Below are 54,077 nucleotides of genomic sequence, written 5' to 3'. Positions count from 1 at the left end.
GGTGCGGGTGCCCTGCGGCGGCACCTCGACGCGCAGGTCGGGCGCCGCCTGACGGTCCTGGCCGAGCGAGGCGGCGTCGGGCGGAGTGTGGATTTCACGGCCGTGCGGCTGGCGGCCGATGAGGCGCCCGGGACGTTCCACAGCATCGCCATCGCGGGGCACGACGGGGCGCGGCTGATCGGAGCCTAGCGCCCGGTTTTCCTAGCCTGTCACGCTCCGTGCCGGCCCCGAAAGGACGGATGCGGTCCAGGCGCATGTTCAATCGTGCCCGCCGCCGTCTTTGCGAGCGCAGCGAAGCAATCCAGCGGCGCCAGGTCTCCCGATGTCGCGCTGCCCTGGGTCGCTTCGCTGCGCTCGCGATGATGCGAGGCTCACGCGCCCATTGTCGCCACGGCTTCGGCGATGTGCGGTGGGGGCGGCGCCGTCACCGTAATGGCCTCCCGTTTAGGATAAAGCGGGATCGACAGCGCCCGCGCGTGGAGGTGCAGCGCGCTCCCGCGGGGCGCGCCGCCGTAGACCGCGTCGCCCAGGATCGGCCAGCCGGAGGCAGCGCAGTGGACCCGGAGCTGGTGGGTCCGGCCGGTGACCGGCTTCAGCTCCAGCCAGGTCCGCCCGCCGGCGCGGCCGAGCACCCGCCAGTGCGTCAGCGACGGGTCCCCCGCGGGGTCGGCCTTCATCCACCATGAGCGCGGATCGTCCGAGCGGCGGGCCAGCGCCAGGTCGATGCTGCCTTCCTCCTCGGCGGGACCGCCGGCCACGATCGCCCAGTAGGTCTTGTCGACGGCGCTGCCGGAGAAGAGCTTCCCGAGCCGCGCCAGAGCCTTGGCGTGGCGGCCCAGCGCGAGGCAGCCGGAGGTGTCGCGGTCGAGCCGGTGCGCGGCTTCCGGCCGGCGGGGCAGGCCGAACCGGAGCGCGTCGAGGTGGTCGGTGAGCGTCTCGCCGCCGCGGGGGCCCGGATGGACCGGCAAACCCGCCGGCTTGTCGATGACGAGCAGCAGGGCATCGCGGTAGAGGAGGCGCGCGCCTATGTCGAAGGCGTTGGACATCCGGATCGGCTAGAGGGTCGATGTCGGCGGGGCAAGGTGGGGCGAGGACGCGATTTCATGGCGAGCGAGGAGAAGCCCGGCTGGTTCGGACGCCTGTTCGGGCGCAAAGGCCAGCCCGCGCCCGAGGACAGAGCCGAGGATCAGGCCGAGGACAAGCCCGAGGCCGAGCTTCCGGCCGGGGCGGCCTCGCCCTCCGAGGGGGAGCCGGACTTCGCCACCGCCGCGGAAGATGTCACCCACGTCCCGCTGCCGCCCGAGGAGACCGGGGAGCCGGTCCCGGACGCGGTCGAGGGCGCGGACCTGCTGCCCGTGGAGGGCGAGCCGGAGCGTCCGCCGGCCGGCACCGCCGGCGACGATCCCGCGCACGGCGCCGACCCGGTCGATACCGGCGATATGAACCGGGAGCCGGTGACGGAGCCGGCCGCCGAAATGCAGCCCGAGATTCAACCCGACGCCCAGCCCGACATCCAGCCGGTCGACAGCGCCGCGGCCCTCGCGCACGACGCCGGCGCCGGACCGGACCGCGAGCCGGAGGCCAAGGGCTGGTGGAGCCGCCTCACCTCCGGGATGAAGCGGACCTCGTCGTCGCTGTCCGACCGGGTCACGGGCCTGTTCACCAAGCGCAAGCTCGACGCGACGACCCTGGAGGATCTGGAGGACGCGCTGATCCAGGCCGATTTCGGCCTGGAGACCGCGATGCGGGTCTCGGAGGCCGTCGGCAAGGGCCGCTACGAGAAGGGCATCTCGCCCGACGAGGTCCGGGCGATCCTGGCCGCGGAGGTCGAGCGGGCGCTGGAGCCCGTGGCGGTGCCGCTCGCCATCGACGCGGGCCGGAAGCCCTTCGTGATCCTGACGGTCGGGGTGAACGGCGCCGGCAAGACAACGACGCTCGGCAAGCTCGCCTCGAAGCTGCGCGCGGAGGGGCGCACCGTGATGCTCGCGGCCGGCGACACCTTCCGCGCGGCGGCGATCGACCAGCTCAAGGTCTGGGGCGCGCGCACCGGCACGCCGGTGGTGAGCGGCGCGCAGGGCGCCGACGCGGCGGGCCTCGCCTTCGACGCCCTCAAGCAGGCGGGCGCCGCCGGCACCGACGTGCTGCTGATCGACACCGCCGGCCGGCTCCAGAACAAGGCCGGCCTGATGGCCGAGCTGGAGAAGATCGTCCGCGTCCTGCGCAAGCAGGACCCGGAGGCGCCGCACGCCACGCTCCTCGTCCTCGACGCCACGGTCGGCCAGAACGCGCTGAGCCAGGTGGAGCTGTTCTCGCAGGCGGCGCCGGTCACGGGCCTGGTGATGACCAAGCTCGACGGCACCGCCCGGGGCGGCATCCTGGTGGCGCTGGCGGCGAAGTTCGGCTTGCCGGTGCACTTCATCGGCGTCGGCGAGGGCGTGGAGGATCTGGAGCCCTTCGCGGCCCGCGACTTCGCCCGGGCGATCGCCGGGCTGGAGAAGGATTAGGCGGCGGCCGCCCGCCGATCTTCGGTGCGCGATGTCATGGACATCGCGCGCTCCGCGTTCCACACACCCCGGCGAATCCCGTTCGACGCCCCCAGCCGACCGTGGGCGCCGCAGCCGAGCCAACCGAGCGTATGCAGATCGAATCCGTCCCCCCGCACCGCCACCTGCCGCCGCTCGTGAAGCTGGCGCTGGAACTCGGGCCGCTGGTGCTGTTCTTCCTCGGCAACGCCTATTCCGAGAAGTTCGGCATCGCCCCGGACCAGAAGCTGTTCGTGGCCACGGGCGTGTTCATCGCGGCGACCGTGGTGGCTCTGGCGATCCACTACGTGATGGTGCGCCGCCTGCCGATCATGCCGCTCGTGTCCGGCGTGGTGGTGGTGGTGTTCGGCGGCCTGACCCTGGCGCTGCAGGACAAGACCTTCATCATGGTCAAGCCGACCATCGTGAACGCCCTGTTCGGCACCGTGCTGCTCGGCGGCCTCGTGTTCGGGCGCTCGCTGCTGTCGGTGGTGCTCGACTCGATGTTCAGCCTCACCGACGAGGGCTGGCGGAAGCTCACCTTCCGCTGGGGCATGTTCTTCTTCGTGCTGGCGGCGCTCAACGAGCTGGTCTGGCGGACCCAGACGGAGGATTTCTGGGTCAACTTCAAGGTGTTCGGCATCATGCCGATCACCGTGCTGTTCGCCCTCGCGCAGACGCCGCTGCTCACCCGCTACGAGCGCAAGAAGGCGCAGCCGGAGGCGTGACGCCTACTGCGCCGCCGCGACCTTGCCGGCCGCGCGGATGCGGGCGAGCACGCTGGAAAAATTCTCCGGCGTGAGGATGCCGACCAGCTTGTCGCGGATCACGCCGTTGGGCCCGATGATGAAGGTCTCGGGCACGCCGTAGACGCCGAAATCGATCGCCGCGCGGCCGCCGGCGTCGGCCCCCACCGCGCTGAACGGCACGCCGTGCCGGGTCAGGAAGCGCTGGCCGGCCTCGGGGTTCGGCTCCTTGTAGTCGATCCCCACGAGCCGGATGCCGGGCTCCTTCGCCAGCCGCATCAGCATCGGGTGCTCCACCTGGCAGGGCGCGCACCACGAGGCGAAGACGTTGAGCACCGTGATCTGGCCCTTGAGGTCCGCGCTCGACAGGCCGGGCACGGGTGCGCCGTCGGCGGTCAGCCCCGGCACGGCGGGCAGGTCGAAGCGCGGGACCGGCTTGCCGATCATCGCGGAGGGGAGGGCGGCCGGGTCGGCGCCGGAGCGCAGGCGCAGGAACAGCACGGCGGCGAGCGCCGCGAAGACGAGCGCCGGCAGGATCAGCAGCAGCGAGCGGCGGACCGGCGGTGTCCGGCCGGCGGTGTCGTCGAGGGGCGCGCTCATCGCCGGTCCTCGCCGAAGCCCCTGAGGGCGCGCCGCTGCGCCCGTCGGTCGCGCAGGGCGTTGCCCACGAGAGCGACCATCACCACCGCCGTGAACGCGTAGGCGGCCAGGATGAAGCCGCCGTGAGACCCGAGTTCCATCGCGGTCCTCCTAGACCGGCTGCCCGACCGGCATCGCGGCCGGTGTCGGGGTGAGGCGCGGCTGGGCGCGGTCGAGGCGCTCGGCCTCGCGGATCGTCAGCGTCCGCACCCGGCGGCGCATGATCTCGGTGCGCATCGCGTAGAGGTGCAGGGTCGTCCCGCCGAGGGTCGCGGCGGCGATCATGACCAGCAGCGGGTGGAGCATCGAGGGATCGATGGTGGAGCCACCCATGCGCAGGATCGAGGCCGGCTGGTGAAGGGTCGACCACCAGTTCACCGAGAACTTGATGATCGGCAGGTTCACGGCGCCGACCAGCGTCAGGATCGCGACCGCGCGGGCGGCGCGGTTCGGATCCTCCAGGGTCCGCCACAGGGCGATGATGCCGCAGTAGATCAGCAGCAGGATCAGCATGGAGGTCAGGCGCGCGTCCCAGACCCAGTAGGTGCCCCACATGGGCTTGCCCCACAGCGAGCCGGTCACGAGGCAGATCAGCGTGAAGGCGGCCCCGATCGGCGCGGCCGCCCGCTGGGCGACGTCGGCCAGCGGGTGGCGCCAGACCAGGGTTCCGATCGCCGACACGCTCATCGCGCCGTAGAAGAACACGCCGAGCCACGCCGCCGGGACGTGGATGTACATGATCCGCACCGTCTCGCCCTGCTGGTAGTCGGGCGGCACCACGAAGAAGGTCTGGTACAGGCCCAGGGCCAGCACGCCGAGGGACAGGGCCGTCAGCCACGGCACGAGCGCCCCCGACCACCGCATGAAGTGGCTGGGGTTCGACAGGCGGGTCCAGAGGGAAGGCGTCATCGCGGCAGCTGTCTCGGACATCGTGGAAGCGGTCTAGCCTAGGGTGCGGTGCAGCAACAATGCGGGTCGGCGGCGCAGGCGGCGGGGGTGCCGCAATGGCATCGTGCGCCGGGCCGGACCCCGTCGGGCCTTCGGATCCGAAAGGCTGCTGTACGACTGCGCCGACAACGAGCCGTCTTCCTGAGACATCCGCGACGCACGCGCTCTCCCGCACGGGAGCGGGGACCCGCGCCACGCCCGCACGTGTCCGACGATGACGCACGTCCGCGGCCGCAGCTTTTCGCGTCCGAGCCTTGCGCATCGCGGGCGGATTGCGCATATAGATGTGAACAAAAAGAGAACGAAAGAGCGTCCCCGATAAAAGCTGTGGACGACGCGACCTCACCCTGACGGACCGAGCGCCCCATGCGAACCGCCGACAAGCAGATCGCCGACATCCTCGTCCGCTACGGCGAGCCCTTCGGGGGCAACGTCTGGCGCGTCCAGGGGACCGCCGTCATCTACCACAAGACCCTGGAGCGCATCGCCGCCCAGGCCGGCATCGTGTTCGAGCCGCCGACCGTCATCCGGGCCGAGCGCGACGAGGCCGTGATCCTGGTGACCGGCCGGCTGCCCGGCGCGAAGCCCGGGACCGAGCGGGTCGAGTGGTCCATGGGCGAGGCGCTGGTCAACGTGAACTACCGCGTCTCGGGCAAGCAGGCGGCCTACGTCTACGCCATGGCCGAGAAGCGCGGGAAGGACCGCGTCATCCTCAAGCTCATCGAGCTGCACGGCCTCGTCTACTCCGAGGAGGAGGCCGACGAGTTCCGGGCCCATCAGGTCCCGGTCCGGGCCGTCGACGAGGATTTCGAGGAGGCGCCCGCCTTCGACGAGGTGACCGAGGCCGAGGGCGACCTCAAGCGCCGCATCGACGAGGCCGAGACCATCAACGCCGTCACCGACCTGATGCTGGACGGCGCCACCCAGGCCGTCCTGGCGACGATGCCGCCCGGCACCCGCGACGAGGTGCGCGACTACGCCAAGGCCCGCCTCGTGGCGCTGGGCTGGCCGAAGCGCGCCGGACGCCGCAGCGCCGCCTGATCCCGCTTCCACCCCCACCGAAGGAGACCGCCATGCATCGCGCGACGAGCCGCCGCACCATGAAGGCCCGCCGGGATTCCCACCACGGCTGGAGCATCGAGACGCTGTCGTACAGCCCGACGCGGATCGTCCGCCTCGGCGCCGAGAAGGTCGCGATCCTGTTCCCCCCGGTCGAGCCCGGCGCGGCCTGGCAGCTCTACCCGCATCCCGACACGTTCCCGGGCCTGAACTTCGAGGGCCTGCCCGAGCCGCTGCGCCCGGAATTTCTCGCCTTCCCGGACCTTCCGGAGGTCGAGCGGTTCCTCGGCATCCGCGACGCCGAGCCCGCCGCCCTCGCGGCGTGACGCGGGCGATCAGGGCGCCGGCCACGGCGCGCCGCGATGGAGCGCCTCAGCCTCGTCGGTGAAGGTACCGTCGGGGCTGTGCAGGACGAGGGGCGGCAGCAGGCTCGGCAAGGCGCGGCTGCCGCGGGTCGCCGCGATCAGCACGCGGATCGCGGGCACGTCGCCGCGGGGATGGACCGGGCGGATCGCCAGCCCGCCGTAGCGGCCCCGGAGCGCGTCGAGGCAGGCCGGGAGGGCGTCCGCCCGGTGGATGAGGCCCAGGCGCCCGCCGGGCCGCAGGATCGCCGTACAGGCGCGGATCCAGGCGTCGAGATCGCCGCCCGCGAAGGTGTGGGCGGCGGCGCGGCCCGGATGCGGCGAGGCGCGGTGATCGCCGGCCGCGAAGAACGGCGGGTTGGTGAGCACGACGTCGAAACTGTCCGGCAGCAGACCGGCGGCGCGGCGTTCCGCCGCGGGGGCCAGCACGTCGGCGACCACGATCCGCGCGTCGATGCCGTTGAGGGCCGCGTTGGCGCGGGCCAGATCGGCGAGTGCCGGGTCGCGCTCGACCAGGGTCGGCCGGAGCCCCGGCGCCAGGGCCGCGCAGACGAGGCCGACGGCGCCGGTCCCGGCGCCGACGTCGCAGAGCCGGTCCCCGGCCCGCGGCGCGAGCAGCCGGGCGAGCAGCACCGCGTCGGTCCCGGCGCGGTGCGCGCCCCGCGGCGGCTGGTGCAGGCGCAGGCGGCCGCCGAGGAAGGGATCGGCGCCGCTGTCGGCCTCGGCGGTCACGGCTGGCGCAGCTCGTGGGCGATGCCGGCATCGGTCAGCAGGCGGCGGGCCTGGGCCTCGTGGTTGCGCGGCACGAGGAGGCGCTGGCCGAAGACGCCGATCGACCCCTCCATCAGGCTCATGTGACTGTCGGCCACGAGGACCGGGATCTCGGCCGCCTCGAGGACCGAGCGGGCGAACCCGATCAGCACGACGTCGTTGGCCCGGATCAGCTCGATCATCGCGGCGCGGCTCCGGAACGGGCGGGGATCGGCGGTTTCGTCGCGTGAGATCCGCGCTGGCGACACCCCATATCCGGCCGGCGACGATGTTGCGGCGCCGCGGGGCGCGTGCGAAGGGATCGCCCGCCCCCTGCGGGGCGACCGGTCTGGAGGTCACGGATCTTGGGTATGGCCCTCTCCATCGAGAATCCGAAGCCCGAGGCGGAGGCGGGGCTCAACGACCTCGTCGCGCTGGTGGCCGACGGCATGGCGCGGGTCAACACCACGATCCTGTCGCGGACGGGATCGGACGTGGCGATGATCCCCGAGGTCGCCAACCACCTGATCGCCTCCGGCGGCAAGCGCCTGCGCCCGATCCTGACGCTGGCCTGCGCCCGGCTCTGCGGCTACGCGGGCGCCGCCGACGGCGACGTGAAGCTCGCCGCCAGCGTCGAGTTCATGCACACCGCCACGCTCCTCCACGACGACGTGGTCGACGAGAGCGACATGCGGCGCGGCCGCGTCGCCGCCCGGATCAAGTGGGGCAACGAGGCCTCCGTGCTGGTCGGCGACTTCCTGCTCGGCCAGGCCTTCCGGATGATGGTCGAGGTCGGCTCGCTCAAGGCGCTCGACATCCTCTCGGCCGCCGCCACGGTGATCGCCGAGGGCGAGGTGATGCAGCTCACCAACGCCAAGAACCTGGAGACCGACGAGGCCGCCTACCTCGCGGTGATCCGCGGCAAGACCGCCGAGCTCTTCGCCGCCGCCTGCGAGGTCGGGCCGGTGCTCGCCGGCCGGCCCGAGGCCGAGCAGGCGGCCGCCCGGTCCTACGGGATGAATCTCGGCATCGCCTTCCAGCTGATCGACGACGTGCTCGACTACGGCGGCACCTCCGCGGAGCTCGGCAAGAACGTCGGCGACGATTTCCGCGAGGGCAAGATCACCCTGCCGATCGTGCTGGCCTATCGCCGGGCCAGCGAGGGCGAGCGCGGCTTCTGGCGGCGCACCCTGCAGCAGGGCGAGATCGGCGAGACCGACCTGGAGACCGCCCTCGACCTCCTGCAGCGCCACGGCGCCCTGGAGGAGACCGTGGCCCGCGCCCACCATTACGGCGCCGAGGCCCGGGCCGCCCTCGACATCTTCCCGGACGGGCCCGTCAAGGCGGCGCTCCTCGGGGCCGTCGAGTTTTGCGTGGCGCGGGCGCGCTGAGGGCGGGCGCCCTCGGCTCCCGCGTCGACGGCCACCGAGCTCCGCCAGCTTGACGGCCCGCGTCGGCCTCACCGCGTCACGGGCCCGAGGGCCTCGGTGAGGGCGGGGGCGAGGTCCCGCAGCTCCGCGAGATGCGCGTCCGTCAAGGTGCGCAGCAGGGCCTCGGCGCGCGGCGTCAGCGACAGCTCGCTGCGCCGCCTGTCCTCGACGGCGCGGGTCTTGGTCAGCAGGCCGGCCTCGACCATGCGGGACACCAGCTCGGCCGCGCTGTGGGGGGCGATGAGCAGCTGCTCGGCCAGCAGGCCGACCGTGGCGGGCGCGCGCCCGACGTGGCCCGCGAGCGTCAGCAGCGCCTGATGCTGCTGCGGCGGCAGCCCCGCCCGGGCCGCCGCGGCCTCGCTGAACGCCAGGAAGCGGCGGAGACGGAATCGGAAATCCGCCAGCGCCGCGTACTGCTCCCGCGACAGTGCCGCCGTTCCGGGGGCATCGGCCTCCATGATCGCCTCCGTGGTGAATCGTCCGAGCCGCCGATGCTGCGTCGTATCGGCAGTCCTGTCCCGGCTGCAACGGTCGAGCCATTGTCGAATATATCGGATCACGACATAAGTGCCGCCGCGAGGAAAGGAGGCCCTGATGATCGGCGGGACTGGGAGCGGGAGCGGGGACGGTAGGCCGTCGCGGCGGGCGCTGGGAGATTTCAGCGCGGACTGGCGGGTCCTGACGCTGGCCGGCATGGCGGTCGTCACCGGGACCGCCGCCAGCGGCACCGCCTGGATCCTGCTCACGCTGATCGGCCTCGTGACCAACCTCGCTTGGTACGGCCGGCTCGACGCCGACCTGACCTCCCTGGCCGGCGCGGCGCCGGGGCCCTGGATGGTGGCGATCCCGGTGATCGGGGCGCTGATCGTCGGCGCCATGGCGCGCTACGGCTCGGAGAAGATCCGCGGCCACGGGATCCCGGAGGCGATGGAGGCGATCCTGATCGGCGGCAGCCGGATGTCGCCCAAGGTCGCCGTGCTCAAGCCGCTCTCCTCGGCGGTGGCGATCGGCACCGGCGGCCCGTTCGGCGCCGAGGGGCCGATCATCGTGACGGGCGGCGCGGTCGGCTCGCTCTTCGCCCAGTTCTTCCATCTCAGCGCCGCCGAGCGGAAGACCCTGCTGGTGGCGGGCGCGGCGGCCGGCATGACCGCCATCTTCGGGACGCCCGTGGCGGCCGTGCTGCTCGCCGTGGAGGTCCTGCTGTTCGAGTGGCGGCCGCGCAGCCTCGTCCCGGTGACCGTCGGGGCGGTCACCGCGGCCTGCTGGCGGCCGGCCCTGTTCGGCGCCGGCCCGCTCTTCCCCTTCGCCGACAATCCGGCCCTGCCCTGGTGGGGGCTGCCCGCCTGCGCGCTGCTCGGGGTCGCCTGCGGCCTGATCTCGGGGGCGCTGACCCGGGCGCTCTACGCGCTGGAGGACGGTTTCGGGCGGCTTCCCCTCCACTGGATGTGGTGGCCCGCCCTCGGCGCCGTCGTGGTCGGGCTGGGCGGCCTCGTGGAGCCCCGGGCGCTCGGCGTCGGCTACGACGTCATCCACGACCTGCTCTCCGGCCACATGCTGGCGAACGCCGTCGTGCTGATCCTCGTGGTGAAGGCGGTGATCTGGCTCGCCGCCCTGTCGTCGGGCACGTCCGGAGGCGTGCTCGCGCCGCTGCTGATCCTCGGTGGCGCCGTCGGCTGGCTGATCGGCATCCTCTTGCCGGGCGCCCACGGCTTCTGGGCGCTCATCGGCATGGCGGCGATGCTCGGCGGCACCCTGCCGGCGCCGCTGACCGGCGTCGTCTTCGCCGTCGAGGTGACCGGCGACGTCGCCGCCCTGGCGCCGCTGCTCGCCGCCACCATGGCGGCCTACGCGGTGACCGTCCTCCTCCTCAAGCGCTCGATCCTGACCGAGAAGATCGCCCGGCGCGGGCAGCACGTGACCCGGGAATACGGGATCGATCCCTACGAACTCGCCCGGGTCGAGGCGGTGATGACCCGCACGGTCGAGACCCTCGACGCGAACCTGCCCCTGGCCGACGCCCTCGCGGCGATCGAGATCGGTGCCCACCACGCCTATCCGGTGGTCGACGGCGCGGGCCGGCCCGTGGGTCTCGTCTCGCGCAGCGACGCCCTGCGCTGGACCCTGGAGGAGCGCGACGGCGGGGACGAGGCGGGCACCCTCGGCGAGCGCGTCTCGGACGCAGATCTCGCCGTCGTCCATCCGGGCGACGTGGTCTCGCACGCCCTCGACGTGATGCTGTCGGCCGGGCAGGGGCGCCTGCCGGTCTCCGATCCGCGCACCGGCGGCCTCGTCGGGCTCCTGACCCGAAAGGACCTGCTCAAGGTGCGCGCCACCGTGGTTCGGGCCGAAGCCGAGCGTCGCGCGTTCTACCGGAAGGGGCGGGGTGAGCGGCGCGCGCGGATAGAAGCATGATCCTGGACCTGCACCGTCCCGGCCGGACCACCCGCCTCGATCGGCTCGCGCCGGGCAGCGTCTACCTGATCGCCGGCCGGGACGGGCCGGATCTCGCCCTCGTCGTGCAGCGTGAGGGACGTCGGGAGGCCCTGCTGCTGAACCGCCGTCACGCGGTCGATGGCCACCTGCGGGTCGCGTCCGAGATCGCTCCCGAGGCCGACGTGCTGGCGCTGCCGGGGGCCGTCCTGGCGCCGAGCGGCGCCCTCGCGGACGTCGCCCACGGCGTCACCGCCGCTCCGGCCGCGCTCCACCTCGGCGACGGCCGGGCGTATCTGCGCGGACGCATCTCGGACGGCCGGCTCGCGACCTACGATGTCGGGACCGGTCGGGCCAGCGCGATCGATCCCGGCGACCTGCCGCGGGCGCGCGGCTGGCGCGTGATGGTGCCCGAGGGCCGCGGCGTCGTGACGGTGTACGAGGCGGAGCCCGGCTGAACGCCGCCCGCGGGCCGGGTCAGCGCAGGAAGGTCGGCGCCACCCACCATCCCGGATGGGCGGCGCGCAGGGCGGCGGCGGCCCGGACGGCCGCGCGCCGGTCGGCGAACAGCGCGAAAACGGTCGCGCCGGAGCCCGACATCCGCGCGAGGCGGCAGCCCTGGGCGCGGAGGGCCGCCAGCGCGTCGCCGATCACCGGCGCCACGGTCAGGGCCGGCGCCTCCAGATCGTTGCGGGCCCCGGCCAGGGCCCGGAGCAGCGGCTCGCTCGCCATGGCCCGCGGGATCGTCGGGTGCGGCGCGCCCGCGAGATCCTGGCCGACGCTCAGGCCCAGCGCCTTGAAGACCGGGGCGGTGGGCACCGGAACGCCGGGATTGATCAGCACCGCGGGCAGCGGTGCGAGGCCGAGGACCGGCCCGATCGCCTCGCCCGCACCGCGCATCATCCGGGCCCGCGGGTCGAGGCAGACCGGCACGTCGGCGCCGGTCTCCCGCGCCACCGCGCCGACGGCCTCGTGGTCGAGGGGCAGCCCGTTGAGGCGCGCCAGCAGGCGCAGGGCCGCGGCGGCGTCGGAGGAGCCGCCGCCGATCCCCGCCGCGACCGGCAGGCGCTTCACCAAGTGGAAGGCGCCCAGGCGCAGGTTCGGCACCCGGGCGGCGAGCCCCCGGGCGGCCCGCAGGACGAGGTTGTCGTCCGTCGGGCCGGCGGGGCCGGCGGTGGGGCCGCTGACGGTCAGGCTGAGCGGTGCCGCGGGATCCAGCGTCAGGCGGTCGGCCGTGCCCGCGAAGGCGACGAGGCTCTCGAGCACGTGGTAGCCGTCACCGACGCGGCGGCCGAGGACGTGGAGCGTCAGGTTGACCTTGGCGGGGGCGCGATCGGCGAGCAGGGTCACGGGGTCTCGGTCGGGTCGTGGCGATGTGTCCCGAGGCTCTACAGGCTCGCGGCCCGGAACAACAGCTCAGCTGCCGCCCCCGCCGAACACCCGGCGCGGCCGGTCGGGCCGGGCGTCGTTCGGGCGGATCACGGTCAGATCCTCGGCGAGTCCACCAGCCCGTCGCGTCCCGCGAGGCTCGACAGGGCGCCGGAGCGTCGGAGCCCCAGGATGCGGTGGTTCGCCAGGGGGCACGCCGCCGCCGATCCGCGCGGACCGGGACGCGCCGGCCTGCGGCCTGGGCGCCGCGCGATGGAGTCCGGGCCGTGGTGCCGGCGGATCCGATCCTCTAGGCTGTCGCGCATCATGGCGTTCACCGAATCCGTCGCCGCGGCGCTCCCGTGCCAGCGCCATCTCTTCGAGATGCCCGCCGACGTCAGCTACCTCGACGCCGCCGCCTGGTCGCCGCTGCCGCGGGCCGTGCGCGCGGCGGGCGAGGCGGGGATCCAGTTCAAGAGCCGTCCCTGGGACCATCCCCGCACGGCGGTCCCGCCCTGGGCCGAGCGGGCGCGCGCTGCGGCCGCCCGGCTGATCGGCGCCGGCGTGGACGAAATCGCGATCGTCGGCGCGGTCAGCCACGCCATGTCGGTGGCCGCCCGCAACCTGACCCTGAGGCCGGGCGGGCGCCTGCTCCGCGTGGCCGACGAGTTCCCGTCCCTGCGCTTCGCCTTCGATCGGCTGGCCGACCGGCAGGGTCTGGTGGTGGAGGAGGTGCCGCGCCCCCCGGACGGCGACTGGACCACGGCGGTCGCGGCCGCGATCGACCGGCCGGGCGCCCCGCCGCTTGCCCTCGCCACCCTGACCCCGCTGCACTGGACCGACGGCAGCCTGATCGACCTCGACCGGCTCGCTCCCGCGGTCCACGCCGCCGGCGCGGCCCTGGTGATCGACGCCACGCAGGCCGTGGGCGCCGTGCCGGTCGACGTCGCCCGGTGGCGCCCGGACTTCCTGGCCTTCCCGACCTACAAGTGGGCTCTCGGACCGTACGGTCTCGCCTTCCTGTACGCAGCGCCGCACCGGCAGGACGGGGCGGCCATCGAGGAGAATATCGGGAACCGCCCGCCGGCCGCCGATGCCCGCCGCTACGACCGGGGCGAGCTCAACGATCCGGTCGCGCTGTTCATGGCCGTGACCGGGCTGGAGCAGATCGCCGAATGGGGCGTGCCGGCCGTCGCCGCCCGGCTGCGCCGGCTGACGGACCGCTTGGCGGACGGGGCCGCCGGCCTCGGCCTGGCGCCGTTGCCGGCTTCCCTGCGGGCGCCGCACATCCTCGGTCTGCGGCCGCCCGCGGGTCTGCCGACGGGCCTCGTCGATCGCCTGCAGCGGGACCGGGTCTACGTGAGCGAGCGCTCCGGCGCGCTGCGCATCAGCCCGCACGTCTGGGCGGACGAGGACGACCTCGCGCGCTGCCTTGCCGCACTGTCCGGGGCCTTCCGGGGGATCACCTGAGACGGTCCGGAAACGGACGCTCCGGCATGAGCGCCGGGCCGGGAGCGAGTCGCGAGACGATTGCGCGCCGCCGACCGCTTCCCGGCGCCGGCGCCCGGCCCGCGCGCCCACACGGAGACCGTCCACCCCCACATGACCGATTCGATGCCGCGTCCCGGTGATCGGCTCCGGCTCCCGGGCGCCGGCCGCCTCCGCCTGCCCGGACCGATGCGTGCCGTCCTGTCGGGGCGGTTCGCCGTGATCCTGTCGGGCGAGCTGACCCAGAGCCTGTTTCACTTCCTCCTCAACATCCTGCTGGTGCGCGCGCTCGGCGCGCACGATTACGGCCTGTTCGCCATCGTCTTCGCGGTCGGGGCGGTCGGCATCACCTACATCCGGGCCCTGGTGGCGGTCCCGGCGACGATCCACGTCGCCCGGAGCCTGGGGCGTCCGGCGGCGCTCGGCTACGACGTGATGTTCGGCTCGGGCGCGGTGCTGGTCTCCGGCCTCATGGCGGTCGCCGTCGGCCTTCTGCTGATCCCGGTGATCGGCCTCGGCGCCCTCGCGGCCGGGGCTTTCGTGGGCCTCTACGCCTTCCGCAGCTACCTGCGGATCGTGCTCCTCGCCCGCGGCCGGCCCCGGATCGCCGGCCTGAGCGACCTGGTCTACGCGGTCTGCGGCGGTCTCCTCGTCGCGCGCTGGCTGAACGGGGAGGGCACGGCCCTTCTCGATCGGGCCTTCGCGGCGATCGCGCTCGCGCACGCGGTCGCGATCGCGGTGGCCTACGCGGCGCTGCGCGAGCGGATCCGCTTCTCGCTGCACGCGCGGGCGCGCGCCCGCTACCGGGCCATCTGGCGGACCCTGGCGTGGTCGCTCGCCGGCGTCACCAGCCTGACGGTCCAGGGTCAGGGGCTGACCCTGCTGCTGGCGCTCCTGGCCGGGCCCGCCGCCTACGCGCCGATCGCCGCCACGATCGTGCTCTACGCGCCGCTGCGCATCCCCGCGAGCGCGCTGCTGAACATGATCCTGCCCGAGATCAGCCGGTTGCTCGCGGCCGGGCAGGTCGATGCCGCCCGCCGGCTCGTCGTCCGCAACGGCATCCTCCTCGGCAGCGGCTGCCTCGCCTACGGGGCGTTGATGGCGGCCGCCCTGCCGCTGGTCGAGGACATCCTGTTCAAGGGTCGGTTCGCCGCGCAGCCGATGGGCTGGATCGGGCTCGGTGTCTGGGCGGTGGTGACCGTGTCGCTGCTCTACGCGATCCCGCGGGCCTATCTCGAGGCCTCGGCGGCGTTCCGGACCATCACGGCGGGCGCGGTGGCGAGCGCCGCCCTCGGGATGGCCGTGATGGTGCCGGCGCTCCTGCTGCTGCCGCCCGCCATCGCGCTCGCCGGCCTGCTCGCCTCCGAGGTGGCGACGCTGGTCTGGTCGGTCTCGGCCTTCCGGACCCTGGCGCGGCGCCCGGGGTCGGCGCGACCCCTCGGCGCCGCGTGACCGGCCCGTCGCTCAGCGCAGCGCGAGCAGGGCCGGCGCCAGTCTCCGCAGCGCCGACGTCCGGCTGTAGACCCAGAGCGGGTTGTGCTGGACCACGTCGGTGCACAGGCCGCGCTTGAACTCGAAGACGGGCCGGTTCGCCGCCGGATCGATGCCGCCGAAATCGAAGACCCGGCAGCCCTCCGCCTTCGCCCGCTCCACGAAGCGCCAGACCGCGAGGGTCGCGGCGCCCGTCGCGCGGGCCCGCTCGTTCGAGGCCGTGTAGAAATCCGTGCAGCGGCTGTCCGACAGGTGCGCGATCCGCACGAGGACGCGCTGCCCGTTCTCGCGGACGTCGAGGAACAGCAGGTGCTCGTCCTCGGCCGCGATGTCGCGGTAGGCCTGCGGCTGCAGCGTCGTGGCGAAGCCCTTGCGCTCGCGCAGGGCCGCGAACATCGCGGTGAAGTCGTCGAAGGCTTCGAGGCGCTCGGCCCTGTCCTCGAGGAAATGCGTCGTCACCTCGGCGTTCCGCTCGGCCTTGCGCAGGGCCTTGCGCCAGCGCGGCTCCATGCCGGCCTGGATGGCGTCGAGATCCTGGGTCAGGTCGAGCTCGAGGGTGTGGTCGGGCGCGCCGATCACCGGGGCGAAGCCGTGCATCAGCAGCGCCAGCGTCGCGTCGCGGGTCTCGAACTGCTCGTAGTCGACGGCGAGGACGTCGAGCCGGCCGAGCGCGAGGTGGTCGATGAACGCGGCGAACACCGCCTCCGCGCGGTGCGCGCCCGCGGCGGTCAGCAGCGGGCCGCCCTGGACGTGGATGAACCGCGCCGGCCCCTTCCGGCGCGTCTGCCACTGGACGAAGGCGAGGTCCGCGCCGTCGCCGGACACGACCGCCCGCCGCACCTCCAGGCCGCGCCGCGCCTTGTAGGTGCCCCAGGGGCTGCCGCAATAGATGTTGGCGCCCGGGCAGGCCCAGACCCGCCGGTCCCAGTCCAGGGCATCCGCGGTCTCCTGAACCGCGAGCTTGGCCGCCATGTCGCTCCTCGTCCTCGCGCCCCGTCCCGGCCGGGCAGGGTTTCCCGCGCCGCACGCCTCATCGGTCAGGCGCCACCGCAATGCATCCTCGCGCGGCCGATCGTCCACAGGGTGACGGTGGCCGCGCGGGTCGGTTTCCGCTGCGTCGCGAGCGGGGCTCCGGTACCCGGGCGGCCGGGGCCGGTGAGGGGACGAGCCCGGGCCGGTCGTTGCGCGGCGCCGGCAGCAGGGCCGGCCGCGGCGCTTGGCCACGGACCGCGGGCGAGCAGGAGGTCGTCCCGGTAACCCCGAGGGCGCCCGCGCTCAGGGCGGACGCCTGTTCCGGACCGACGCCGGTCCTGCGGGGACGCGCGGGGATCCTAGGCGGCCGGTCGCGCCGGCGCGTCCGCGGCGCGGGACGGATCCGTCGCCGTCGGGCGGCGCAGCGTCGTCCGGACCATGGCCTCGATGCCCTCCGCCGCCGAGGCCTCCGAGAACAGGCTCAGGTAGCGCGCCCGGGCCGCCCGGCCGAAGTCGCGCCAGCGCGCCGGGTCGGCGACCAGATCCGCCAGCACGGCGGCGATCGGCTCCGGGCCGCCCGGCGGGACGATCCAGCCGGTCTTCCCGTCCTCCACCACCTCGGGCAGGCCGCCGATCGCCGTGACGAGCGGCGGCACGCCGTAGGACATCGCCTCGATCGCCACGCGGCCGAGGGATTCGGGCCGCTGCGACGGCATCGTGACCACGTCGGCCCAGCGGTAGAGGGCGGTGGGATCGGCCACGAACGGCTCGAGCGTGACCTGCGCGGCGAGCCCCGCCTCGGCGATCCGCCCGACCAGGGCCCGCTCGCGGGCCTCGTCCTCGAAGGCGCTGCCGACGATGCGCAGCGCGATCCGCCGACGCACGGGCTCCGGCAGGGAGGCCAGCGCCTCCACGAGGACGTCCTGGCCCTTGATCCGGCTGATCCGGCCGAGCATCAGCACGCGGAGCGGGCGGGCGCCGTCGTAGGCGCTCCGATTCGGCTCGGCGGGACCCGCGATCCCGTTGTAGACGACCCGGGCGGTCGCCCCGCGGGGCAGGGCGTAGGCCCGCTCGGTGGCGCGCGAGTTGAACACCACGTTGGCGCCGCTCCAGCGGATCAGCCCGCGCAGGACCTTCAGCACGGCGCCTTCGGGGATCTCGTGGACGTGGACGATGCTCCGGCCGGGGACCAGCCGGGCGGCCAGCAGGTAGTCGGCCACCACGGTGGTGTTGATGTAGACGAGGTCGCTCGCGCGGATGCGGCGCCACGCACGGATCATCGCGATGGGCAGAGCCATCAGACCCAGGGTTACGAGGCGCGCCAGGTTCTTGCGCCGCAGGATCCAGAGCGGGGCGATCACGATCTCGCTGGCGAAGGGCTCCAGCGCGGCCACGATCGGCCCGCGTCGCGGCAGCACCACGTCGATCCGCGCACCCGGATGGGCGGCCCGGATCGTGCGGACGGTCTCGATGAAGCAGCGATCCGAGCCGTACAGCTCAAATCCCTGGTGGACGCACGTGATCCGAAGCTCCGCCGCGGCGTTGGCGACGGCCCGCAGCGCGGGGGCGGCAGCACGATCGCTGTCGCGCGCCGCTCTCAGTCCGAAATTGTCTACCATAAGATGATTTCTGTATTAAATAAACAACTATCAGTTGTAGAGACCGGTCGTCGGGATTGTATCCTGCGGATCTACAATAGGGCCGACACATTGGAAAGGAAGTTTCATGCCTGACCGCGCACCGAAACTACTTATTCTCGGCACGCGCGGTATCCCGGCCGCCCACGGTGGTTTCGAGACTTTCGCGGAACGTCTCGCGCTCTACTTGGTCCAACGCGGCTGGCAGGTCGGCGTGTACTGCCAGAGGGATGTCGAGGCGGTGCGGGACCGCATCGTGCGGAGCACCTGGAACGGCGTCGAACTGATCACCGTGGAGATCGGCCTGCGCGGTCCGGTCGCGACGCTCGCCTTCGACGCCATCTGCGCCCACGACGCCGCGACCCGCGGCGGCGTCTGCCTCGTGCTCGGCTACAACGGCGCCGCGTTCCTGCCCTACTTGCGGGCGCGGGGCGGGCGTATCCTGACCAACATGGACGGGATCGAGTGGCGCCGTCCGAAATGGTCGCTGCCCGTGCGCGCCTTCTTCTACGTCAGCGAGTGGATCGCCGCGTGGTCCTCGCAGCGGCTGGTGGCGGACCATCCCGTCATCGCCGACCACCTCGCCCGTCGCAGGCCGCGCGGCGCCATCGCGACCATCCCGTACGGCGGCGATCCCCCGGCGGCCGATGTCGGGCCGCCGCCCCTCGGCCTCGAGCCCGACCGCTACCTCGTCTCGATCGCCCGCATCGAACCGGACAACAACATCCTGACGCTCGTCGAGGCCTTCTCGCGCCGTGCCCGCGGCGTGCGGCTGGTGGTGCTCGGCACGCTGCGGGTCGGCAACCCGTACCATCGCGCCGTGGAGGCGGCCGCCTCGCCGGAGGTGCTGTTCCCCGGGGCCATCTACGAGCCCGAGCAGGTCCAGGCCCTGCGGGTCCACGCGCGGGGCTATCTCCACGGCCACACGGTGGGCGGCACCAACCCGTCGCTGGTCGAGGCGCTCTGGGCGGGCAACGCCGTGGTTGCCCACGACAATCCGTTCAACCGGGGCACGGCCGGGGACGCGCAATTCTATTTCTCGGATCCGGACAGCTGCGCCGCGGCCATCGAGCGCGTGCTCTCCGACGGGGCCGCGGTCGCGGCGGCCCGCGAGGCCGCGCGGGCGCGCGCCGAGCAGTTCCGCTGGGACGCCGTGCTGGCCGCCTACGAGGACGCGCTGCGCCGTGTCGGCGGCTACCCGCCGGCCCCGGACCGCGCGCCGCGCGCCACCGCGGCCGAGCCCGTCGCCGCTCCGGCCGGTCCGAGATGGTAGGCCCCAGCCGGCGGTCGGTGCTCGCCGGCGTCCTCGCGGCGGGTGCGGGTGTCCGACCCGTCCAGGGCAGTCCCGCGCCGGTCGCCCTGCGCCGGGGCATCGCCCTCTGGCCCTGGTTCTCGCTGACCGCCGAGTACCCGCCCCCGCGGACCGACTACGCGTGGCCGCCCTTCCAGGCCGGACGGCCGGTGCCGGCCCGCGACGACCTCGCCCGGATCGCCGGGTTCGGCTTCGACTTCGTGCGCCTGCCCCTCGATCCCGGGCCGTTCGTGGCCTTCACGGGGCCGCGGCGCGCCGAACTCCTCGGCACCTTGTCGGAGGCCGTCGACGCGGCGCTGGCGGCCGGGCTGCGCGTCCTGGTCAATGTCCAGGCGAACGCCGCGACCCACCACTACACGCCCGACGCGTTCTACGGCTCGGACCGGGCGCCGCTCTTCGCGGCCTATCGCGACCTCGTCGGAGACCTCGCGCGCCTGTGCGCGCGGAAGGGCACGGACCGCGTGGTCCTGGAGCCGGTGAACGAGCCGCCGCAGGCCTGCGGCGGCGGCGCCTGGAACCGGGTGCAGGACGGGCTCCTGGCCGCGGCCCGCGCGGCCGCGCCGGCGCTCACCCTGGTGGCGACCGGCTCCTGCGGCAGCCTCGTCGCCGGCCTGACGGCTCTGGATCCGGCCGCGCTCGCGCGGTTCGCGCCGCTCCTCTACACCTTCCACTTCTACGAGCCGTACCTGTTCTCCCACCAGGGGGCGACTTGGCTCACCGAGGAGCCGTTCTACCGCTGGCTCACCGCCGTGCCCTGGCCCGGGAGCCGCGGCACGCTGCGCGAGACCCTCGAGGCGGTGCGGGCGCGCATGGAGACGGACCGCACGGTGCCGCAGGCCGAGAAGGCGCGCGACCGCGCGGTGATCGAGGCGAAACTGCACGCGTATTTCGAGGCCGCGCCCGGCCCGGCCTACATCGCCGACGCGATGGCGCCGGTCGCGACCTGGGCGGACCTCTACGGGATCCCGCGCGGGCAGGTGCTGATGGGCGAGTTCGGCGCCCTGCGCACCGACGCCCGTTTCACGGCGTCCCGGGCGCCGGACCGGGCCGCCTACATCCGGGACGTGCGGCTGGCGGCGGAGGCGAACGGGTTCGCGTGGTCGTTCTGGAACCTGTTCGACGGCCTCGGCCTCATGGACGACGCGCACGTCGCCGATCCCGCCCTGATCGCGGCGCTCGGGCTGCGGGCCCGGCCCTGAGGTGGCCCTCGACCGATCCGCGGCACTGCGCCCACTCAGCCGCGGCGCGGAAGGGGCGGAAACAGGACGATGAGCATCAGGGCGAACTTGGCGAGCAGGGTCGTCTTGCCGGCGAGGCCCTCGAACGTGTTCACGAGAATCACGAAGGCCAGGATCGGGAGCCAGACGCCGCGCCGGCAATCCCGCGCGATCTCGGCGAGGTAGAGCCCCACCGCGATCACCAGCACCCCCGTGACCAGGATGCCGTGGTAGAGCACGGCCGAGATGATCGAGTTCTCGATGCCCCATTCCAGGCCGTAGATCCGGCGCAGCGTGTTCACCTGCAGGAAGTCGGGGGCGAGCAGGAGCTGCCGGAACGGGATCGCGTCGAACACCGTGAGCATGTCGACCCGGGCCTGCGCGCTGCCGCCGTCCGAGACGAACCGGTCCAGCAGGGTGTCGAAGAACCCGGCCGAGGCGAGGACCGCGACCAGCACGGGCAGCAGGGTCAGGGCGAAGCACGCGCAGGCCGCCGCCGCCAGCGGGACGCGGCCGGTGCGCAGGGTGCGGTTCAGGGACACGAGCCCGACAGCGCCGCCGAGGATCAGCGTCGTGACGGTGGCCGAGCGGCCCCCGAACGTGACCAGGGCGACGAGCTGGAGGCCGATCATGGCGGCGCGCGGCATCGGCGCCAGGCGGCCGCCGCCCTTGGCCAGCGCCAGGATGTAGCACGCCGTCATGGTCGCGTTGGCCAGCGGGTGGCCCTGGAGGGCCGCCGAGCGGGTGTCGGACTCGAATGCCACGCCGTCGAACCGGTAGGGGAAGAAGCGCTGGCCGCTCGCGAGCTCGAACAGGCCGAGCAGGGCGTTGGCGAGCATCACGAGGTGGAAGATCGTCTCCAGCCGCCCGAGCGTTTCGGCGTCCCGGTCCATCAGGAGGATCGGGACGAGGCCGGCGAGCACGAAGGTGTCGATGGAGCCGGCGAGGCCCGCGCCGCCCCGGGCCGCGATCAGCGCGAGGAGCAGCACGCCGCAGGCGGCCAGGAGCACGCTGGCCGGCCGCCGGTTCAGCGCCCCGGCCACCGGGACCACCGGATTGCCCGCGCGCATCAGGGTCCAGCCGATCAGGACGACCGCCAGGTAGGTGGCGGGGTGGATCTTCGAGGCGGCCGAGCCGGTGATCCCCTCGTAATTGAGGCCGAGCACCCACAGGAGGCCGCCCGAGACCCCGACGAGGAGCAGGGCCCAGACCGACAGGGCCACCGATTCCGCCCGCAGCAGGGCGCGCAGCACCGGACCCGTGCGCGCCGCCGGATCGTGGCGGCGCGCGAAGCCGGTCTGCCGGAGGGTCCTCACGCCTTGCGCCGGGTCAGGAGCAGGGAGCCGGAGATCGGCCGGCCCAGCGCCTCCGACGTGTCGACGAGGTCGATCAGGTCGCGCTGGCGCGTCGCGCCGTTGCAGGCGACGAGGAGCAGCCGGTCGGCGGCCGCCGCCAGGGGACCGAGCCGCAGGTTCTCGGTCAGCACGCCGCCGTCGACGAGCACGAGGTCGAAGCGTCCCTTCACGCCCGCGATGAAGCGCTCGACATTGGCTGGGGTCAGGGCGTCGCGCAGGGGCTTCTCGGTGTCGCCGAGCCCGACCCGGCGGGCGCCGGAGGCCGGGTCCGTCCGGGTCACGGCGTTGAGGCTCTGCTCGCCGCGGAGCACGTCGAGGAGGCCGCCGGTGCCGGAGCCGTCCGCCCGCAGGTCGGCGTCGACGCGCAGGACGCGGTCGCCGCGCGCGACGGCCACCGCGGCGAGCAGCCCGATCACCGCCTGGCGCTCGGCCTCGTCGGATTCGCCCGAGGTGACGAGCAGCGCCAGCGCGTGGCCGCTCTCGCCGGAGGTCGCGGCCAAGTGGTCGAGGGTGAGGCTCGCGGCGCTCGCGCTCGCGCCCCGCGGCCGCAGGCCGGGCAGCACGGCCACCACCGGGGCGTTCGACAGCCGCTCCAGCTGCCGCGGTGAGAGCACGGTCGGCGCCAGATATTCCCGCGTCAGCGCGAGGCCGGCGCCGAGGCCGAGGCCGCCCGCGAGGGCGGCGGCGACCAGGATCAGCCGCGGCGGCCAGCTCGGATCCTGCGGCGGCCGCGCCGCGGTGATGATCCGGGCGTTCGAGCTGTCGATGCTGGTCTGCTCCTTGATCTCCCGGGCGCGCACCAGGAAGGCGTTGTAGACGGAGCGCGCCGCGTCGACCTCGCGCTCGAGCTCGCGCTGCTGCACCGACGACTGGGCGTTCACCGCCGACTGCCGCTGCAGGCGCTCCAGTTCCGCCGCGAGGGTCCGCTCGTTGGCCTGGGCGCGCTGGGCCTCGGTCTCCGCCGCGCCCGCGATGCGGTTCAGCTCGGCGTCGATCAGCCGGCGGACGTCCTGCATCTGGGCGCGCACCGCGGCGATGAACGGGTGGCGCTCGCCGAGATTGGTGCGCAGGTCCGCCTCCTTGGCGGCGAGCTCCGCGTACTGCCCGCGCAGGCGCTCGATCACCGAGGACTGGACCGCCTCCGGCATCGCCCCGGACCCGATCGCCTGCCCGCGCGCCTCCCGGATCCCCTGGAGCCGCGCCCTGGCGTCGGCGGTTCGCGCCCGCGCGGCGACCAGCCGCGCGTTCAGGTCGGTGAGCTGCTGCTCGTTCACGAGCCGGCCGCTCGACGCGATCAGGCCGTTGCGCGCCTTGTAATCCTCGAGCTTCTTGTCGGCGACGTTGACCGCGTTGCGCAGCTCGTCGAGGCGGCCGCGCAGCTCGCCCGCGGCGCGCTTGGCGGCGTCCGAGCGGGCGTCGGTCTGGTCCGTCAGGTAGGCGCTCGCGATGGCGTTGACGATCCGCGCCGAGAGGTCGGGATCCGTCGTGGTGACCACGAGATCGATGACGAAGACCTTGTCGGCGCGCTTGACCGCGAGCCGCCGCCGCAGCTGGTCCAGCGCCCGGCCGCGGGCGTCGACGGGCCGCTCCGCCCTCGGCCCGGCCACCAGCGCGCGGAGCTCGCCGAGGACCCGCGTGACGACGCCGTCCTGCGGCGCGCCGAAGCCCGGCGCGGTCGCGAGCCCGACCTGATCGACCGCCCGGCCCAGCACGGCGTCCGACTCGATCACCTTCACCTGGCTCTCGACCTGGGCGATGCCGCCGTCCGGCGAAAGCCCGGCGGGGTTGACGTCGTTCGAGACGACCTGGCGGTCGCGGGGATCGATCAGGATCTGCGCCGTGGCGGTGTAGAGGGAGGGCGTGATCAGCGCGTAGGCGAGGGCGAGCAGGCCGAGGATCAGCGCCGTCCCGAGGACCAGCCGCTTGCGCCGCCACAGGATCCGCCACAGGTCGCCCAGCTCGGCGGTGGTGTCGGGGCGGTTCGGGCCCGGACGCTCGGGATGGGCCGGCTGCACGGGGGTGAGCCACGTCGCGACAGCGATGTTATGGTCGATCTGTGCCACGATCGGTCACCGTCGTCTCAAACCTGGTCGGTCCCTCGCGGGTGCCTTCCCCACTGCAAGAGTCGCGCAGCCTCCTGACAATGGATCGGGACCGCGATCCGCGCCCGAGCGGCTCGGATGACTGGGAGCGTGGTAAATCAAATCCGCGCGGCGCGCTCCCGCGCACGCCTCGTTCATCGCGGTCCCGGTGTTGCTGCAGCGTGTCGGCGGCGCGGACGCGGCGTCGCATCGCGGCGGGCCGCCGAGGGACCGTCCGGATGTCCCGCACGCCGCGCTGCCGCAGCGCCCGCCGACCCAGACCCATGCGTTCAGACATCGGCGTGGATAACGCCTTCGGGCTGCTCTATTCCCCGATCGGATAAATTGTATTGGCTCTTCCAAGACGCAACAATCGCTTCAAGCTGCGATCTGTACTCTAATTCAGGTGCTCTGCCATGGAAGCGATCGGCGTCGAGGACCGGGGCGGCGGCCGGCGCGACGCCAGCGCCCGCCTGCGTCGGATCGCGGCCGCGACCGGCGTCCCGCTCGCCGCGTTCTTCGGGGCGCCGGCGCCGCGCCCGCTGGCCGAGCTCAGCGAGCTGATCGGCCTGTGGCAGTCGATCGCCGACCAGGAGGGCCGCAACGCGATCCTGGCGGTGGCCCGGGCGCGGGCCGCCGGGACGAAGGACGGGCCGGGCGGGCCGGCCTGACGGACCGGCCCGCGGATTTTGCGGCGCCCGGCCCTGGCGGGAACGCGCCGGGACCGCTACATGATGGGAGCGGGGCTGCAGAGTTCGTCAGGAGCACTATCCCCGGGGCCTTATCGACTCCCTCGGGAGCTGTCCCTGGCCTCGTCCCTGGACTTGGCCAACACGGCGCCCACCTACGCTGTAGGTTTCCCGGGATCGATCCTCCAACGGCTCACGTGGCTCCGCACCCGACCTCTCCCAGAACCGGCACCGAGGCTCCGGACGCCGCCCGCAAGGCGGAACTGCGCGCCGCGGCCCTCGCCGCCCGCGACGCCCTCGATCCCGCGGCCCGGCAGGCGGCCTCGACGGCGATCGGGGACGCGCTCCTCGCGCTGCCCGAGCTCGCCCAGGCCCGTCTCGTGGGCGCCTTCTGGCCGATCCGCAGCGAGGTCGATCCCCGGCCCGCCGCCGAGGGCCTGCGCGCCCGCGGGCAGGCCGTCGCCCTGCCGCACGTCACGCCGGACGGCCTGGTGTTCCGGGAATGGCGCGCCGGCGACGCCCTCGTCGCCGGCCGGTTCGGCCTCAGCGAGCCCGACCCGTCGCTGCCGCCGGTGGAGCCCGACGCGCTGATCGTGCCGCTCGCGGCCTTCGACCGGACCGGGCAGCGCATCGGGTACGGCCGCGGCTACTATGACGGCGCGATCGCGCGCCTGTCCCGGACGAACCCCGTCCTGACCGTCGGCATCGGCTTCGCTGCCCAGCAGGTGGCGCGGGTGCCGGCCGAGCCGCACGACCGCCCCCTCCAGTTCGTGATCACCGAAGACGGCGTGATCCGCTGCGACAGGACCGCCTGACCCATGCGCCTGCTCTTCCTCGGCGACGTCGTCGGGCGTTCGGGCCGCACCGTGGTGTGCGAGCAGCTGCCACGGCTCCGGGAGCGCTGGCGCCTCGACTGCGTGGTGGTCAACGGCGAGAACGCGGCCGGAGGCTTCGGCATCTCCGAGACGATCTGCGACGAGCTGATCCAGGCGGGCGCCGACGCGGTCACCCTCGGCAACCACAGTTTCGACCAGCGCGAGGCGATGGTGTTCATCGCCCGCCAGCCGCGCCTGGTGCGGCCGGCGAACTATCCGCCCGGCACCCCGGGCCGCGGCGCCACGGTCGTGGAGACCCAGGGCGGCGCCCGCGTCCTCGTGGTCAACGTGATGGGCCGGGTCTTCCTCGACGCGATGGACGACCCCTTCGCGGCGGTGGAGCGCGAGCTCACCGCCTGCCCCCTCGGCGCGGCGGCGGACGCGGTGATCGTCGACGTCCACGCCGAGGCGACGAGCGAGAAGCAGGCCTTCGGCCACTACCTCGACGGCCGGGCGAGCCTCGTCGTCGGGACGCACACGCACACGCCCACGGCGGATCACCGGATCCTGCCCGGCGGCACGGCCTACATGTCGGATGCGGGCATGTGCGGCGATTACGATTCGGTGATCGGCATGCAGAAGGACGAGCCGATCCGCCGCATGATCCAGAAGACGCCCGGTTCCCGCTGGGAGGTCGCCGTCGGCGAGGGCACCCTGTGCGGCATCGCGGTGGAGACGGACGCGCGCGGCCTCGCCACGCGGGTCGCGGCCCTCCGCCTGGGGCCGAATCTCGAGGAGACCGCGCCGCATTTCTGGGATTAGCGCCCTGTCCGGCCCGGTGGATGCCGGTTTGGCGTAAGGCGGTCGCGGGCCGCTAAGCCTTTTGTGCGGGACTGGTCTCGATCGGCCTGGGCATAGCTCCGCGATGACCTTCCCGAGACTTGATCGCGTGCGGGCCTACCCCCACAGTGCCCCCCGAGGGGCGCCGATGGCCGGCTGCCGCGTGGTGAGATCAGGCTAGAACGATCGATGGCCGCCCGAGAAACCGGCGACGACAAGAATGGGCCGCTGGCACAGCCCGGGATCTATCTCGGGCGGATGGTCATCTTCCTGATCCTTGTAGGCTTCCTGGCCTTCATTCTGTTCCGGCAGATCACACCGGCCTTCCTGGCCAATCCCGGGCTCAACGGGCTCATCCTCGGTGTGCTGCTGATCGCCGTCCTGATCGCCTTCGGGCAGGTCGTCCGGCTGTTCCGCGAGACCGCCTACGTCAACGCCGTCGCGGGCGGCGCGCAGGTCAAGAAGCCGCCCGCCCTGCTGGCGCCGATGGCGCCGATGATCGCCGCGCGGGCCGGCGGAGCCACCCTGCCGGGGACGACCGGCTACCTCGACACGATCGCGGTGCGCCTCGACGAGGGCCGCGAGATCCTGCGCTACATCTCCGGCATCCTGATCCTGCTCGGCCTGCTCGGCACCTTCTGGGGCCTCATCGACACGCTGTCGGCGGTCGGCGGCGTCATCAAGGGCATGCGCGGCGGCGGCGATGCCGGCGTGATGTTCGACGAGCTGAAATCGGGCCTCGCGGTGCCGCTCTCGGGCATCGGTCTGGCCTTCTCGGCCTCGCTGTTCGGCCTCGCCTCGTCGCTGATCACCGGCTTCCTGGAACTGCAGGCGGGCCAGGCCCATGCCCGGTTCCACAACGAGTTGCAGGACTGGTTGATGTCCGGCGCGGCAGCCCCGGAGACGGCGCCGGTCGCGGCGGCGGCGACCGCGGCGCGGCCGGCCGCCGGCACGCAGGAGCTGAAGGAGGCGGTCGACCGCCTGAGCGCCCTGGTGGCCGAGGGCGGCGGCAGCCGCGCGGCGACCCAGGCGATGACCAACCTCGCCGAGGGCATCCAGGGGCTCGTCCAGCACATGCGCGCGGAGCAGCAGATGATCCGCGACTGGGTCGAGGCGCAGGCGAGCCGCGAGCGCGAGCTGAAGCAGGTGCTGGACCGGCTGGGCCGGGAGCGCGTCTAGTGGCCTCCACGGCGACCCGGACCCGGCGGACGCTCAACGTCTGGCCCGGCTACGTCGACGCGCTGGCCACGCTGCTGCTGTCGGTGGTCTTCCTGCTCACGGTCTTCGTGGTCGGGCAGTTCTTCCTGTCGCAGGAGCTGACCGGACGGGACGAGACCCTGGCCAGGCTCAACCGCCAGATCGCCGACCTCACCGACCTCCTCGCCCTGGAGCGGACGAACCGCCGCAACCAGGAGGAGGAGGCCCGCAATCTCCGCACGACGCTCGCCGGCGTCGAGGCCGAGCGCGACCGGGCCAAGGTGCAGGCCGAGGCCGCGACGGTCAGCCAGGGCGCGGCGGGCACCCTCGACAAGCAGCTGGAGACCGAGCGCGGCGCGACCCGGCGGGCGCAGTCCCAGATCGACCTGCTCAACGAGCAGATCAGCGCCATGCGCCGCCAGCTCGCAGCCCTGGAGGACGCCCTCGCGGCCTCCGAGAGCCGCGACAAGGAATCCCAGGCCCGGATCGCCGAGCTGGGCAGCCGGCTGAACGTCGCCCTCGCGCAGAAGGTCCAGGAGCTGGCCCGCTACCGGTCCGACTTCTTCGGCCGCCTGCGGCAGATCCTCGGCAACCGGCCCGACATCCGCGTGGTCGGCGACCGCTTCGTGCTGCAATCCGAGGTGCTGTTCCCGGCCGGCTCCGCGACCCTCAAGCCCGAGGCCGGGCCGGAGCTCGACCGCATCGCCGGCGCGGTCTCGGAGCTCGCCAAGCAGATCCCGGCGGACCTGCCCTGGGTGCTCCGCGTCGACGGGCACACCGACGCGCGCCCGATCAGCACGTCGCAGTTCCCGTCGAACTGGTCCCTCTCGGCGGCGCGCGCCATCGCGGTGGTGCAGTTCCTCGCCGGCAAGGGGATCCCGCCGCAGCACCTCCTGGCGGGCGCCTTCGGCGAGTTTCAGCCCCTGGAAGCCGGGGCGACCGAGGAAGCCTACGCCCGCAACCGCCGGATCGAGATGAAGCTCACCGAGCGCTAGCGCTATGGGCCGTCGCGGCGCCACAGGGGGTGTCGGCGCGCGGCCCGCGTCCGGTGACCAGTTTCGCGGCGATCTCGCTCCGCGTTCCCAGGTGCATGTGCCGATCAAGCCAGCATCCGATCGTCTTACGAGAGCTTCGAACACCAGAAGCCGGAAGAGATAGGCGGTAATTCCCCCGGCGGGCGCCGATTCCTCCTGTGCGCGCCGCAGCTCTGCTGGATTAACGCATCGTTATCCTTGACGTCCCATGGTGCGGCCGATCCAGGGAGACCGTATCGATGTCGAAGCTCAGCCTGTCCCTGAACGCGGTTCGGCCCGGAGCCGACGATCACTCCCGGCCGCACGTCGCCCTGCGGGACGAGGCCAGCGCGATTGCCGCGGCCGTGCGGGTCTTCGAGGACGGGCTGACAGACCTGCGCGCGGGCGTGCGGGCCGCGGACGACGCCGCGTCCGCCGCGGCGGCGGCCGACGCGGCGACCGGCCTCCTGGCCGGCATTGCCGGTCAGACCAGCCTGATGGCGCTCCGGGCCGCGATCGAGGCGGCCCGCGATGGCGGAGAGGGCCGGGGCTTCGCGGCCGCGGCCGCGGAGGTCAGGGACTTGGCCGGGCAGATGGTGCGGGCGACCGACACGATCGTGGCCCAGGTCGGCCAGATCCAGTCCGCGGCGGAGCGGGCGCAGGATACCGCGACCCGGGGGCAGCGCCAGGCCGCGTCCGCGCACTGAGGCCGCGCACCCCGCACCGGCGATCCGTCGCGCGGACGGGCGCCGCCCCGGGCGGCTCCGGGCGCGACCCGGCTACTCGGCGACCGGCAGGCGCTCGCCCCGGCTGCGGGGCTCCTTGCCCCGCGCCGTCTCGTCCAGCGCGTCGGTGAACTGCAGGTTCGCGAGCTGGGCGTAGAGCGCGCCCTGAGCCAGCAGGCTCTCGTGGGTTCCGGTCTCGACGATGCGGCCGTCGTCGAGGACCAGGATGCGGTCCGCGGCGCGGATCGTGGCGAGCCGGTGGGCGATCACCAGCGTGGTCCGGCCCTGCATCAGCGTGGCGAGGGCGGCCTGGACGGCGCGCTCGGACTCGGCGTCCAGGGCCGAGGTGGCTTCGTCGAGGAGCAGGATCGGCGCGTCCTTGAGGATCGCCCGGGCGATGGCGATGCGCTGCCGCTGGCCGCCCGAGAGGGTCACGCCGCGCTCGCCCACCTGGGTCGCGTAGCCCTGCGGCAGGGCCGAGACGAAGCCGTGCGCGTTGGCGAGTTCGGCCGCGCGCCGGACCTCCGCCTCGCCGGCCTCCGGGCGGCCGTAGCGGATGTTCTCGGTGACGGTGCCGGAGAACACGACGGGGTCCTGGGGCACCAGGGCGATGCGGGCGCGCAGGCGCTCGGGATCGACCTGGGCGATGTCGGCGCCGTCGACCACGATCCGGCCGCCCTGCGGGTCGTAGAAGCGCAGCAGCAGCTGGAACACCGTCGATTTGCCCGCGCCGGAGGGGCCCACGATGGCGATGCGCTCGCCGGGCGCGGCCGCGAAGCTGAGGCCGCCGAGGGCGGCGTGTTCCGGGCGGGTGGGGTAGGCGAAGCGCACGTCCTCGAAGGCCACCGCGCCCCGGGCCGGCTCGGGCAGCGGCAGGGCCGGGGACGGCGCGCGGATCGCGGGCTCCGCGGCGAGGATCTCGGTGAGCCGCTCGGCCGCGCCGGCCGACATGGCGAGGTCGCCGTAGACCTCGGAGAGCTGCCCGAGGGCGCCGGCGCCGAACACGGCGTAGAGCACGAACTGCGAGAGCTCGCCGCCCGTCATCGTGTGGTTCAGGACGCCCTGGGCGCCGTACCACATCACCCCGACCACCGAGGCCGAGATCAGGAAGATCGCGACGCCGGTGAGCAGCGCGCGGGCCCGGATCGAGGCCTGGGCGGCGCCGTAGGCCTCCTCGGAGGCCGCCGCGAACCGGGCCGCCGTCGAGTCGGAGCGGCCGAAGGCCTGCATCGTCCGCACCGCCCCGACCGCCTCGGCGGCGTAGGCCGAGGCCTCCGCGAGCCGGTCCTGGGCCGCCCGGGAGCGCCGGCGCACGCCGCGGCCCGACACGATCAGCGGGAAGACGATGATCGGGATCGCGGCCAGCACCATCACCGATAGGCGCGGGCTCGTCACCACCATCATGGCGGTGGCGCCCACGAACAGGAACAGGTTGCGCAGCAGGATCGAGACCGAGACGCCGAAGGCCGACTTGATCTGCGTCGCGTCCGCGGTGAGCCGCGAGACGATCTCGCCGGACTGCGCCCGGTCGAAGAACGCCGGATCGAGCTGGGTCAGCCGCGCGAAGACGGCGCTGCGGAGGTCGGCGACGACCCGCTCGCCCAGCGTCACCACCGTGTAGACGCGGGCCGCGCTCGACAGCGCGAAGGCCGCGACGACGCCGAGCAGGGCGAGGAAGTAGGCGTCGATCACGTTCGAGCCGTCGGCGGTGAAGCCGTGGTCGATGACCCGGCGCATGGCGATCGGGACGACCAGCGTCGAGGCCGACGCGCAGATGAGGGCGACGAGCCCCGCGGCGATCCGCGCGCGGTAGCGCAGCGCGAAGGGGAGGAGCGGCCGGAGGGCGCTCAGCGGGGCTCTGGGTCGGCCGGCCGCGGCCGCCTTGGTTTTACGGGCCATCACGCCTCACGTGTTGTCGTTCTCCCGGTCCGCGGCGCTTGTGACCGGGGAGCGGCTGCGGTATAGGCCGCCGCTCATCCGATTGCGTGTGTTCAATGGCCGCGGGCCGCCACCACGGTCGGCTTGGACGTGCCGTTGCCACGAACCCATGGTTCGGTGCAACCGGTGACATCTTCCGCATTCCGGGCCGGGCGGCGCCTCCTGCGCTTCCCGCCGGCGTGCCAGACAGGGACCAAGGTCATGGCGAAGGACGCGGCCGCGAAGGCCAAGGGGACCGAGCACCCCGATTACCACTTCATCAAGGTCGTGATGACGGACGGTACCGAGTACCAGACCCGTTCGACCTACGGGAAGGAGGGCGACACCCTCAATCTCGACATCGATCCGCTGACCCATCCGGCCTGGACCGGCGGTGAGCAGAAGATGCTCGACCGCGGCGGCCGCGTGTCGCGCTTCAACTCGCGGTTCGGCAACCTCGGCAAGCGCTGAGCGCCGCAGCCGTCACGGCGACGCTGTACGAGACGGGCGGTCCCTGGCGGGGCCGCCCGTTTTCGTGCGCGGCGGCGCGCGGCCGCGCGCGTTATCCACAGGACGGGTTTGCGAAGATCGCCCGGACCTTGGCGCGAACCGCGCGTCCGGATGCGGGGACGGGAACGCTTCTTCTCGGACGGGCCGTGCCCGCGGCCTCCGCGGCCGGGTCCGGCCGCCGCCGGCGCATTCAAAGCGCGGCCGGGCCGTCGTATCCTTCCCCGGTCACCCGCGGTTCGCCGGAACGCCGCCGCGCGGGCGGCCCGCCTGTCCGGGGGCCGAGGCTCTCCGGACGCACTGCTAGGATCGAGATCCGATGAGACGTCTTCTGCTGCTGTTCCTCGCCCTGGTCGGTCTGGCCGTCGCGCCGGCCATGGCCGCGGACAAGATCAAGGTCGGCATCATGGGCGGGGATGCCGAAGTCCTCTGGGCGAAGGCCAAGGAGATCGCGGCCCGCGACGGGCTCGACATCAACCTGGTGGTGTTCTCCGACTACCTGCTGCCGAACGAGGCGCTCCAGTCCGGCGACCTCGACGCCAACGCCTTCCAGCACAAGCCGTTTCTCGCCAACCAGGTCAAGGCGCGCGGCTACAAGATCGTCCCCGTCGGCGAGACGATCGTGACGCCGATCGGCCTGTATTCGAAGCGAATCAAGGCTGTCGGCGACCTGAAGGACGGCGCGCAGATCGGCATCCCGAACGACCCGTCGAACGGCGGTCGGGCGCTCCTGCTGCTGCAGGCCGAGAAGCTGATCCGCCTGAAGGACGGGGTCGGCCTGCTGCCGACGGTCTTCGACGTCGTCGACAATCCCAAGCGCCTGAAGTTCCAGGAGGTCGACGCCGCGCAGCTGCCCCGCAGCCTCGAGGATCTCGACGCCGCGGTGATCAACACCAACTACGCCGTCGATGCCGGCCTGATCCCCGGCAAGGACTCCATCGCGATCGAGTCCAAGGTCGACAACTCCTACAACAACGTCATCGTGGTCCGCGAGGCGGACACGGGCAAGCCCTGGGTGCCGAAGCTGGTCCACGCGTTCCAGAACGACGCGATCCGCCAGATCCTGAAGGAGCAGTTCCCGGGCCAGTTCCCGGCGTTCTGAGCGTCGGGGCCGGAACGCCGGCCTCGCGCGGCGGCGACGCTCCGGGGAGCGCCGCTCAGCCCTCGCTCATGCGGAAGGCCATCCGCAGCAGGCCCTGCTGCGCGGCGACGGGGCTCTCCACCGGCTGCGGCGTCGGCCGGTCCTCGGCGATCAGCGCGTCGAGGTGCAGGATGCGGCTGTGCAGGCGACGGGCCCGGAGGATCAGCTGCTGCAGGCGCATCGGCAGCAGGTTGAAATCCTGCTGCTTCGGCGGCTCGGCGGTGCCGAGCTTGACCCGGTGCTTCTCCAAGAGGGCCTCGGCCGGGGTCATCTCGCCCTCGGCGACGGCGCGCTGCACCAGCAGCCACGAGGCGATCTGCATCAGCAGCGTGGTCAGGCGCATGCTCTCGGCCGCGTAGCTGAGCGTCGCGTCCCGGGACACGAGGCGCGACTCGTCGCGGCCCTCGCCGTCGAGATAGGCGGCCGTCTCCTCGACCAGGGTCATCCCGTCGCGGAACAGCGCCTTGAAGGCTTCCGAGTTGACGTAGGACCTGCCGAAATCGACCCAGTCCTGATCGTCCCGGAACGTGACATCGAAGCCGTTCATCTGCCTCTCCTGTGCCGTCCGACGGCCCGGCTCGTTCCGATCCGGGACGCTCCGTCCGTGGCTTTCGGACGACGCCGCAATCCTAGCGCCGATTGGCCCGGACAGCAGGGTTCATGTTTTTTTAACCTTAACCCGCCGCCCGGGATCTGGAGAAGTGCCGCGGATGGCGGCACCCGCGCTCAGAACGAGGCGCGGATACCGCCGAAGACGCTGCGGCCGCTCCCGGGATAGAAGGCGGCCAGCGTGGCCGGGCCGCCCGCCGTCGCGGCGGCGTTCGCCACCACGGCGATGTCGGAGACGTAGCGGGCGTTCGTGAGGTTGCGGGCATCCACGAACAGGGCGACGCCGTCGGCGAGATCGAGGCCGGCCTCGACGCCGAGCAGGGCGTAGCCGGGCACCCGCAGGGTGTTGGCGTGATCGGCGAAGGCGCCCTGCGGCACCCAGTCGAGCGACGGCGCGACGTGGAAGCCGCGCGGGTGCCGGTAGCTCAGGACGGTGCGCAGCACGTCGGCCGGGATCCCGGCGATGCGGTTGTTGCCGAAGACCGGGTCGCCGACGAACCGGAAGTCGTTGTGGGTCCAGATCTGGGTCACGCTGAGCCCGTCGCCCGCCGCCGCGAGGTCGCGGGCGAGGTCCAGGGTGAGCGCCGCCTCGACGCCCTGGTGGGCGGAGCGGGGGGTGTTGAAGGTGGCGGCCGGGATGTTGAGGCCGGGATTGGTCGCGAAGTTGATCAGCTCGTCGCGCAGGTCCGACCGGTAGAGCGTCACGTCGAAGGCGAGGCGGTCGAAGCGCCCGCGGGCGCCGGCCTCGTAGGTCCAGGCGCGCTGCGCCCGCAGGGGCACGAAGGTCGTGCTCAGGAGGTTCTGCTGCACGAGGTCGGAGAAGTCCGGCACGTCCCGGGACCGGACGACATCGCCGAAGATCTGGATGTTGGGCCGCGGCTGCCACAGCAGGCCGACTTTGGGGTTGACGCCCGCGTAGGTCACGTCGGCGAAGCGCGGGTTCGGGTTGCCCGGCAGCCCGCCCTTGTCGCTGAAGGTCCGGTTCGACGAGAACGCCTTCGCGCCGGTCATCAGCGCCACGTCCGGCAGGAACCAGAATCGGTTCTCGCCGTAGGCCTCGAGGCTCGAGGCGCTCTGAAGGGCGTTGAGCGTCTGCGCGCCTCGCTGCCCGCGGACGTTGACGAATTGCAGCGCGGAGTTCTGGCCCGCGAAGGCGCGCAGGCCCAGCACCACGTCGTCGCGGAAGCCGCCGAGATCGAGGGTCCCGGCCCAGTGCGGGCTGATCCCGTAGGTCCAGCCGTCCTGGTCGATCGCCTGGAAGATCGGGTGGTACAGGCTCTTGTGGATCGCCCAGGTGTCGACGTCGAGCTTGCCCACGTCGAGCAGGAACGAGGTGCGGTTCGCGATCCGCTCCGTCTCGACCTTGCGGGACTGGTTGCCGGTGATCGCCGTCGGGTTGGCCAGTGTCGGCGTCGAGAGGCTCTGGCCGAGGGTCAGGGTGCCCGGCAGCTTCTGATCGGTGATGTAGGTGCCGAGATAGAAGCGGGTCTCGATGTCGGGCGCGATCCGGTAGCCGATATTGGCGTTGAAATTCTTCGTGGCCTGGGCCTCGTGGGCGCGGAACCCGTCGGAATTGGTCAGCGTCGCGTTGACCAGCCCGTCGAGCGGCCCGTCGATGCGGGACATCTGCGCCTGTTCGCGGATCGTGCCGAAGCTGCCGCCGTCGACCCGCAGGATGTTGGGCGCCAGCGCGGTGTAGGCCGTGGGCGTGACGGCGTTGACGGCGCCGCCGAGCGTCGTCGCCCCGAAGGTGAGGGCGTTGCCGCCCTTGTAGACCTCCACCGAGCGCAGGGCGAGCGGGTCCACCTGATAGAAGTCGCCGCTCCCGTCCGCGAGGTTGAGCGGGATCCCGTCCTGCAGCAGCTCCAGCCCGCGCAGGTGGAAGGCGCGGGCGATGCCCGAGCCGCGGACCGACAGGCGCAGCTCCTGCCCGTAGCGCTCCTGCACGTAGACGCCGGGCACGTCCTTGAGCACGTCGCGGAGCGTGTTGGTGTAGCGGTCCTGGAGCGCCGCGGTGTCGACGAAGGCCACGGAGCCGACGGTCCCCGCGAGGGCGGCCCTCTGGCGGTCGACGCTCGGCACCGAGAGCGAGCCGCGGGTCTCGTCCGACGGCGCGTCCGTCGCGGCGGCGCCGACGACGCTGAGTTCGGACAGGGTGACCGAGGCGGCGGACGGCGTCTGGGCCGCGGCCGGCGTCGCGCAGGTGAACAGCAGGAGCGCGGCGCGTCGGCTGGCCCGGAACTGGCGGGGCATGGTGTGGATCCGTGTCTGGCGATCGGGAAGGCGGGGCGATCGGTCAGACGACGGGCGGGGCGCGGGCTCCGAGGCCGGGACGCGGGGGCGCCCGCGGGAGGGCGACGCGCCGCGGCCGGGCGGCGGCGGCCGCGGCGGGTCGGGCCACCGGCACGGCGGCGACGGTCGACGGCGCGGGCAGGGTGGCGGGCCCGGCCGCGTGGCAGGCGACGCAGCAATCCCCGCGGTGAGGGGCCGGCAGCTGTTTGCCGGCCGGTGCCGGATCGGTCGGGCCGCCGTCGGCGAGGCAGAGGACGTGGTCCGGCCCCGCGGCGGCGGAGGCCAGGCCGCCGAGGACGCCCTGGAGCGCCAGGGCGTAGAGGGCGAGGAGCGCCACGATCCGGGCGAGCGCGCGCGCCGGCCGCGCGGGGGCGACCCGAAGGTCCGCGCGGCCGCGACGGCCGGGCGCCGCGGCGGCCCGGCCTCGTGGATCTGCTCGCGTCACGGCTGTCGCCCGGCGGCCGAAGCTCGGTCCCGGGCGGCTAGTGCTGGTGCTGGTGCTGGCCGCCCGGCGCGCCCGCACCGATCGGCGCCACCGTGAAGGTCACCGGCACGGCGCCGGCCCGCTGGAAGGTGAGCGTCCCCGCGACGGTCTCGCCCGCCTTCGGCGCGCCGGTCAGGTCCTCGAACATGAGGTGATAGCCGCCGGGCTTCAGCTCCACGGTCTCGCCGGGCTTGATGGTCAGGCCGTTCGTGACCGGCGCCATCTTCATGACGCCGCCCTCCATCGACATGGAGTGGATGTCGCTGCTCTTGGCGAACGGCACCGCGGCGCCCGTGAGCGTGTCCGGCGCGCTCCCCGTGTTGGTGATGCGCACGTACCCGCCGGCGACCTTGGCGCCGTTCGGCGTGGCGCGCAGCCACGGCGTCTCGATCGTCAGGTCACCGGCCTTCACGGTCGTCGCGGCCGCGGCCGTCCCCGCGGTCGGCGCGCCGCCCGCCTGGGCGACCTGGACGATCCGGAAGGACGGCGCGGCCGCCTTCAGGTCGTGGGCGTCCTGGCCGGCCTTAGGGATCTCCGACCAGGAATAGCTGCCCTCCGCGCAATCCTGCTGGACCGGGACGTAGACGGTCGCGCCGGGCTCGAAGGTGCCGGCGACCTGCGCCAGGAAGGTGAACTCGTCGACCTGATCATCCGGAAGGGAGCCGCCGCTCCACGTGATCGACGTCACGCCCTCCGCTGCCGTGCCGTGATGGGTCGCGTAGGTCTTGGCGTAGGGTCCGCGCGTCGTCGCGAGGGTCCAGCCGGGTTTCGGCATCGGCTTGGCGCCGATCAGGCCCTCCGGGATGGTGACGCTCACGCGGGTCGTCGGCTTGCCGTTGCAGCCGTGCATGATCTGGACGACGCCGCGATACGAGGCGCCGGGGGTTGCCTGCTTGCGTTCCAGCACCGCGTGGGCCTGCGCCGCGGAGGCGAGCAGCCCGAGGCCGAGGGCGGCCGAGACAAGGGTCTTCATGGGAATACATCCGTCCTGAGGGATCCGAGAGGTGGTGATCGCTCAGACGGTTGGCGGCCCCCTCGGGGACGCGATGGTGCCGGGCGGCGCGCGGGCGCCGACGCTCCGGTCGAGGGGCCAGGCCGGCCGCAGGTCCGCGGTCGCGACCCATCGGAAGCCGACGGACGGGGGGCGCGGCGGGAGCGCCGGGCCGGTGGCCTGGGCCGCCGTGCAGCAATCGCCGTGGTCGTGGGGGACGGGCGCGCCCGATGGAGCGGACGCGTCGGCATGCTGCGCGCAGAGGCCGTCGGTCGCCGCCGGCACCGGCATCAGGCCGCCGAGAAAGGCCTGGAGCAGCAGGGCGTAGAGCGCCAGCAGGGCGACGACGGCCCGCAGGGCCGGCCCGACACGTCGATCCGAAAGGGCCTCGCCCGAATCCATGCTGCTCCCGCGCGCCGTCCGAACCGGACCGCTATGGCATCCCTGCCACACCGGCGCGACGATGGCTGTTGCCAGGGTGCCGCAGACGGACGCCGCGTGCGCTGGCGCACGGCGATGCCACATTCCGGCCCCTTCGATAGGGAGTCTTAACGCCATCCCGACACCGTGGCGCCCGAGACAATCCGCTCCCGTCACGACCTGACGAACCCCGGACCAGAGCCAGCGACCGATGCGCAAGAAGGCACAAAACCGGTTCCCCGCGATCCTCGGCGTCGCCGCCCTCGGCGCGCTCGGCATCGGCGGCGCCCAAGCCCGCGATCAGGGCAACTATGCCCAGGCCGAGTGGGCGCAGGACTACGCCTCACCCGCCGGCATGCAGGTGCAGCGCGAGACGGTGCCGATCCTCTCGCCCCAGACCGTGACGTCCACCGAGCAGATGGTGGAGCGCTACAAGGACATCGTCGCCCGCGGTGGCTGGCGGCAGGTTTCCGGCGCCGACCACCTGCGGATCGGCTCGCGCGGCCCGGCCGTGGCGGCCATCCGCCAGCGCCTGATCGTCACCGGCGACCTCGATCCGGCCGCGGGCGGCTCGGGCGTGTACGATTCGTACGTCGCCGCGGGCGTGAAGCGGTTCCAGGCCCGGCACGGCCTCAGCCAGACCGGCGCGATGACGATGGCGACCCAGCAGGCCATGAACGTGCCCGCCGACGTGCGCCTGCGCCAGCTCGAGATCAACGTCGTGCGCCTGCGCTCCTACTCGGGCGATCTCGGCCGGCGCTTCGTGATCACCAACATCCCGGCCGCGCTCGTCGAGACGGTCGAGAACGGTCAGGTCGTCACGCTCCACGCCGCCGGCGTGGGCAAGATCGACCGCCAGTCGCCGATCATGAACACCAAGGCGACGCAGATCAATTTCAACCCGACCTGGACGGTCCCGGCTTCCATCGTGAAGAAGGACCTGATCCCGAAGATGCAGAAGGATCCGAACTACCTCACGGACAACAAGATCCGGATCCTGTCGAACGGCTCCGAGGTCTCGCCGAAGTCGGTGAACTGGTTCTCGGACGAGGGCACCCGCTACACCTACCGGCAGGATTCGGGCGCCGACTTCAACTCGATGGGCATCGTCCGCATCAACATCCCGAACCCCTACGGCGTGTTCATGCACGACACGAACACCAAGGGCGTGTTCGGCGACGATTTCCGCTTCATCTCCTCAGGCTGCGTGCGCGTGCAGAACGTGCGCGAGTACATCACGTGGCTGCTGAAGGACACGCCCGGCTGGGACCGTCAGAAGGTCGAGGAGGCGATCGAGAGCGGCAAGCGCATCGACGCCAACATCTCCCAGCCGGTGCCGGTCTACTGGACCTACATCACCGCCTGGTCGACCCCGGACGGCATCGTCCAGTTCCGCGACGACATCTACAAGCGTGACGGCGTGAACGTGCCCTCGACCATCGGCGCGCCGACCCCGGTCGCCAGCGCCGAGCCGATGCCGCAGACCTTCGAGCCCGGCGACGAGGAGTAGTCGGACCCGCGGGCGCCGGCCGCTCCCGGCGACGCCCGCCCGTCGAACCCGATCCGAGGCCCGCACCTCTGCCGAGGCGCGGGCCTCGCGCGTTCGGGGCCGCGCCTGTCATCCGGAGGTCAAACGCGTCTGGTTGGCCGCGCAGGCAGCGTCCCGGATGCCGGTTGCCGGCCTCCCGCGGGACGCCGCGCCGCGAAGCCGTGCAGGAGCCATCGATGTCGCGCGACACCCAGCCCGGAGGCCTGACCCGCCGGAGCACCATGGCGGGCGCCGCCGCCCTCGGCCTCGTCGCGGGCCGGGCCGGTGCGCAGGAGCCCGCCGAGGCCGCCGAGGCCACCGGGATCGTCTCCGCGCGCGACGCGGCCGGCGGGGACCCGGTCCCGCTGCCGGGCGTGCTGGTGTCCAACGGTCGCGAGATCGCGCGGACCGACGAGCGGGGCCGATACCGCCTGCCGATGTCGGGCGACGGCGCGGTCTTCGTCATCAAGCCGCCGGGCTACGCCCTGCCGCGCGACGCCGACAACGTGCCGCGCCACTCCTACATCCACCAGCCCGGGGGCACGCCCGCCGAGCTGGGCCTGCGCTACCGCGGCCTCGCGCCCACCGGGCCGCTCCCGGCCTCGATCGACTTCACCCTGACCCGCGCGGACGAGCCGGACGACTTCGACGTCGTGCTGTTCACAGATCCCCAGCCCGAGAGCCGGTTCGAACTCGACCACGTGCGCGACACCGCGGTCGCCCGCGCCATGGCGATCCCGGCCGCCTTCGGCCTGACCACAGGCGACGTGCTGTTCGACGATCTCTCGCTCTACGGCCGGTCCAACCGGATCGTCGGTCGGATCGGCCTGCCCTGGTACAGCCTGCCGGGCAACCACGACCTCAACATGCAGGCGCCGGACGCGCGCTACAGCCGCGAGACTTGGAAGCGGGTGTTCGGCGCGCCGACCTACGCGTTCCGGCACGGACGGGCGTGGTTCGTGATGCTCGACAACGTCGAGTGGCTCGGGCCGCCGGTGCCGGTGGGCGCCAACACCTACCGGGGCCGGATCGGCGACCGCGGCCTGGCCTTCCTGCGCAACCTCCTGGCCGAGATCCCGCGGGACGACCTGATCGTGCTGGCCATGCACATCCCCCTGCACACCGAGACCGGCCCCGAAGAGCCCCGCACCCACACCACGGACCGCGCCGCGCTCCTCGACCTGCTCGCCGGCCGCAAGGTGCTGAGCCTCGCCGGCCACACCCACACGACCGAGCACCACCACCTCGCCGACGGCCACCACCATCACGTGCTCACCGCCGTCTCGGGCTCGTGGTGGAGCGGTCCCGACACCCGCACGGGCATCCCCTCGGCCGACAGCCGCGACGGCACGCCGAACGGGTTCCACGTCCTGTCGATCCGCGGCACCGACTACACGACGCGCTACGTCGCCGCGCAGGGTCAGCCGGACGAGACCATGCGGATCCTGTTCGAGAGCGAGCTGCGGGCCGGCGCGCCCGAGGTGGTGCGCTGGACCCGGCCGGTGCAGGGGCTGCGGCCGCCGGTGCCGCAGGACGCGCTCGCCGACACGACCCTGGTGGTGAACGTGTTCGACGGCGGCCCGCGCACGCGCCTCGCGTTCCGGGTCGGGGACGCGACGCCCCGGCCGATGGCGCGCACCCGCCGCCCCGACCCGTTCGTCACCGAGCTCTACGAGCGTTACCCGGAGACGAAGAAGAGCTGGGTGAAGGCGGTGCCCTCGACCCATATCTGGACGGCGCGGCTCCCGGACGACCTCGCGCCGGGCGCCCACCGGGTCACCGTGGAGGGCGCGGACGAGTACGGCCGCCCGATCCGCGGCTGCACGGTGCTGGAAGTCACCGGCGAGCGCGGCCGCGGCTGAGCACGGGCGCCAGTCGTCCGGCGCCCGCGCGGGTCACGCCGCCAGCTGGCGGGCGCCGTGGCCGCCCTCTTGGATCTCCTCGACGATCTTCGCGCAGAAGGCGTCGAGGTCGCCCGGGTTGCGGCTCGTGACGATGCCGTGGTCGGTCACGACGTCCTTGTCGTGCCAGCGGCCGCCGGCATTGATCACGTCGGTCCGGACCGAGCTGAACGAGGTCAGGTCGCGGCCCTTGGCCGCGCCGGTCTCGATCAGCAGCCACGGGGCGTGGCAGATCACGGCCACGACCTTGCCGGACGTCAGGAAGCTCCTGATCAGGGCGAGGGCCTGGGGCTCGAGCCGGAGCTTGTCCGGGTTGATCTGGCCGCCCGGGAGGACGAGGGCGTCGTAGGATGCCGGGTCGACCTGCTCCAGGTCGGTGTCGACCGCGACCTCCCGGCCCCAGTCGGTCTTGTCCCAGCCGCGGATCGTGCCCTTGCTCTGGCGCGATTGCGGGGCGGCGACGGTCACCGCGGCGCCGGCCTCGGCCAGCTTGGCCTGCGGGACGGTCAGCTCGCTCTCCTCGAAACCGTCGGTGGCGAGGATCAGGATCTTGGCGTGGCGGATGTCGGGCATGGCGGGTCTCCGGTTCGGGGATCTGCCCGGCTAACGGAGGCTCGTGCCGCCCGTTCCCGCGGCCCTCCGCCGCCCGGCCGCGTCCGGGAGCGGACCCCGGACCGGTGATCGGAACCCCCGGGGAAGGCGGCCCGTTGGTCCCCATCCCAACTATCAGGAGTCGCGTCATGGCCAATCCCGGCCTTCCCGAGCCCACGCCCGGCGACCTGCCGCCGCCCCCGCCGACGCCCGAAGAGGAGCCCGATATCGGCCCGACCGGCCCGCGCACGCCCTATCCGGTGAACGATCCGGGGATCGGCGAACCCGGCGGTCCGGGCTCCGAGCCGGACATCTTCCCCGGCACGCCGACGGATCCCGGGACGCGCATGTGACGGCGCCCGCGACGGCGGTGCGCCCGGCCGTCAGTGACCGCCGTGCGAGGTCCGCACGTCGCGCGGGGCATTGAGGATCTCGGAGAGGCTCGTCACGACGTGGCGGGCCTCTTCGTCCGTCAGGCGGAGCTGGAACGGCGGCAGAGCGCCGGCCTGCAGGGCGACCACCGCCTGGCCCTCGTCGTCGGTACCGACCTCGATGGCCGACGACGTCACGTCGAGCATGGCGACCTCCTCGTCGCCCATCTCGTCGGCCATGCCGGGCTCGTCCGTATCGTCGATCGCCGTGAGGAGTTGCCCGACGGCGCGCACCAGCGCCCGGGCGGCGCGGGCATCCATCACCACCGCCGTCGCCTGATCGTCCTTCTGGAAGGAGAGCTGGATGTTCGCACCGTCCAGCGAGACCGAGATGCCTGCCATGTATCGTCCAGAGCCACGCGCCTTAACTGCTTGAGCGCATTCCGTATATGCATCGTGAATGCCCGGAATCACAGGGGGCGGTGCCGATCGGCCCCCTCCCGATCCCGGCCTGCGACGCAGATGATACGCCGCCCATGCCTTGTTGCGGCCGCAGCCTGCGCCTAAATACGTCCTCGGGGGGCTTATCCACCGAGGCTGACGCTGTTCAAGGTTCAGCGACTCGCGCCCCGCCGCACTGGCCAAATCCAGAAAGACCGTGGTGCATCACGCGGCCCTCGTGCCGCGCGGATGGCCTATGGACGAACGAGGTACACTACGTGAATACCGGCACTGTGAAGTGGTTCAATGAGACCAAGGGCTACGGTTTCATCCAGCCCGACGACGGCGGCAAGGACGTGTTCGTCCACATCTCGGCCGTCGAGCGCGCCGGGATGCGCAACCTGATCGAAGGCCAGCGGATCGCTTACGAGATCCTCACGGACAAGCGTAGCGGCAAGGACGCCGCCGGTAACCTGCAGGCGGCCTGACCGTCGCGGGTTCCGAGGCGCTTCCCGCGCCCTCAGTGCGCCGAAGTGTGCAACTGAGGATTGCGGGTGGCGCATGAAGCGGCCGCCAGACGCGGTTCCCCCTTCCGACGCTGCCTGCCCGGGCGAGACTGCCCGGGTTCCGGTCGCGTCGGAGGCAATATCCCAGAAACGACGCCGGGCGCAGCCAACGTCCGGTCCAGAAAAGAAAAGACAGTGATGTTATTCGAGTATACACGGCGCCGCGGCGTCCGTTCCCCCGTCACCGATGCCCCGACCTTCCGGGTCGGCAAGCTGGCGCGGGCCAAGACCGCGGACCAGACCGGGGCCGATCTCAGCGACCTGATCGACCGGTCCTACAACTACCACTCCCCGCGTGAACTGCACTGGCATCTCGCCGAGCGTCTCGGGCTCGCGCCCGCCGCGGTGAAGATCCGCGAGACCGCGACGGCCTGAGGCCGCTCGCCGCGGACACGCGGGGCCTCGGCCTCAGCGGTCCCAAGCGGCGAGCACCGGGTCGCGCAGACCCACCGGCGCGGCGAGCAACTCGCCGTGCACCGGGTCAGCGCGATTGTACGGCGTCGCAGCCCCGGAGAAATCGCAGACCACGCCGCCCGCCTCGCGCAGAACGAGGTCGGCGGCGGCCAAGTCCCAGTCGCGGGCATTCCCGGAAATCATCCCGATATCGACCGTCCCGTCCGCCACGCGGGCGAGCCTCAGGGCGAGGGACGGGATCCGCGCGATCACCTCGAAAGCCGGGTCCGCTCCGGCGCCCCGGGCCAGGCGGTCGAGCATCGGCTTCGGGCCGGTGACGCGGGCGCCGGGCAGGCTCCGCCTGGTATCGACGCGGATCGGTTCGCCGTTCCGCGTCGCGCCGCGCCCGCGCACGGCCTCGTAATCCGCGTCGCCCACCGGCGCGTGGACGAAGCCGATCAGCGGCTCGCCGCCCGACAGGAGCGCCACCGCGATCGACCAGTCCGGATGGCCCGACAGGAACGCCCGCGTCCCGTCGATCGGATCGACGATCCACACGAGGTCGTGGCCGAGGCGCGCCGGGTCGTCGGCGGTCTCCTCCGACAGCCATGCCGCCCGCGGCACGAGGGCGCTCAGACGCACCTTCAGGAAGGCATCGACCGCGACGTCCGCCTCGGTCACAGGCGAGCCGCCGGCCTTCGACCAGATGCGGGCCGAAGTCTGCCCGCCGAGCCTGAAGAACGGCCGCGCGATGTCGGCGGCCTCGCGCATCACGGCGCGCAACTCTGGCATCAGGGCGGATACGGCATCGTCGGTGAGAGGCTCTGGCATCGCGCTCCGCGTGGAATCCGTGCGGCCCGCGAGGGCCCCGCCGGCCCGCCCGTCCGACGGGCGGACGTCCGGGCCCGCTTGGGCTCACCCGGTCGGGCTGAGAAGACCCGGCGCGGAGGATCGCGCGCCCGGTCGCCCCGTTGTACGGCGGCGCCCGCAGCGCCACAAGGATGCTGGTTGATCGATCGATAACGACCGATCTGCGCAAGGAAATGTTGAGCATTCAAGGAAGCATTGAGCATTCCGCAAATGACAGCGCTGTCCAGATTCGCTTAACGACGGCTCTTAAGCGGTGCGGAGGAGTTCGGGTGCGATTTTGCTTGGCATAACGGACGGCCCGACAGGGGTCGCCACTTGCTCCAGGGACTCGGACCGATGAACACTTCCCCGGCCACGGACAAAAGCCACGCAGGACACCCGATGCACGGTGCCGACACCGCGCCCCGCTTCGTCGCTTCGCCGCTGCCGGTGATCGGCCGCGCCCCCGGCGCGCGCCGGGCCGTCGGGATCGCGCTCGCCTACGCCACCGAGGACGCGGAGATCGTGGGCGCCGACCGGTTCAGCCTGATCCTCGTCGACGCCGAAGGCGACGTGCTGCAGCGCCTCGGCAGCTTCGAGGAGGACGACGTGGTCGCGTTGTGGCGCGACATCGCGGCGCGGGCGGGCCTCGTGCGGATGATCGTCCGGGAAGACGGCCTCCTCGTCCCGGTCTCCCAGCAGATCGGCCGGCTGATTCTCGGTCAGGTCCGCATCCGTCGCCGCCACGCCGGTCTCGGCCGCCGTCGCCCGCGCTTCCTGGCCCGCCGCAAGACCGGCCGGCTGCCCGCGCGCCCGCAGATCTTCCGCGGCGAGAACGAGATCATCGCCCGCACCTGAGGGTGCCGACGGCGCCTAGAACAGGTTGCGCAGCAGCGCGTCGGCGGTGAGGCCGACGAACAGGATCAGGCCCGCATCCCGGTTCGACCGGAACAGCGTGAGAGCCCCGCGCCCGTCGCGCTCGCGCAGCGACAGGACCTGCCAGGCGAGGTGCCCGGCAAAGGCGGCGACCCCCAGATACCCGACGAGCCCCGCTCCGGCCCCGCGCGCGGCCAGAACCACGAACAGAGCGGCCAGCGCGTAGCAGAGCCCGACGGCGAGCCGCACGTGCCGGCCGAACAGGCGGGCCGAGGAGCGGATCCCCGCGATCTCGTCGTCCTCGATATCCTGCACCGCGTAGATCGTGTCGTAGCCGATCACCCAGCACAGGGCGCCCGCGTAGAGCAGGAGCGCCGGCGGATCGAGGCGGGCGAACACCGCGGCCCAGCCCATCAGAGCCCCCCAGGCGAAGGCCAGTCCCAGGATCGCCTGCGGCAGAGGCATGACCCGTTTCATGAACGGGTAGATCGCCACCGGCAGCAGCGAGCAGAGACCGATGATCACCGCCTCCGCGTTGAACTGCAGCAGGACGGCCAGCCCGATCAGGGCCTGGATCACCAGGAACAGGGCGGCGTGGCGCGGCCGCACCTGGCCCGAGGGCAGGGGGCGCAGGCGCGTGCGCTCGACCTGCGCGTCGAGGTCGCGGTCGGCGATGTCGTTGTAGGTCGAGCCCGCCCCGCGCATCGCCACGGCGCCGATCAGGAAGAGCAGGCAGTGCCAGGGGTCGGGAAAGGCCTGGTCCGCGGCGATCGCCGCCAGGGCGGCCGACCACCAGCAGGGCAGGAGGAGGAGCCACCAGCCGATCGGCCTGTCGATCCGGGCCAGGCGCAGGTACGGGCGCCAGGGCCGGGGCGCCCGCCGGTCGACCCAGTGCCCGGAGACCGCGTCGGCCGGCCGCCCGTCGTCAAACACCGTGCCGTTCATCGGTCGGATCTCCGGTCGTCCCGCACGTGAGTCCCCCGCCGCTGCCGAGGGGGGACCCGCGCCGGATCCGCGATCCTCTCAGACGATCTCAGAGAGCGCCCTGCGGCAGCTTGAAGCTTCCGGTCAAGCCCGGGCCGCCGAGCAGCCCGCCGCCGCCACCACCCGCCTGGGCCTGCGCCTGGGCGCGGGCCTGCGCCTCCATCTTGGTCGCCTGGGCGGCGACGCTGCAGATCTTGGTGCGGATGCCGCTGACCTTCACGTGGTCGGCCTTGAAGCCCTCGGCGAAGGAATCGGGGATCGAGCACCATTCCTTGTTGGCGGCGATCCACTTGATGCCCTCCGCGCCGTTGGACTGGAGCTTCCCGAACAGGGCGCAGGCCTCCTGCGGGGTCATCTTCTTCTTGGACTGCGACGCCGCATTGGCGCGGCCGACCAGAGCCTTGCGCTCGGCCAGGGTCTTCTGGATGGCACCGCATTCCGGTGCCGCGCTCTGCGCGAACGCCGCCGTGCCGAACAGGACGGTGCCGACCAGCACCGCCGCCCCCAGCTTCAGACTCCCCTTCGCCATTCCGCGACTCCCTCGACGCCCCTGCCGAATCCGCGAGCGGCCGGCTCTCTTCCGTTCCGTTGGGTTCGCCATAGGATTGTGGCGTCATTCGAGCGGCAAACCGGCTGCGCCATGCACCGGTGGACTGGCTGCCGAAAACCGGGGCTCGTAACCATTCGGCAACACTTTCGGTCGCGGTCCCCGCGTTGACAGGCCCGCCGGCCCGCGCGACCACGCCGCCATGCCGGCCTATGACTTCACCGCTCCGCGCCTCCACGTCGCGGCCGATCTCGCGGCGGGGGTGATTCTGCCCCTCGACCGGGCTCAGGCGAACTACCTGCTCAACGTGCTGCGCCGGGGGCCGGACGATCCGGTCCTGGTCTTCAACGGCCGCCACGGCGAGTGGCGCGCCCATCTGGTCCAGACCGGGCGCAAGGGCGCCGACCTGCACGTCGCCGCGCAGACGCGTCCGCAGCCCGCGGGCGCCGACCTTCACTACCTGTTCGCCCCGCTGAAGAGCGCGCGCCTCGACTATCTCGCGCAGAAGGCGGTGGAGATGGGGGCCGGGACGATCCGACCGGTCATCACCCGGTTCACGCAGGGCGATCGCGTCAACATGGACCGGCTGCGGGCCAACGCGGTCGAGGCCGCCGAGCAGTGCGGGATCCTGGCGATTCCCGATTGTCCGGAGCCCGAGCGCCTGCCGGCCGCACTCGCGGGCCTCGCGCCCGGGCGGCTTCTCGTGTTCTGCGACGAGGACGCGCCCGTGCGCGACCCGGTGGCGGCCCTGCGGGCGGCCGGCGACCCGCTGGCGCCCCCTCCGCTCGCCGTGCTGGTCGGTCCCGAAGGCGGCTTCTCCGAGGAGGAGCGGGCGCTGATCCGGGCGCGGCCGAACACCGTGGCGCTCTCCCTGGGGCCGCGCATCCTGCGGGCCGACACCGCCGCCGTCGCCGTGCTGACGCTGGTGCAGGCGGTGCTCGGCGACGCGCGCTGACGCGCGCCGCCCCGATCCATGTGTGCCCGCGCACATGGAAGGACCGCGCCGGTCGATTGTTTCCCCGGATCAGACGTGAAGCGGCGCGCCGGTCGAGACCGCCGCGTTGTGGGTTCACGGCGGCTCGATTATGTCCCGGATCGGACGCCGCCTGCGCCGCGTGCTCATCGGGGTCGGGGGCGGGTGTCCGCCCGGATCCCGCTCGCGAGAGCGGGTTTGTACCGGGTGGATCCGTCGGAGCAGTCCGGCGCGCCCGTTCCCAGGCACACGTCAGACGCACGGGCAGGCAGCGCATGGCGCGCGACAGCAACGACACCACGCCGCTCACCACGCGCGCCGAACTGATCGAATGGTTCGCGGCGGGCGAGAAGCCGCGCGCGCGCTTCGCGATCGGCACCGAGCACGAGAAGATCCCGTTCTATCGGGAGACCCGGGCGCCGGTCCCCTACGAGGGGGACCGCGGCATCCGGGCGCTCCTGGACGGACTCGCCCGTGAGACCGGCTGGGAGCCGATCCTCGATCTCGGCAACATCATCGGCCTGTCGGCGGAGGCGGGCGGCGCGATCTCGATCGAGCCCGGCGGCCAGTTCGAGCTGTCGGGCGCGGCGCTTGCCGACGTGCACGCCACGGCGGCGGAACTCGCCACGCACCTCGCCGCGGCGAAGCGGGTGGCCGATCCCCTGGGCATCGGCTTCCTGACGTTGGGCATGAGCCCGAAATGGCGCCGGGACGAGACGCCGGTCATGCCCAAGAGCCGCTACCGAATCATGGCCGGCTACATGCCGAAGGTCGGGTCCCTCGGTCTCGACATGATGCTGCGCACCGCCACCGTGCAGGTGAACCTCGACTTCGCCTCCGAGGCCGACATGGTGCGCAAGATGCGCGCGTCCCTGGCGCTGCAGCCGGTCGCGACCGCGCTCTTCGCCAACTCGCCCTTCACCGATGGCCGGCCGAACGGCTTCCTGTCGCGCCGGTCCGAGATCTGGCGCGACACGGATGCCCACCGGACCGGGATGCTGCCCTTCGCCTTCGACGCGGGGTTCGGCTACGAGGCCTACGTCGACTGGCTGCTCGACATGCCGATGTACTTCGTCAAGCGGGGCGACACCTACCACGACGTGTCGGGCGCCTCGTTCCGCGACCTGATGGCCGGCAAGCTCCCGCAGCTGCCGGGCGAGTTCGCCACGGTCTCGGACTGGGCCAACCACGCTTCCACGGCCTTCCCCGAGGTGCGGCTCAAGCGCTTCCTGGAGATGCGCGGCGCCGATGTCGGCGGCCCCGGCATGATCGCCGCCCAGGCCGCCTTCTGGACCGGGCTCCTCTACGACGACGCGGCCCTCGACGCGGCCCTCGACCTCGTGAAGGGGTGGAGCCTCGCCAACCGCGAGGCCGCGCGCGCCACGGCGCCGCGCCTGGGGCTCGCGACGCCGGTGGCCAATACCACGCTTGGGGCCGTCGCCGCCGAGGCCCTGGCGATCGCCCGCGCGGGCCTCCGGGCGCGGGGCCGCCGCGACGCCGAGGGCCGGGACGAGGTGATCTACCTGCAGCCGCTCGAGGCCGTCGTCGCGGCCGGGCGGACGCGGGCCGAGGATCTCCTCGCCGACTACGAGGGGCGCTGGGGCGCCTGCGTGCGTCCGGCCTTCACGGAATGCGTCTTCTAGCACCCGGCTGAGCGGCTCACGCCGCCCGCGCGAATCGCCGTTGGAACGTGCTAATAGAACGTTCTGACAAGGCGCGACGCCCGGGGAGAGGCCGCATCATGATCCGCATCATCTCCGTCATCCTCGCCGGGATGGTTTACGTTCCGGCGGCCTCGAGCACGGCGCGAGCGGCCGACCTGGCGCGGTTGGAGGGCGCTGGGCCGGCCCCGGGGCGCTGGCATCACGGGGCCGGCGGCCGGATCGCCGGCACCGTGGCCGCGCGGGGGCGGCCGCAGTACAGCTATTACGGCGAGTACGGCTATCCCGCGCCGTTCGGCTACGGCTACGCCTACGCGCCGGTCCCGAGCCGCGGCTTCGAGTACGGCTACAACGGCCCCCGTTACGTCTGGACGGCGCCGGACAGCTATTCCGGACCCGCCTTCGGCTATCACGTGTGGTGAGGACGCCGCTGGCGCCGGGGCGCGGCGGTGCCTATGACGCGCCGGGGCCGGCATCCGCGCCGGCTCGGGAGCTTCCGGCGTGTGGGACGAGGATCCGGACTGCGTCGACCTCGACCTGAGCGGCCTGAAATGTCCGCTCCCGGTCCTGCGCACCCGGAAGGCGCTGCGCGGCCTCGCCGCCGGCCGGACGCTGGTGGTGACCTGCACCGACCCCCTGGCCGCTCTCGACATCCCCAACCTCGTGCGCGAGGAGGGCGCCCACCTCGACGCCGCCGAGCGCCTCGAGGGGCAGCCCGCAGGGCGCCTGCGCTTCCGCATCACCGTGTCCGCAAGGCCGCCGCATTCCTGAACGATCCGTCGGGCTCTAGGAGCAAGGCGAGATCGGAATGGCACCACGGATCGGGGGCGTGCGCCTCGTACATGACGGCTGGGCGCGCTACCTCGTCGCCGAGGTGATGCAGGAGGACGGGAGCCGCATCACCCGGGAGATGGAGGATCACGGCCGGGCGGTCGCGGTGCTCCCCTACGATCCGGAGCGGCGGGTCGCCACGCTCGTCTCGCAGTTCCGGGCGCCGGTCCTCTACTCGGGCGGGCCGCCGAGCCACATCGAGGTGCCGGCCGGCCTCCTCGACGAGGGCGCCTCCGAGGACGAGGCGCGGCGCGAGGCGATGGAGGAGACGGGCCTGCGCCTCAGCGCCCTCGACTTCGTCGCCAGCGCCTGGTCGATGCCGGGGATCTCCACGGAGCGGATGGACCTGTTCCTCGCCGCCTACGGCGAGGCCGACCGGACCGGCACCGGCGGCGGTCTCGCCGCCGAGGGCGAGGCCGTGGCGGTCCACGAGATCCCGCTGCCGGAACTGGCCGCCATGGGCCGCCGCGGCGCGATCACCGACATGAAGTCGCTGACGCTGCTCTTCGCGCTCCAATTGCGGCGGCCGGACCTGTTCGCGGAGCGGCGCTGAGTCAGCCGGCGCGCCGCCGGAACCGGTCGCGCGCGGCGAGGCCGATGAAGCGCCACGACTTGATGAAGTAGCGCCGGAACAGCCGGCGCGGCGCCTGCAGGAACCGGTAGATCCACTCGAGGCCGAGGCGCTGCATCAGCCGCGGGGCGCGCGGCAGGAACCCGGCGGCGACGTTGAGGGCGTCGCCGACGCAGAAGACCACCGGCTCGCCGAGCGTCTGGCCGTGGCGATCCACCCAGATCTCGGATTTGGGCGCGCCGACGCCCATCACCAGCAGCGTCGTCCCGTGGGCGCGGATCCGCTCCGCCAGGGCGCGGCTGTAGGCCGCGTCGTGCTCGAAGCCGAAGGGTGGCACGGCGCTCGCCACGGCGCCGGGCGGAAGGCCCGCCGCCTGCAGCCGGGTCGCCAGCGCGTCCGCCGCGTCCTGTCGGGCGGAGACGAAGAAGACCCGCCGCGCGAAGGCCGGCGGGTCGGCCAGGACGCAGCCCAGGAGGTCGTGGCCGGTGATCCGGTGAACGGGCTGGGCGCACGCCTTCCGGGCCAGCCAGACCAGCGGCATCCCGTCGAGGGTCCGGGCCGCGGCGCGCGCGTAGGCCTCGCGGAACGGCGCGTTCTCGCTGAGCTGGACGATGTGATCGACGTTCGCCGTCACGATCATGCGCGGGCGGCCGTCACGCCGGGCCGCGACGTCGGCTACGAGGGTCGCGGCGGGACCGGTGTGAAACCGGTAGCCGAAGAGTTCGACGGTCGCGCCCGTCTGCGGCGATCCGGACGCCGCGGGGGCCGGGGCGCTCACCGTGTGTGCCTCCCCGAGGACCGGATCCATAGCGCCCAGGTAGAGGCTGATCTCGCCGATGTCACGCATCGGCGGCCCGGAAGCTCGCGGCCGGCCGGGTGGCGGCGCGCAGGCTGCGGCGACGGTCGCTGTCGGCGCCGAGCAGCAGGGCGATGCCGCCGCCGAGCAGCAGGCCGAGGACAAGCGCCACCGGCAGGACGATCTTGGGGGAGGGCGGGAAGGTCCGCTGGCGCGCCGGGACCGCGGCCGAGATGATCCGGACGTTGGTGGTGTTGAGCCGCTCCTGCTCGCTCGCCTCGCGGGCGCGCTTCAGATAGGCCTCGTAGATGCCGCGGCGGGCGTCGAGGGTCCGCTCCAGCTCGCGCAGGCCGACATAGGCCCGGTCGCTGGACGCGGTCTCGTTCTTCACCCGGTCGAGATTGGCCCGGATCGCGGCCTCGCTCGCGGCGGCGCGGTCGTAATCCTTCTGGGTCGTCTCGATGATCCGCTCCTTCTCGCGCTGGATCAGGCGCTGCAGGTCGCGCTGCTGGGCGTACTGCTCGGCCATGGCCGGGTGGCGCTCGCCGAGGCGGGTGGCGAGCTCCGCGGTGTTGCGGGACAGCGTGGCGTATTGCTGCCGCAGGGCCTGCATCTCCAGGCTCTGCAGCATTTCGGGAAGGGCGGTGCTGGGATCCGACGAGCGCATCCGGCGCGCCTGATCGAGGCGCGACTTGGCCTCCGCGGTCTTGATGGAGGCGGTGACGAGCTGCTGGTTCAGGTCGCCGAGCTGCTGGTCGGTGAGCAGGCGGCCGCTGGCGGCCACGAGCTTGTGATCCTCGCGGTAGCGCACCACGGCGCTCTCGGCCTGCTCGACGTCGCGCTTGAGGCTGTTGAGCCGCCCCGCCAGGGCGTCGGAGGCGCGCCGCGCGGTCTCGGTCCGGGCCGCGGCCTCCTCGGCGAAGTAGGCGTCGCCGACGGCGTTGGCGATGCGGGCGGCCTTCTCGGGATCGCGCGACTGAACGGAGACGTCGATCACGAAGGTCCGCTCGGCCCGCCGGACAGTGAGCCGGTTCTGCAGCGTGTCGAGGGCCGTGAAGACCGGGTCGCGGCTCGCCGGCGGGGGCAGCATGCCCAGCGCGCCCTTGATCCAGGTGAGGGTCGGGTTGTTGCCGTCCGGCAGCACGAACTCGTCGTCCTGGTCGAGGTGGAGCTTGGCGATCACCCGGCGCAGGACGCTGTCGGACTGGATCACCCGCACCTGGCTCTCGGCGATCGACACGCCGCTGTCGGCCTGGGGCTGGCGCGCGTTCACGTCGTTCTCGACGACGCGCAGGTCGCTCGGATCCACCAGGATCTGGATGCTCGACGTGTAGCGGGGCGGGATCAGGCCGAGGAGCGCCACCGCGACGGCGACCATGAACAGGCCGCCCAGCACGATGAAGCCGCTGCCGCGCCACAGCCGCCGCAGGATCACGCGGCCGTCCGTCGGCGGCGCGACCTGCGGCAGCACCATCCGCACGGGCCGTTCGCCGCTCATCCGCGTCGAGAAGTCGAACATACGCCTCGCTCCCTGACCTGCCTCGGCGGAGACCGCCGCCCGTCACCCGCCCCGTCGCCCGTTCCCTTTCTGACCAGCTCCGTGCCGATCTGGAACAGGTGCCCGCCCGAGGCGCTGCCTTCTTCGGGAGCCCAGCAATCAACATACCGGACCAGTAGTGTCGCCCCGATGCGGCACTTGCTTCAGGAAGCTGGCAGATATCGCTTACAGATGCAGTCCTGACTGTCACGACAATCGGGCGTGAAAAGTTCCCGATTTGTTGGGGACTACGCAGGCCGCCTCAGGCGGTGCCCGCGTGTGCGACAATTGACTCCAGCGCATCGTAAGCCGCGGGATCGCCGGCCAGGAAGCGCCGGAAGCGCGCGCCGTCCTCGGCCGCGATCGCGTTCCAGCGCGCGACGTTGGCCCGACTCATTCCGGCGGCGCGGGCCAGGGCGCCGTCGCGGATCCAGCCGGCGAGGGCGCCCGCGGCCGCGTCGGGCTCCTCCGGCCGGATCAGCAGGGCCGACGCCCCCAGGACCTCCCGGAACACCGGGTCGTCCGGCGCCACCACCGGAAGGCCGCCGTGCTGCACCTCCAGCAGCGGCAGGCCGAGCCCCTCCGCCTTGGAGGTGGAGACCAGCAGGTGGCACGACCCCGCGAGGGCGCGCAGCTCGGCGTCGGCGAGGTACCCGTGGCGGTGCAGGAACGGCGGCGGTGCGTCCAGGAAGGCGTGCTGCCCCCAGCCGACCCGGCCGACGAGGTGAAGCTCCGCCGGGATACCGGCGCGGATGAGCGCCGCCGTCAGCGCGAGGGTCGCCGGATAGTTCTTGCGCGGCTCGATGGTGCCGATGGCCAGGATGCGCAGCGGCCGGCCCGGCGCGTAGGCCGCCGGTCCCGGCAGGTGCGCGAGCCCGAAGGCGTCGCGGACGGGGGGGCGCAGCAGGGCGACGCGGGCGCGTCGGGCGCAGAGCGCGCGCACGTCCGCCCCGGTGGTGCGGCTGTTAACGAACAGGTTCGGGCACCAGCGCAGGGCCAGGGCGAAGCTGGGGCTCATGTAGAGCCGGCTGCGCAGGCTCAGATCCTCCGTCCGCGTGAGCAGGAAGGTGTCGTGGACGTAGAGCAGGCAGCGCGACGCCGCGACGGCGCAGAGCGGCCCGGGCGGGAAGCCCGGGAACAGGAACAGGGCGTCCCGATCCATCAGGGCCCGCGCCGGCAGGCCGAGCTGCTGCGCGGCGACCATGCCGGGCAGG

57 protein-coding genes and 1 other RNA gene (2 of these 58 running past the window's edge) are annotated in these 54,077 nt (G+C 72.9%); 32 read left to right on the top strand and 26 right to left on the bottom strand.

The window, feature by feature from the left end:
• Positions 1-189, top strand: the end of a protein-coding gene (gene mtaB, locus BM419_RS06195) for a tRNA (N(6)-L-threonylcarbamoyladenosine(37)-C(2))-methylthiotransferase MtaB (protein ID WP_091925520.1). 1,038 nt of this gene lie to the left of the window's left edge; the window shows 189 of its 1,227 coding nt (coding positions 1,039-1,227); the start codon falls outside the window, past its left edge; the stop codon is at positions 187-189.
• 182 nt (positions 190-371) lie between these two features.
• Here mtaB and BM419_RS06190 read toward each other — a convergent pair whose 3' ends face one another.
• Positions 372-1,046, bottom strand: a complete 675-nt coding sequence (locus BM419_RS06190; protein ID WP_091679246.1) for an RluA family pseudouridine synthase — start codon at positions 1,044-1,046, stop codon at positions 372-374.
• Between the two features lie 57 nt (positions 1,047-1,103).
• Between BM419_RS06190 and ftsY the strand changes: the two genes are divergently transcribed.
• Together ftsY and BM419_RS06180 are read left to right on the top strand one after the other, a co-directional pair.
• Positions 1,104-2,504: a signal recognition particle-docking protein FtsY gene (gene ftsY / locus BM419_RS06185; RefSeq protein ID WP_091925517.1), complete on the top strand. Its 1,401-nt coding sequence runs from the start codon at positions 1,104-1,106 to the stop codon at positions 2,502-2,504.
• Positions 2,505-2,635: 131 nt separating this feature from the next.
• A complete protein-coding gene (locus tag BM419_RS06180) occupies positions 2,636-3,250 on the top strand; it encodes a septation protein A (RefSeq protein ID WP_091925514.1) in 615 nt (204 codons plus the stop codon).
• A 3-nt stretch (positions 3,251-3,253) separates the two neighbouring features.
• On the opposite strand, the gene BM419_RS06175 is transcribed toward BM419_RS06180, so the two are convergent.
• From BM419_RS06175 to BM419_RS06165, 3 genes are read right to left on the bottom strand one after another with little or no spacing between them, the layout of a single operon-like run.
• Entirely contained in the window at positions 3,254-3,868 is a 615-nt protein-coding gene (locus BM419_RS06175) for a DsbE family thiol:disulfide interchange protein (protein WP_091925511.1), read from the bottom strand.
• A complete protein-coding gene (gene ccmD, locus BM419_RS06170) occupies positions 3,865-4,008 on the bottom strand; it encodes a heme exporter protein CcmD (protein ID WP_091925508.1) in 144 nt (47 codons plus the stop codon). Before ccmD ends, BM419_RS06175 begins: the two co-directional genes overlap by 4 nt.
• Before the next feature lie 10 nt (positions 4,009-4,018).
• A complete protein-coding gene (locus BM419_RS06165; protein WP_026604551.1) occupies positions 4,019-4,816 on the bottom strand; it encodes a heme ABC transporter permease in 798 nt (265 codons plus the stop codon).
• Between the two features lie 405 nt (positions 4,817-5,221).
• Here BM419_RS06165 and BM419_RS06160 point away from each other — a divergent pair, with 405 nt between their 5' ends.
• Positions 5,222-5,896: a hypothetical protein gene (locus tag BM419_RS06160; RefSeq protein ID WP_056531636.1), complete on the top strand. Its 675-nt coding sequence runs from the start codon at positions 5,222-5,224 to the stop codon at positions 5,894-5,896.
• A gap of 32 nt (positions 5,897-5,928) precedes the next feature.
• Positions 5,929-6,240, top strand: a complete 312-nt coding sequence (locus tag BM419_RS06155; protein ID WP_020090705.1) for a hypothetical protein — start codon at positions 5,929-5,931, stop codon at positions 6,238-6,240.
• A gap of 9 nt (positions 6,241-6,249) precedes the next feature.
• Here BM419_RS06155 and BM419_RS06150 read toward each other — a convergent pair whose 3' ends face one another.
• Complete coding sequence (locus BM419_RS06150) at positions 6,250-7,008, bottom strand: tRNA1(Val) (adenine(37)-N6)-methyltransferase (protein WP_091925505.1); 759 nt, start codon at positions 7,006-7,008, stop codon at positions 6,250-6,252.
• Positions 7,005-7,229 (bottom strand): putative signal transducing protein, encoded by a 225-nt coding sequence (locus BM419_RS06145; RefSeq protein WP_091925604.1) that lies wholly within the window; start codon positions 7,227-7,229, stop codon positions 7,005-7,007. Before BM419_RS06145 ends, BM419_RS06150 begins: the two co-directional genes overlap by 4 nt.
• Before the next feature lie 168 nt (positions 7,230-7,397).
• Here BM419_RS06145 and BM419_RS06140 point away from each other — a divergent pair, with 168 nt between their 5' ends.
• Positions 7,398-8,417 (top strand): polyprenyl synthetase family protein, encoded by a 1,020-nt coding sequence (locus BM419_RS06140; RefSeq protein ID WP_091679233.1) that lies wholly within the window; start codon positions 7,398-7,400, stop codon positions 8,415-8,417.
• 68 nt (positions 8,418-8,485) lie between these two features.
• Here BM419_RS06140 and BM419_RS06135 read toward each other — a convergent pair whose 3' ends face one another.
• Positions 8,486-8,914 (bottom strand): MarR family winged helix-turn-helix transcriptional regulator, encoded by a 429-nt coding sequence (locus BM419_RS06135; protein WP_020090701.1) that lies wholly within the window; start codon positions 8,912-8,914, stop codon positions 8,486-8,488.
• A 136-nt stretch (positions 8,915-9,050) separates the two neighbouring features.
• On the opposite strand from BM419_RS06135, the gene BM419_RS06130 reads away from it, so the two are divergent.
• Together BM419_RS06130 and BM419_RS06125 are read left to right on the top strand one after the other, a co-directional pair.
• Complete coding sequence (locus BM419_RS06130) at positions 9,051-10,868, top strand: chloride channel protein (RefSeq protein WP_091925502.1); 1,818 nt, start codon at positions 9,051-9,053, stop codon at positions 10,866-10,868.
• Entirely contained in the window at positions 10,865-11,344 is a 480-nt protein-coding gene (locus BM419_RS06125; protein ID WP_091925499.1) for a hypothetical protein, read from the top strand. Before BM419_RS06130 ends, BM419_RS06125 begins: the two co-directional genes overlap by 4 nt.
• Before the next feature lie 19 nt (positions 11,345-11,363).
• On the opposite strand, the gene BM419_RS06120 is transcribed toward BM419_RS06125, so the two are convergent.
• On the bottom strand, positions 11,364-12,236 hold the full coding sequence (locus BM419_RS06120) for a 4-(cytidine 5'-diphospho)-2-C-methyl-D-erythritol kinase (RefSeq protein ID WP_091925496.1): 873 nt from the start codon (positions 12,234-12,236) through the stop codon (positions 11,364-11,366).
• A gap of 345 nt (positions 12,237-12,581) precedes the next feature.
• Here BM419_RS06120 and BM419_RS06115 point away from each other — a divergent pair, with 345 nt between their 5' ends.
• Both BM419_RS06115 and BM419_RS06110 read left to right on the top strand, forming a co-directional pair.
• Positions 12,582-13,724, top strand: coding sequence for an aminotransferase class V-fold PLP-dependent enzyme (locus BM419_RS06115; RefSeq protein ID WP_091925493.1), 1,143 nt, complete (start codon positions 12,582-12,584; stop codon positions 13,722-13,724).
• 144 nt (positions 13,725-13,868) lie between these two features.
• Entirely contained in the window at positions 13,869-15,194 is a 1,326-nt protein-coding gene (locus BM419_RS06110; protein ID WP_244540710.1) for an MATE family efflux transporter, read from the top strand.
• A 12-nt stretch (positions 15,195-15,206) separates the two neighbouring features.
• Here BM419_RS06110 and BM419_RS06105 read toward each other — a convergent pair whose 3' ends face one another.
• The gene (locus tag BM419_RS06105) at positions 15,207-16,205 is read right to left on the bottom strand and encodes a lipid II:glycine glycyltransferase FemX (RefSeq protein WP_091925490.1); all 999 of its coding nucleotides are present in this window, start codon (positions 16,203-16,205) and stop codon (positions 15,207-15,209) included.
• A 359-nt stretch (positions 16,206-16,564) separates the two neighbouring features.
• Positions 16,565-17,824: a glycosyltransferase family 4 protein gene (locus BM419_RS06100; protein ID WP_091925487.1), complete on the bottom strand. Its 1,260-nt coding sequence runs from the start codon at positions 17,822-17,824 to the stop codon at positions 16,565-16,567.
• A 106-nt stretch (positions 17,825-17,930) separates the two neighbouring features.
• Here BM419_RS06100 and BM419_RS06095 point away from each other — a divergent pair, with 106 nt between their 5' ends.
• Both BM419_RS06095 and BM419_RS06090 read left to right on the top strand, forming a co-directional pair.
• Positions 17,931-19,115: a DUF1972 domain-containing protein gene (locus BM419_RS06095; RefSeq protein ID WP_091925484.1), complete on the top strand. Its 1,185-nt coding sequence runs from the start codon at positions 17,931-17,933 to the stop codon at positions 19,113-19,115.
• Positions 19,109-20,353, top strand: coding sequence for a glycoside hydrolase family 5 protein (locus BM419_RS06090; protein WP_091925482.1), 1,245 nt, complete (start codon positions 19,109-19,111; stop codon positions 20,351-20,353). The genes BM419_RS06095 and BM419_RS06090 overlap by 7 nt, the downstream gene beginning before the upstream one ends.
• Positions 20,354-20,388: 35 nt before the next feature.
• On the opposite strand, the gene BM419_RS06085 is transcribed toward BM419_RS06090, so the two are convergent.
• Both BM419_RS06085 and BM419_RS06080 read right to left on the bottom strand, forming a co-directional pair.
• Positions 20,389-21,687: a VpsF family polysaccharide biosynthesis protein gene (locus tag BM419_RS06085; RefSeq protein WP_091925479.1), complete on the bottom strand. Its 1,299-nt coding sequence runs from the start codon at positions 21,685-21,687 to the stop codon at positions 20,389-20,391.
• Entirely contained in the window at positions 21,684-23,789 is a 2,106-nt protein-coding gene (locus BM419_RS06080; protein WP_091925475.1) for a GumC family protein, read from the bottom strand. Before BM419_RS06080 ends, BM419_RS06085 begins: the two co-directional genes overlap by 4 nt.
• A gap of 434 nt (positions 23,790-24,223) precedes the next feature.
• Between BM419_RS06080 and BM419_RS06075 the strand changes: the two genes are divergently transcribed.
• From BM419_RS06075 to BM419_RS33180, 7 genes are all read left to right on the top strand, one after another.
• Complete coding sequence (locus BM419_RS06075; RefSeq protein ID WP_020090689.1) at positions 24,224-24,478, top strand: hypothetical protein; 255 nt, start codon at positions 24,224-24,226, stop codon at positions 24,476-24,478.
• 69 nt (positions 24,479-24,547) lie between these two features.
• Positions 24,548-24,704: non-coding RNA, 6S RNA (gene ssrS / locus BM419_RS06070), on the top strand.
• Complete coding sequence (locus BM419_RS06065) at positions 24,694-25,311, top strand: 5-formyltetrahydrofolate cyclo-ligase (RefSeq protein WP_091925472.1); 618 nt, start codon at positions 24,694-24,696, stop codon at positions 25,309-25,311. The genes ssrS and BM419_RS06065 overlap by 11 nt, the downstream gene beginning before the upstream one ends.
• A 3-nt stretch (positions 25,312-25,314) precedes the next feature.
• On the top strand, positions 25,315-26,133 hold the full coding sequence (locus BM419_RS06060) for a TIGR00282 family metallophosphoesterase (RefSeq protein WP_091925469.1): 819 nt from the start codon (positions 25,315-25,317) through the stop codon (positions 26,131-26,133).
• 207 nt (positions 26,134-26,340) lie between these two features.
• Positions 26,341-27,330: a MotA/TolQ/ExbB proton channel family protein gene (locus BM419_RS06055; RefSeq protein ID WP_020090687.1), complete on the top strand. Its 990-nt coding sequence runs from the start codon at positions 26,341-26,343 to the stop codon at positions 27,328-27,330.
• Complete coding sequence (locus tag BM419_RS06050) at positions 27,330-28,343, top strand: peptidoglycan -binding protein (protein ID WP_020090686.1); 1,014 nt, start codon at positions 27,330-27,332, stop codon at positions 28,341-28,343. The genes BM419_RS06055 and BM419_RS06050 overlap by 1 nt, the downstream gene beginning before the upstream one ends.
• A 278-nt stretch (positions 28,344-28,621) precedes the next feature.
• A complete protein-coding gene (locus tag BM419_RS33180; RefSeq protein WP_091925466.1) occupies positions 28,622-29,068 on the top strand; it encodes a methyl-accepting chemotaxis protein in 447 nt (148 codons plus the stop codon).
• Positions 29,069-29,140: 72 nt separating this feature from the next.
• Here the strand turns inward: BM419_RS33180 and BM419_RS06040 are convergent, their stop codons facing one another.
• The gene (locus BM419_RS06040) at positions 29,141-30,985 is read right to left on the bottom strand and encodes an ABC transporter transmembrane domain-containing protein (protein ID WP_091925462.1); all 1,845 of its coding nucleotides are present in this window, start codon (positions 30,983-30,985) and stop codon (positions 29,141-29,143) included.
• Positions 30,986-31,225: 240 nt separating this feature from the next.
• Here BM419_RS06040 and rpmE point away from each other — a divergent pair, with 240 nt between their 5' ends.
• Together rpmE and BM419_RS06030 are read left to right on the top strand one after the other, a co-directional pair.
• Positions 31,226-31,474: a 50S ribosomal protein L31 gene (gene rpmE / locus BM419_RS06035; RefSeq protein ID WP_012322259.1), complete on the top strand. Its 249-nt coding sequence runs from the start codon at positions 31,226-31,228 to the stop codon at positions 31,472-31,474.
• Between the two features lie 355 nt (positions 31,475-31,829).
• The gene (locus BM419_RS06030) at positions 31,830-32,612 is read left to right on the top strand and encodes a MetQ/NlpA family ABC transporter substrate-binding protein (RefSeq protein ID WP_091925458.1); all 783 of its coding nucleotides are present in this window, start codon (positions 31,830-31,832) and stop codon (positions 32,610-32,612) included.
• Between the two features lie 55 nt (positions 32,613-32,667).
• On the opposite strand, the gene BM419_RS06025 is transcribed toward BM419_RS06030, so the two are convergent.
• From BM419_RS06025 to BM419_RS06005, 5 genes are all read right to left on the bottom strand, one after another.
• Positions 32,668-33,198 (bottom strand): protease adaptor protein RcdA, encoded by a 531-nt coding sequence (locus tag BM419_RS06025; RefSeq protein ID WP_020090682.1) that lies wholly within the window; start codon positions 33,196-33,198, stop codon positions 32,668-32,670.
• 179 nt (positions 33,199-33,377) lie between these two features.
• Complete coding sequence (locus BM419_RS06020) at positions 33,378-35,513, bottom strand: TonB-dependent receptor family protein (protein WP_091925454.1); 2,136 nt, start codon at positions 35,511-35,513, stop codon at positions 33,378-33,380.
• Positions 35,514-35,556: 43 nt separating this feature from the next.
• Positions 35,557-35,997, bottom strand: coding sequence for a hypothetical protein (locus tag BM419_RS06015; protein ID WP_244540709.1), 441 nt, complete (start codon positions 35,995-35,997; stop codon positions 35,557-35,559).
• Positions 35,998-36,034: 37 nt separating this feature from the next.
• A complete protein-coding gene (locus tag BM419_RS06010; protein WP_091925450.1) occupies positions 36,035-37,009 on the bottom strand; it encodes a copper chaperone PCu(A)C domain-containing protein in 975 nt (324 codons plus the stop codon).
• Positions 37,010-37,051: 42 nt separating this feature from the next.
• Positions 37,052-37,429: a hypothetical protein gene (locus BM419_RS06005; protein ID WP_091925446.1), complete on the bottom strand. Its 378-nt coding sequence runs from the start codon at positions 37,427-37,429 to the stop codon at positions 37,052-37,054.
• Between the two features lie 229 nt (positions 37,430-37,658).
• On the opposite strand from BM419_RS06005, the gene BM419_RS06000 reads away from it, so the two are divergent.
• Positions 37,659-38,957 (top strand): L,D-transpeptidase family protein, encoded by a 1,299-nt coding sequence (locus BM419_RS06000; protein WP_020090677.1) that lies wholly within the window; start codon positions 37,659-37,661, stop codon positions 38,955-38,957.
• 215 nt (positions 38,958-39,172) lie between these two features.
• Positions 39,173-40,837, top strand: a complete 1,665-nt coding sequence (locus BM419_RS05995) for a calcineurin-like phosphoesterase C-terminal domain-containing protein (RefSeq protein WP_091925443.1) — start codon at positions 39,173-39,175, stop codon at positions 40,835-40,837.
• A 33-nt stretch (positions 40,838-40,870) separates the two neighbouring features.
• Here the strand turns inward: BM419_RS05995 and BM419_RS05990 are convergent, their stop codons facing one another.
• Positions 40,871-41,449, bottom strand: coding sequence for a type 1 glutamine amidotransferase domain-containing protein (locus tag BM419_RS05990; protein ID WP_091925440.1), 579 nt, complete (start codon positions 41,447-41,449; stop codon positions 40,871-40,873).
• Between the two features lie 167 nt (positions 41,450-41,616).
• Here BM419_RS05990 and BM419_RS05985 point away from each other — a divergent pair, with 167 nt between their 5' ends.
• On the top strand, positions 41,617-41,820 hold the full coding sequence (locus tag BM419_RS05985) for a hypothetical protein (protein WP_012322267.1): 204 nt from the start codon (positions 41,617-41,619) through the stop codon (positions 41,818-41,820).
• Positions 41,821-41,850: 30 nt separating this feature from the next.
• On the opposite strand, the gene BM419_RS05980 is transcribed toward BM419_RS05985, so the two are convergent.
• The gene (locus BM419_RS05980; RefSeq protein ID WP_091925437.1) at positions 41,851-42,240 is read right to left on the bottom strand and encodes a hypothetical protein; all 390 of its coding nucleotides are present in this window, start codon (positions 42,238-42,240) and stop codon (positions 41,851-41,853) included.
• A 317-nt stretch (positions 42,241-42,557) separates the two neighbouring features.
• Between BM419_RS05980 and BM419_RS05975 the strand changes: the two genes are divergently transcribed.
• Both BM419_RS05975 and BM419_RS05970 read left to right on the top strand, forming a co-directional pair.
• Complete coding sequence (locus tag BM419_RS05975) at positions 42,558-42,767, top strand: cold-shock protein (RefSeq protein WP_012322269.1); 210 nt, start codon at positions 42,558-42,560, stop codon at positions 42,765-42,767.
• A gap of 216 nt (positions 42,768-42,983) precedes the next feature.
• Positions 42,984-43,220, top strand: a complete 237-nt coding sequence (locus BM419_RS05970) for an AsnC family transcriptional regulator (protein ID WP_091679178.1) — start codon at positions 42,984-42,986, stop codon at positions 43,218-43,220.
• A 33-nt stretch (positions 43,221-43,253) separates the two neighbouring features.
• Here BM419_RS05970 and BM419_RS05965 read toward each other — a convergent pair whose 3' ends face one another.
• A complete protein-coding gene (locus BM419_RS05965) occupies positions 43,254-44,069 on the bottom strand; it encodes an inositol monophosphatase family protein (RefSeq protein WP_091925433.1) in 816 nt (271 codons plus the stop codon).
• Positions 44,070-44,489: 420 nt separating this feature from the next.
• Here BM419_RS05965 and BM419_RS05960 point away from each other — a divergent pair, with 420 nt between their 5' ends.
• The gene (locus tag BM419_RS05960) at positions 44,490-44,945 is read left to right on the top strand and encodes a DUF6101 family protein (protein ID WP_056531694.1); all 456 of its coding nucleotides are present in this window, start codon (positions 44,490-44,492) and stop codon (positions 44,943-44,945) included.
• 15 nt (positions 44,946-44,960) lie between these two features.
• Here BM419_RS05960 and ubiA read toward each other — a convergent pair whose 3' ends face one another.
• Together ubiA and BM419_RS05950 are read right to left on the bottom strand one after the other, a co-directional pair.
• The gene (ubiA, locus tag BM419_RS05955; protein WP_020090669.1) at positions 44,961-45,908 is read right to left on the bottom strand and encodes a 4-hydroxybenzoate octaprenyltransferase; all 948 of its coding nucleotides are present in this window, start codon (positions 45,906-45,908) and stop codon (positions 44,961-44,963) included.
• Between the two features lie 88 nt (positions 45,909-45,996).
• A complete protein-coding gene (locus BM419_RS05950) occupies positions 45,997-46,476 on the bottom strand; it encodes a hypothetical protein (protein WP_020090668.1) in 480 nt (159 codons plus the stop codon).
• A gap of 220 nt (positions 46,477-46,696) precedes the next feature.
• Between BM419_RS05950 and BM419_RS05945 the strand changes: the two genes are divergently transcribed.
• The 5 genes from BM419_RS05945 (at position 46,697) to BM419_RS05925 (ending at position 50,512) form a co-directional block, all read left to right on the top strand.
• Positions 46,697-47,449, top strand: coding sequence for a 16S rRNA (uracil(1498)-N(3))-methyltransferase (locus tag BM419_RS05945; RefSeq protein ID WP_056531698.1), 753 nt, complete (start codon positions 46,697-46,699; stop codon positions 47,447-47,449).
• A 293-nt stretch (positions 47,450-47,742) separates the two neighbouring features.
• Positions 47,743-49,110, top strand: coding sequence for a glutamate--cysteine ligase (locus tag BM419_RS05940; RefSeq protein WP_091925430.1), 1,368 nt, complete (start codon positions 47,743-47,745; stop codon positions 49,108-49,110).
• Between the two features lie 98 nt (positions 49,111-49,208).
• Complete coding sequence (locus BM419_RS05935; RefSeq protein ID WP_091925427.1) at positions 49,209-49,550, top strand: hypothetical protein; 342 nt, start codon at positions 49,209-49,211, stop codon at positions 49,548-49,550.
• A 79-nt stretch (positions 49,551-49,629) separates the two neighbouring features.
• A complete protein-coding gene (locus BM419_RS05930; protein ID WP_091925424.1) occupies positions 49,630-49,899 on the top strand; it encodes a sulfurtransferase TusA family protein in 270 nt (89 codons plus the stop codon).
• A gap of 37 nt (positions 49,900-49,936) precedes the next feature.
• On the top strand, positions 49,937-50,512 hold the full coding sequence (locus BM419_RS05925; protein WP_026604542.1) for an NUDIX domain-containing protein: 576 nt from the start codon (positions 49,937-49,939) through the stop codon (positions 50,510-50,512).
• A gap of 1 nt (position 50,513) precedes the next feature.
• Here the strand turns inward: BM419_RS05925 and BM419_RS05920 are convergent, their stop codons facing one another.
• The 3 genes from BM419_RS05920 to BM419_RS05910 all read right to left on the bottom strand — a co-directional run.
• Positions 50,514-51,377, bottom strand: a complete 864-nt coding sequence (locus BM419_RS05920; RefSeq protein WP_091925421.1) for a WecB/TagA/CpsF family glycosyltransferase — start codon at positions 51,375-51,377, stop codon at positions 50,514-50,516.
• On the bottom strand, positions 51,370-52,845 hold the full coding sequence (locus BM419_RS05915; protein ID WP_020090661.1) for a GumC family protein: 1,476 nt from the start codon (positions 52,843-52,845) through the stop codon (positions 51,370-51,372). The genes BM419_RS05920 and BM419_RS05915 overlap by 8 nt, the downstream gene beginning before the upstream one ends.
• A gap of 280 nt (positions 52,846-53,125) precedes the next feature.
• Positions 53,126-54,077: the 3' portion of a glycosyltransferase gene (locus BM419_RS05910; RefSeq protein WP_244540708.1), read on the bottom strand. 224 nt of this gene lie beyond the right edge of the window; 952 of the gene's 1,176 nt are visible here — the last part of the coding sequence; its start codon lies off the right edge, out of view — the gene reads right to left on this strand; it ends in the stop codon at positions 53,126-53,128.

Origin of the sequence: Methylobacterium sp. yr668, from assembly GCF_900116245.1 — a bacterium.
Lineage (GTDB): Bacteria > Pseudomonadota > Alphaproteobacteria > Rhizobiales > Beijerinckiaceae > Methylobacterium.
Note: the sequence above shows the minus strand (reverse complement) of the source record. Positions and strands in the feature narration are given on the sequence as shown.

What these genes read in the sequence shown, in the direction of transcription:
- BM419_RS06190 (WP_091679246.1), bottom strand. Translation starts at nt 1,046, where the DNA reads ATGTCCAACGCCTTCGACATAGGCGCGCGCCTCCTCTACCGCGATGCC.
- ftsY (WP_091925517.1), top strand. Translation starts at nt 1,104, where the DNA reads ATGGCGAGCGAGGAGAAGCCCGGCTGGTTCGGACGCCTGTTCGGGCGC.
- BM419_RS06180 (WP_091925514.1), top strand. Translation starts at nt 2,636, where the DNA reads ATGCAGATCGAATCCGTCCCCCCGCACCGCCACCTGCCGCCGCTCGTG.
- BM419_RS06175 (WP_091925511.1), bottom strand. Translation starts at nt 3,868, where the DNA reads ATGAGCGCGCCCCTCGACGACACCGCCGGCCGGACACCGCCGGTCCGC.
- ccmD (WP_091925508.1), bottom strand. Translation starts at nt 4,008, where the DNA reads ATGGAACTCGGGTCTCACGGCGGCTTCATCCTGGCCGCCTACGCGTTC.
- BM419_RS06165 (WP_026604551.1), bottom strand. Translation starts at nt 4,816, where the DNA reads ATGACGCCTTCCCTCTGGACCCGCCTGTCGAACCCCAGCCACTTCATG.
- BM419_RS06160 (WP_056531636.1), top strand. Translation starts at nt 5,222, where the DNA reads ATGCGAACCGCCGACAAGCAGATCGCCGACATCCTCGTCCGCTACGGC.
- BM419_RS06155 (WP_020090705.1), top strand. Translation starts at nt 5,929, where the DNA reads ATGCATCGCGCGACGAGCCGCCGCACCATGAAGGCCCGCCGGGATTCC.
- BM419_RS06145 (WP_091925604.1), bottom strand. Translation starts at nt 7,229, where the DNA reads ATGATCGAGCTGATCCGGGCCAACGACGTCGTGCTGATCGGGTTCGCC.
- BM419_RS06140 (WP_091679233.1), top strand. Translation starts at nt 7,398, where the DNA reads ATGGCCCTCTCCATCGAGAATCCGAAGCCCGAGGCGGAGGCGGGGCTC.
- BM419_RS06135 (WP_020090701.1), bottom strand. Translation starts at nt 8,914, where the DNA reads ATGGAGGCCGATGCCCCCGGAACGGCGGCACTGTCGCGGGAGCAGTAC.
- BM419_RS06130 (WP_091925502.1), top strand. Translation starts at nt 9,051, where the DNA reads ATGATCGGCGGGACTGGGAGCGGGAGCGGGGACGGTAGGCCGTCGCGG.
- BM419_RS06125 (WP_091925499.1), top strand. Translation starts at nt 10,865, where the DNA reads ATGATCCTGGACCTGCACCGTCCCGGCCGGACCACCCGCCTCGATCGG.
- BM419_RS06115 (WP_091925493.1), top strand. Translation starts at nt 12,582, where the DNA reads ATGGCGTTCACCGAATCCGTCGCCGCGGCGCTCCCGTGCCAGCGCCAT.
- BM419_RS06110 (WP_244540710.1), top strand. Translation starts at nt 13,869, where the DNA reads ATGCCGCGTCCCGGTGATCGGCTCCGGCTCCCGGGCGCCGGCCGCCTC.
- BM419_RS06105 (WP_091925490.1), bottom strand. Translation starts at nt 16,205, where the DNA reads ATGGCGGCCAAGCTCGCGGTTCAGGAGACCGCGGATGCCCTGGACTGG.
- BM419_RS06100 (WP_091925487.1), bottom strand. Translation starts at nt 17,824, where the DNA reads ATGGTAGACAATTTCGGACTGAGAGCGGCGCGCGACAGCGATCGTGCT.
- BM419_RS06095 (WP_091925484.1), top strand. Translation starts at nt 17,931, where the DNA reads ATGCCTGACCGCGCACCGAAACTACTTATTCTCGGCACGCGCGGTATC.
- BM419_RS06090 (WP_091925482.1), top strand. Translation starts at nt 19,109, where the DNA reads ATGGTAGGCCCCAGCCGGCGGTCGGTGCTCGCCGGCGTCCTCGCGGCG.
- BM419_RS06075 (WP_020090689.1), top strand. Translation starts at nt 24,224, where the DNA reads ATGGAAGCGATCGGCGTCGAGGACCGGGGCGGCGGCCGGCGCGACGCC.
- BM419_RS06060 (WP_091925469.1), top strand. Translation starts at nt 25,315, where the DNA reads ATGCGCCTGCTCTTCCTCGGCGACGTCGTCGGGCGTTCGGGCCGCACC.
- BM419_RS06055 (WP_020090687.1), top strand. Translation starts at nt 26,341, where the DNA reads ATGGCCGCCCGAGAAACCGGCGACGACAAGAATGGGCCGCTGGCACAG.
- BM419_RS33180 (WP_091925466.1), top strand. Translation starts at nt 28,622, where the DNA reads ATGTCGAAGCTCAGCCTGTCCCTGAACGCGGTTCGGCCCGGAGCCGAC.
- BM419_RS06040 (WP_091925462.1), bottom strand. Translation starts at nt 30,985, where the DNA reads ATGGCCCGTAAAACCAAGGCGGCCGCGGCCGGCCGACCCAGAGCCCCG.
- rpmE (WP_012322259.1), top strand. Translation starts at nt 31,226, where the DNA reads ATGGCGAAGGACGCGGCCGCGAAGGCCAAGGGGACCGAGCACCCCGAT.
- BM419_RS06030 (WP_091925458.1), top strand. Translation starts at nt 31,830, where the DNA reads ATGAGACGTCTTCTGCTGCTGTTCCTCGCCCTGGTCGGTCTGGCCGTC.
- BM419_RS06025 (WP_020090682.1), bottom strand. Translation starts at nt 33,198, where the DNA reads ATGAACGGCTTCGATGTCACGTTCCGGGACGATCAGGACTGGGTCGAT.
- BM419_RS06020 (WP_091925454.1), bottom strand. Translation starts at nt 35,513, where the DNA reads ATGCCCCGCCAGTTCCGGGCCAGCCGACGCGCCGCGCTCCTGCTGTTC.
- BM419_RS06010 (WP_091925450.1), bottom strand. Translation starts at nt 37,009, where the DNA reads ATGAAGACCCTTGTCTCGGCCGCCCTCGGCCTCGGGCTGCTCGCCTCC.
- BM419_RS06005 (WP_091925446.1), bottom strand. Translation starts at nt 37,429, where the DNA reads ATGGATTCGGGCGAGGCCCTTTCGGATCGACGTGTCGGGCCGGCCCTG.
- BM419_RS06000 (WP_020090677.1), top strand. Translation starts at nt 37,659, where the DNA reads ATGCGCAAGAAGGCACAAAACCGGTTCCCCGCGATCCTCGGCGTCGCC.
- BM419_RS05995 (WP_091925443.1), top strand. Translation starts at nt 39,173, where the DNA reads ATGTCGCGCGACACCCAGCCCGGAGGCCTGACCCGCCGGAGCACCATG.
- BM419_RS05990 (WP_091925440.1), bottom strand. Translation starts at nt 41,449, where the DNA reads ATGCCCGACATCCGCCACGCCAAGATCCTGATCCTCGCCACCGACGGT.
- BM419_RS05985 (WP_012322267.1), top strand. Translation starts at nt 41,617, where the DNA reads ATGGCCAATCCCGGCCTTCCCGAGCCCACGCCCGGCGACCTGCCGCCG.
- BM419_RS05980 (WP_091925437.1), bottom strand. Translation starts at nt 42,240, where the DNA reads ATGGCAGGCATCTCGGTCTCGCTGGACGGTGCGAACATCCAGCTCTCC.
- BM419_RS05970 (WP_091679178.1), top strand. Translation starts at nt 42,984, where the DNA reads ATGTTATTCGAGTATACACGGCGCCGCGGCGTCCGTTCCCCCGTCACC.
- BM419_RS05965 (WP_091925433.1), bottom strand. Translation starts at nt 44,069, where the DNA reads ATGCCAGAGCCTCTCACCGACGATGCCGTATCCGCCCTGATGCCAGAG.
- BM419_RS05960 (WP_056531694.1), top strand. Translation starts at nt 44,490, where the DNA reads ATGCACGGTGCCGACACCGCGCCCCGCTTCGTCGCTTCGCCGCTGCCG.
- ubiA (WP_020090669.1), bottom strand. Translation starts at nt 45,908, where the DNA reads ATGAACGGCACGGTGTTTGACGACGGGCGGCCGGCCGACGCGGTCTCC.
- BM419_RS05950 (WP_020090668.1), bottom strand. Translation starts at nt 46,476, where the DNA reads ATGGCGAAGGGGAGTCTGAAGCTGGGGGCGGCGGTGCTGGTCGGCACC.
- BM419_RS05945 (WP_056531698.1), top strand. Translation starts at nt 46,697, where the DNA reads ATGCCGGCCTATGACTTCACCGCTCCGCGCCTCCACGTCGCGGCCGAT.
- BM419_RS05940 (WP_091925430.1), top strand. Translation starts at nt 47,743, where the DNA reads ATGGCGCGCGACAGCAACGACACCACGCCGCTCACCACGCGCGCCGAA.
- BM419_RS05935 (WP_091925427.1), top strand. Translation starts at nt 49,209, where the DNA reads ATGATCCGCATCATCTCCGTCATCCTCGCCGGGATGGTTTACGTTCCG.
- BM419_RS05925 (WP_026604542.1), top strand. Translation starts at nt 49,937, where the DNA reads ATGGCACCACGGATCGGGGGCGTGCGCCTCGTACATGACGGCTGGGCG.
- BM419_RS05920 (WP_091925421.1), bottom strand. Translation starts at nt 51,377, where the DNA reads ATGCGTGACATCGGCGAGATCAGCCTCTACCTGGGCGCTATGGATCCG.
- BM419_RS05915 (WP_020090661.1), bottom strand. Translation starts at nt 52,845, where the DNA reads ATGTTCGACTTCTCGACGCGGATGAGCGGCGAACGGCCCGTGCGGATG.